This window comes from Murinocardiopsis flavida, assembly GCF_003014485.1.
GTDB lineage: Bacteria > Actinomycetota > Actinomycetes > Streptosporangiales > Streptosporangiaceae > Murinocardiopsis > Murinocardiopsis flavida.
Genome location: NZ_PYGA01000003.1, coordinates 55,097 through 110,340, shown reverse-complemented (window position 1 = coordinate 110,340; position 55,244 = coordinate 55,097). Strand labels below are relative to the sequence as shown.

At 73.0% G+C, this 55,244-nt stretch carries 54 protein-coding genes and 3 tRNA genes (2 of these 57 running past the window's edge); 27 read left to right on the top strand and 30 right to left on the bottom strand.

The window, feature by feature from the left end; all coding sequences use genetic code 11:
* Positions 1–318, top strand: partial view of a penicillin-binding protein gene (locus CLV63_RS05605; RefSeq protein WP_106581815.1) — the 3' portion only. Its footprint begins 2,067 nt before the window's first position; the window shows 318 of its 2,385 coding nt (coding positions 2,068–2,385); its start codon lies off the left edge, out of view; its stop codon occupies positions 316–318.
* A gap of 132 nt (positions 319–450) precedes the next feature.
* Here the strand turns inward: CLV63_RS05605 and CLV63_RS05600 are convergent, their stop codons facing one another.
* The gene (locus tag CLV63_RS05600) at positions 451–906 is read right to left on the bottom strand and encodes a GatB/YqeY domain-containing protein (RefSeq protein ID WP_106581814.1); all 456 of its coding nucleotides are present in this window, start codon (positions 904–906) and stop codon (positions 451–453) included.
* 324 nt (positions 907–1,230) lie between these two features.
* On the opposite strand from CLV63_RS05600, the gene CLV63_RS05595 reads away from it, so the two are divergent.
* The 3 genes from CLV63_RS05595 (at position 1,231) to CLV63_RS05585 (ending at position 3,474) form a co-directional block, all read left to right on the top strand.
* Positions 1,231–2,172 (top strand): metallophosphoesterase, encoded by a 942-nt coding sequence (locus CLV63_RS05595; protein WP_106581813.1) that lies wholly within the window; start codon positions 1,231–1,233, stop codon positions 2,170–2,172.
* A gap of 70 nt (positions 2,173–2,242) precedes the next feature.
* Positions 2,243–2,319 (top strand) — tRNA-Pro (locus CLV63_RS05590).
* 144 nt (positions 2,320–2,463) lie between these two features.
* Positions 2,464–3,474: an AraC family transcriptional regulator gene (locus tag CLV63_RS05585; RefSeq protein ID WP_106581812.1), complete on the top strand. Its 1,011-nt coding sequence runs from the start codon at positions 2,464–2,466 to the stop codon at positions 3,472–3,474.
* On the opposite strand, the gene CLV63_RS05580 is transcribed toward CLV63_RS05585, so the two are convergent.
* The 3 genes from CLV63_RS05580 to CLV63_RS05570 all read right to left on the bottom strand — a co-directional run bounded on the left by CLV63_RS05580 (position 3,429) and on the right by CLV63_RS05570 (position 7,370).
* Positions 3,429–4,316, bottom strand: a complete 888-nt coding sequence (locus CLV63_RS05580; RefSeq protein ID WP_170134157.1) for an NAD(P)H-binding protein — start codon at positions 4,314–4,316, stop codon at positions 3,429–3,431. The two genes, CLV63_RS05585 and CLV63_RS05580, sit on opposite strands and share 46 nt — an antisense overlap.
* A gap of 577 nt (positions 4,317–4,893) precedes the next feature.
* Entirely contained in the window at positions 4,894–5,949 is a 1,056-nt protein-coding gene (locus CLV63_RS05575; protein ID WP_211301174.1) for a hypothetical protein, read from the bottom strand.
* Entirely contained in the window at positions 5,946–7,370 is a 1,425-nt protein-coding gene (locus CLV63_RS05570; RefSeq protein WP_106582079.1) for a hypothetical protein, read from the bottom strand. The genes CLV63_RS05575 and CLV63_RS05570 overlap by 4 nt, the downstream gene beginning before the upstream one ends.
* A 570-nt stretch (positions 7,371–7,940) precedes the next feature.
* Here CLV63_RS05570 and CLV63_RS05565 point away from each other — a divergent pair.
* Complete coding sequence (locus CLV63_RS05565; protein WP_106581810.1) at positions 7,941–8,354, top strand: DUF3995 domain-containing protein; 414 nt, start codon at positions 7,941–7,943, stop codon at positions 8,352–8,354.
* 48 nt (positions 8,355–8,402) lie between these two features.
* On the opposite strand, the gene CLV63_RS05560 is transcribed toward CLV63_RS05565, so the two are convergent.
* A complete protein-coding gene (locus CLV63_RS05560; protein ID WP_106581809.1) occupies positions 8,403–9,353 on the bottom strand; it encodes a GlxA family transcriptional regulator in 951 nt (316 codons plus the stop codon).
* 70 nt (positions 9,354–9,423) lie between these two features.
* Here CLV63_RS05560 and CLV63_RS05555 point away from each other — a divergent pair, with 70 nt between their 5' ends.
* Together CLV63_RS05555 and CLV63_RS05545 are read left to right on the top strand one after the other, a co-directional pair.
* Positions 9,424–10,311: an alpha/beta fold hydrolase gene (locus tag CLV63_RS05555; protein ID WP_106581808.1), complete on the top strand. Its 888-nt coding sequence runs from the start codon at positions 9,424–9,426 to the stop codon at positions 10,309–10,311.
* Positions 10,312–10,471: 160 nt separating this feature from the next.
* Positions 10,472–11,311, top strand: a complete 840-nt coding sequence (locus CLV63_RS05545) for an AraC family transcriptional regulator (protein ID WP_106581807.1) — start codon at positions 10,472–10,474, stop codon at positions 11,309–11,311.
* A gap of 54 nt (positions 11,312–11,365) precedes the next feature.
* Here the strand turns inward: CLV63_RS05545 and CLV63_RS05540 are convergent, their stop codons facing one another.
* Genes CLV63_RS05540 through CLV63_RS05520 form a run of 5 tightly spaced genes read right to left on the bottom strand, consistent with a single transcriptional unit; the run spans position 11,366 to position 15,225 of the window.
* Positions 11,366–12,148: an ABC transporter permease gene (locus CLV63_RS05540; protein ID WP_106581806.1), complete on the bottom strand. Its 783-nt coding sequence runs from the start codon at positions 12,146–12,148 to the stop codon at positions 11,366–11,368.
* Entirely contained in the window at positions 12,145–13,077 is a 933-nt protein-coding gene (locus tag CLV63_RS05535) for an ABC transporter ATP-binding protein (protein ID WP_106581805.1), read from the bottom strand. Before CLV63_RS05535 ends, CLV63_RS05540 begins: the two co-directional genes overlap by 4 nt.
* Positions 13,074–13,946, bottom strand: a complete 873-nt coding sequence (locus CLV63_RS05530) for a hypothetical protein (RefSeq protein WP_106581804.1) — start codon at positions 13,944–13,946, stop codon at positions 13,074–13,076. The genes CLV63_RS05535 and CLV63_RS05530 overlap by 4 nt, the downstream gene beginning before the upstream one ends.
* A complete protein-coding gene (locus CLV63_RS05525) occupies positions 13,943–14,821 on the bottom strand; it encodes an ATP-binding cassette domain-containing protein (protein ID WP_106581803.1) in 879 nt (292 codons plus the stop codon). The genes CLV63_RS05530 and CLV63_RS05525 overlap by 4 nt, the downstream gene beginning before the upstream one ends.
* Positions 14,818–15,225: a GntR family transcriptional regulator gene (locus CLV63_RS05520; RefSeq protein ID WP_106581802.1), complete on the bottom strand. Its 408-nt coding sequence runs from the start codon at positions 15,223–15,225 to the stop codon at positions 14,818–14,820. Before CLV63_RS05520 ends, CLV63_RS05525 begins: the two co-directional genes overlap by 4 nt.
* A gap of 192 nt (positions 15,226–15,417) precedes the next feature.
* On the opposite strand from CLV63_RS05520, the gene CLV63_RS35120 reads away from it, so the two are divergent.
* From CLV63_RS35120 to CLV63_RS05505, 3 genes are all read left to right on the top strand, one after another.
* Positions 15,418–16,323: a hypothetical protein gene (locus CLV63_RS35120; RefSeq protein WP_342751358.1), complete on the top strand. Its 906-nt coding sequence runs from the start codon at positions 15,418–15,420 to the stop codon at positions 16,321–16,323.
* Between the two features lie 480 nt (positions 16,324–16,803).
* Positions 16,804–16,871: transfer RNA gene (locus CLV63_RS05510), tRNA-Ser, on the top strand.
* Between the two features lie 111 nt (positions 16,872–16,982).
* The gene (locus tag CLV63_RS05505; protein WP_106581801.1) at positions 16,983–18,551 is read left to right on the top strand and encodes a TROVE domain-containing protein; all 1,569 of its coding nucleotides are present in this window, start codon (positions 16,983–16,985) and stop codon (positions 18,549–18,551) included.
* A gap of 52 nt (positions 18,552–18,603) precedes the next feature.
* Here the strand turns inward: CLV63_RS05505 and CLV63_RS05500 are convergent, their stop codons facing one another.
* Complete coding sequence (locus CLV63_RS05500) at positions 18,604–19,092, bottom strand: MarR family winged helix-turn-helix transcriptional regulator (protein ID WP_245928594.1); 489 nt, start codon at positions 19,090–19,092, stop codon at positions 18,604–18,606.
* A gap of 145 nt (positions 19,093–19,237) precedes the next feature.
* Between CLV63_RS05500 and CLV63_RS05495 the strand changes: the two genes are divergently transcribed.
* A complete protein-coding gene (locus CLV63_RS05495) occupies positions 19,238–19,927 on the top strand; it encodes a hypothetical protein (RefSeq protein WP_106581800.1) in 690 nt (229 codons plus the stop codon).
* Positions 19,928–19,988: 61 nt separating this feature from the next.
* Here the strand turns inward: CLV63_RS05495 and CLV63_RS05490 are convergent, their stop codons facing one another.
* Both CLV63_RS05490 and CLV63_RS05485 read right to left on the bottom strand, forming a co-directional pair.
* Complete coding sequence (locus CLV63_RS05490; RefSeq protein WP_245928593.1) at positions 19,989–23,000, bottom strand: AfsR/SARP family transcriptional regulator; 3,012 nt, start codon at positions 22,998–23,000, stop codon at positions 19,989–19,991.
* 131 nt (positions 23,001–23,131) lie between these two features.
* Complete coding sequence (locus CLV63_RS05485; RefSeq protein ID WP_106581799.1) at positions 23,132–23,332, bottom strand: hypothetical protein; 201 nt, start codon at positions 23,330–23,332, stop codon at positions 23,132–23,134.
* A 330-nt stretch (positions 23,333–23,662) separates the two neighbouring features.
* On the opposite strand from CLV63_RS05485, the gene CLV63_RS05480 reads away from it, so the two are divergent.
* The 3 genes from CLV63_RS05480 to CLV63_RS05470 are packed head-to-tail and all read left to right on the top strand — an operon-like array spanning position 23,663 to position 25,663.
* A complete protein-coding gene (locus CLV63_RS05480) occupies positions 23,663–24,274 on the top strand; it encodes a hypothetical protein (RefSeq protein ID WP_106581798.1) in 612 nt (203 codons plus the stop codon).
* Positions 24,275–24,279: 5 nt separating this feature from the next.
* Entirely contained in the window at positions 24,280–24,891 is a 612-nt protein-coding gene (locus CLV63_RS05475) for a hypothetical protein (RefSeq protein ID WP_146165516.1), read from the top strand.
* Positions 24,892–24,901: 10 nt separating this feature from the next.
* Complete coding sequence (locus CLV63_RS05470; RefSeq protein WP_106581796.1) at positions 24,902–25,663, top strand: hypothetical protein; 762 nt, start codon at positions 24,902–24,904, stop codon at positions 25,661–25,663.
* 40 nt (positions 25,664–25,703) lie between these two features.
* Here CLV63_RS05470 and CLV63_RS05465 read toward each other — a convergent pair whose 3' ends face one another.
* Positions 25,704–26,981 carry a hypothetical protein gene (locus tag CLV63_RS05465; RefSeq protein WP_146165515.1) on the bottom strand — a complete coding sequence of 426 codons (1,278 nt, stop codon included), beginning with the start codon at positions 26,979–26,981 and terminating at the stop codon, positions 25,704–25,706.
* A 160-nt stretch (positions 26,982–27,141) separates the two neighbouring features.
* On the opposite strand from CLV63_RS05465, the gene CLV63_RS05460 reads away from it, so the two are divergent.
* The 3 genes from CLV63_RS05460 (at position 27,142) to CLV63_RS05450 (ending at position 29,574) form a co-directional block, all read left to right on the top strand.
* Entirely contained in the window at positions 27,142–27,969 is an 828-nt protein-coding gene (locus CLV63_RS05460; protein ID WP_106581794.1) for an NUDIX hydrolase, read from the top strand.
* Between the two features lie 262 nt (positions 27,970–28,231).
* Positions 28,232–28,669 carry a hypothetical protein gene (locus tag CLV63_RS05455; RefSeq protein WP_106581793.1) on the top strand — a complete coding sequence of 146 codons (438 nt, stop codon included), beginning with the start codon at positions 28,232–28,234 and terminating at the stop codon, positions 28,667–28,669.
* Between the two features lie 50 nt (positions 28,670–28,719).
* Entirely contained in the window at positions 28,720–29,574 is an 855-nt protein-coding gene (locus tag CLV63_RS05450; protein ID WP_106581792.1) for a DUF2786 domain-containing protein, read from the top strand.
* A 67-nt stretch (positions 29,575–29,641) separates the two neighbouring features.
* Here CLV63_RS05450 and CLV63_RS05445 read toward each other — a convergent pair whose 3' ends face one another.
* Positions 29,642–30,826: an NAD(P)-binding protein gene (locus CLV63_RS05445; RefSeq protein WP_281260693.1), complete on the bottom strand. Its 1,185-nt coding sequence runs from the start codon at positions 30,824–30,826 to the stop codon at positions 29,642–29,644.
* Positions 30,827–30,911: 85 nt separating this feature from the next.
* Entirely contained in the window at positions 30,912–31,781 is an 870-nt protein-coding gene (gene sigJ, locus CLV63_RS05440; protein WP_106581791.1) for an RNA polymerase sigma factor SigJ, read from the bottom strand.
* A gap of 344 nt (positions 31,782–32,125) precedes the next feature.
* On the opposite strand from sigJ, the gene CLV63_RS05435 reads away from it, so the two are divergent.
* The 3 genes from CLV63_RS05435 to CLV63_RS05425 all read left to right on the top strand — a co-directional run bounded on the left by CLV63_RS05435 (position 32,126) and on the right by CLV63_RS05425 (position 34,188).
* Complete coding sequence (locus CLV63_RS05435) at positions 32,126–32,689, top strand: peptidoglycan-binding domain-containing protein (RefSeq protein ID WP_170134156.1); 564 nt, start codon at positions 32,126–32,128, stop codon at positions 32,687–32,689.
* A gap of 516 nt (positions 32,690–33,205) precedes the next feature.
* Entirely contained in the window at positions 33,206–33,643 is a 438-nt protein-coding gene (locus tag CLV63_RS05430; RefSeq protein WP_106581789.1) for a VOC family protein, read from the top strand.
* 107 nt (positions 33,644–33,750) lie between these two features.
* On the top strand, positions 33,751–34,188 hold the full coding sequence (locus CLV63_RS05425) for a PPOX class F420-dependent oxidoreductase (protein WP_106581788.1): 438 nt from the start codon (positions 33,751–33,753) through the stop codon (positions 34,186–34,188).
* A gap of 10 nt (positions 34,189–34,198) precedes the next feature.
* On the opposite strand, the gene dnaN is transcribed toward CLV63_RS05425, so the two are convergent.
* Positions 34,199–35,356, bottom strand: a complete 1,158-nt coding sequence (gene dnaN / locus CLV63_RS05420) for a DNA polymerase III subunit beta (protein WP_106581787.1) — start codon at positions 35,354–35,356, stop codon at positions 34,199–34,201.
* 256 nt (positions 35,357–35,612) lie between these two features.
* Here dnaN and CLV63_RS05415 point away from each other — a divergent pair, with 256 nt between their 5' ends.
* Positions 35,613–35,996, top strand: a complete 384-nt coding sequence (locus CLV63_RS05415) for a hypothetical protein (protein WP_106581786.1) — start codon at positions 35,613–35,615, stop codon at positions 35,994–35,996.
* 39 nt (positions 35,997–36,035) lie between these two features.
* Here CLV63_RS05415 and alc read toward each other — a convergent pair whose 3' ends face one another.
* The 3 genes from alc to CLV63_RS05400 form a co-directional block, all read right to left on the bottom strand.
* Positions 36,036–37,208 carry an allantoicase gene (gene alc / locus CLV63_RS05410; protein ID WP_106581785.1) on the bottom strand — a complete coding sequence of 391 codons (1,173 nt, stop codon included), beginning with the start codon at positions 37,206–37,208 and terminating at the stop codon, positions 36,036–36,038.
* A gap of 104 nt (positions 37,209–37,312) precedes the next feature.
* The gene (locus tag CLV63_RS05405; RefSeq protein ID WP_106581784.1) at positions 37,313–38,227 is read right to left on the bottom strand and encodes a LysR family transcriptional regulator; all 915 of its coding nucleotides are present in this window, start codon (positions 38,225–38,227) and stop codon (positions 37,313–37,315) included.
* A 73-nt stretch (positions 38,228–38,300) separates the two neighbouring features.
* Complete coding sequence (locus CLV63_RS05400) at positions 38,301–39,236, bottom strand: LysR family transcriptional regulator (protein ID WP_106581783.1); 936 nt, start codon at positions 39,234–39,236, stop codon at positions 38,301–38,303.
* Positions 39,237–39,366: 130 nt separating this feature from the next.
* On the opposite strand from CLV63_RS05400, the gene CLV63_RS05395 reads away from it, so the two are divergent.
* From CLV63_RS05395 to CLV63_RS05385, 3 genes are read left to right on the top strand one after another with little or no spacing between them, the layout of a single operon-like run.
* Positions 39,367–40,701: a CitMHS family transporter gene (locus CLV63_RS05395; RefSeq protein ID WP_106581782.1), complete on the top strand. Its 1,335-nt coding sequence runs from the start codon at positions 39,367–39,369 to the stop codon at positions 40,699–40,701.
* 55 nt (positions 40,702–40,756) lie between these two features.
* Positions 40,757–42,097 carry an acyclic terpene utilization AtuA family protein gene (locus CLV63_RS05390; RefSeq protein ID WP_106581781.1) on the top strand — a complete coding sequence of 447 codons (1,341 nt, stop codon included), beginning with the start codon at positions 40,757–40,759 and terminating at the stop codon, positions 42,095–42,097.
* Positions 42,094–42,462, top strand: a complete 369-nt coding sequence (locus CLV63_RS05385; RefSeq protein WP_106581780.1) for an AtuA-related protein — start codon at positions 42,094–42,096, stop codon at positions 42,460–42,462. The genes CLV63_RS05390 and CLV63_RS05385 overlap by 4 nt, the downstream gene beginning before the upstream one ends.
* A 55-nt stretch (positions 42,463–42,517) precedes the next feature.
* On the opposite strand, the gene CLV63_RS05380 is transcribed toward CLV63_RS05385, so the two are convergent.
* Positions 42,518–42,607 (bottom strand) — tRNA-Ser (locus CLV63_RS05380).
* Positions 42,608–42,713: 106 nt separating this feature from the next.
* Positions 42,714–45,269, bottom strand: a complete 2,556-nt coding sequence (locus CLV63_RS35115) for a MinD/ParA family ATP-binding protein (RefSeq protein ID WP_342751357.1) — start codon at positions 45,267–45,269, stop codon at positions 42,714–42,716.
* A 328-nt stretch (positions 45,270–45,597) separates the two neighbouring features.
* On the opposite strand from CLV63_RS35115, the gene CLV63_RS05370 reads away from it, so the two are divergent.
* Positions 45,598–46,581: an NAD(P)H-quinone oxidoreductase gene (locus CLV63_RS05370; RefSeq protein WP_106581779.1), complete on the top strand. Its 984-nt coding sequence runs from the start codon at positions 45,598–45,600 to the stop codon at positions 46,579–46,581.
* Positions 46,582–46,649: 68 nt separating this feature from the next.
* On the top strand, positions 46,650–47,198 hold the full coding sequence (locus tag CLV63_RS05365) for a bacterial proteasome activator family protein (protein WP_106581778.1): 549 nt from the start codon (positions 46,650–46,652) through the stop codon (positions 47,196–47,198).
* A 56-nt stretch (positions 47,199–47,254) separates the two neighbouring features.
* On the opposite strand, the gene serS is transcribed toward CLV63_RS05365, so the two are convergent.
* Entirely contained in the window at positions 47,255–48,526 is a 1,272-nt protein-coding gene (serS, locus tag CLV63_RS05360) for a serine--tRNA ligase (RefSeq protein WP_106582073.1), read from the bottom strand.
* A gap of 337 nt (positions 48,527–48,863) precedes the next feature.
* On the opposite strand from serS, the gene CLV63_RS05355 reads away from it, so the two are divergent.
* A complete protein-coding gene (locus CLV63_RS05355; protein WP_106581777.1) occupies positions 48,864–49,073 on the top strand; it encodes a hypothetical protein in 210 nt (69 codons plus the stop codon).
* A 160-nt stretch (positions 49,074–49,233) separates the two neighbouring features.
* Here the strand turns inward: CLV63_RS05355 and CLV63_RS05350 are convergent, their stop codons facing one another.
* The 7 genes from CLV63_RS05350 to CLV63_RS05320 form a co-directional block, all read right to left on the bottom strand.
* On the bottom strand, positions 49,234–49,803 hold the full coding sequence (locus CLV63_RS05350) for a DUF3558 family protein (protein ID WP_170134155.1): 570 nt from the start codon (positions 49,801–49,803) through the stop codon (positions 49,234–49,236).
* A 109-nt stretch (positions 49,804–49,912) separates the two neighbouring features.
* The gene (gene pheA / locus CLV63_RS05345; RefSeq protein WP_106581775.1) at positions 49,913–50,857 is read right to left on the bottom strand and encodes a prephenate dehydratase; all 945 of its coding nucleotides are present in this window, start codon (positions 50,855–50,857) and stop codon (positions 49,913–49,915) included.
* 74 nt (positions 50,858–50,931) lie between these two features.
* A complete protein-coding gene (locus tag CLV63_RS05340) occupies positions 50,932–51,585 on the bottom strand; it encodes a DUF4446 family protein (RefSeq protein ID WP_245928592.1) in 654 nt (217 codons plus the stop codon).
* A 16-nt stretch (positions 51,586–51,601) separates the two neighbouring features.
* Positions 51,602–52,453 carry a glycosyltransferase gene (locus CLV63_RS05335; protein ID WP_106581773.1) on the bottom strand — a complete coding sequence of 284 codons (852 nt, stop codon included), beginning with the start codon at positions 52,451–52,453 and terminating at the stop codon, positions 51,602–51,604.
* On the bottom strand, positions 52,450–52,806 hold the full coding sequence (locus CLV63_RS05330) for an STAS domain-containing protein (RefSeq protein ID WP_106581772.1): 357 nt from the start codon (positions 52,804–52,806) through the stop codon (positions 52,450–52,452). The genes CLV63_RS05335 and CLV63_RS05330 overlap by 4 nt, the downstream gene beginning before the upstream one ends.
* A gap of 164 nt (positions 52,807–52,970) precedes the next feature.
* Positions 52,971–53,513, bottom strand: a complete 543-nt coding sequence (locus CLV63_RS05325; RefSeq protein WP_106581771.1) for an ATP-binding protein — start codon at positions 53,511–53,513, stop codon at positions 52,971–52,973.
* Between the two features lie 89 nt (positions 53,514–53,602).
* On the bottom strand, positions 53,603–55,244 hold the 3' portion of the coding sequence (locus CLV63_RS05320) for a PAS domain S-box protein (protein ID WP_245928591.1). It continues 233 nt past the right edge of the window; the window shows 1,642 of its 1,875 coding nt (coding positions 234–1,875); its start codon lies beyond the right edge, outside the window; it ends in the stop codon at positions 53,603–53,605.

Below are 55,244 nucleotides of genomic sequence, written 5' to 3'. Positions count from 1 at the left end.
GACCCCGCGAGCAACCCCGGCGGCGTGCCCGATGTGGTCGGCCTCTCGGAGGACTCCGCCGTCGGCCGCCTGGAGGACGCCGGGTACCGGGTGAACGTCTCCGGGCACAGCATCCGCTCCGGCGCCGAGAAGGGCAGCGTGGCGGCCGTCAACCCCGGCCCGGGCACCCAACTCCCCGAGGGCGCGGCGGTGAACGTCTTCCTCAGCAACGGCAAGGGGTCCGACGCCCCGGCGGGCCGCCCCGCAGGCGACCACTCCACCCCGGTCGACCCCCCCGCCCCGATGCCCGCCCTGCACCAACCGCGCAGAGACGACTGACGGCCGCCAGGCCCGCCTTCGGCGGGCCTGGCGTGACGCCCCGGGGCGTCACGAGACACCTCGGCGGGGCATCACAGCGGGGGGCATCGTGCGGACCGGAACAGCGGACCGGAACAACCGAGTCCCGATCGATCAGGTCGCCAACTGCCGCTTGACCTCGGCGGCCACCCTGCCGCCCTCCGCACGCCCGGCGACCCGCGGGTTGACGATCTTCATGACCGCACCCATGCCCTTGACGTCGGCCGCGCCGGACTCGTCGATCGCGGCGGCCACCAGCTCGGCGATCTCGGCGTCGGTGAGCTGCGCGGGAAGGTAGCCGGACAGGACCTCGCCCTCGGCGCGCTCCGCCGCGGCCTGCTCGGTGCGGCCGCCACCGTCGAACGCTTCGGCGGCCTCGCGGCGCTTCTTCGCCTCGCGGGTGATGACCTTGACGACCTCGTCGTCGCTCAGCTCACGCGACGCGGCCCCCGACACCTCCTCGTTGGAGACCGCGGTGAGCACCATGCGCAGGGTCCGGGTCCGCACGTCGTCGCGCGCCTTCATGGCAGCGGTCAGGTCGGACTGCAACTCGTTCTTCAACCCGGGCATGGGGCTCCTCGTCGGTGTCGTCGCGAATCGCCCCGGCCGCCACCGTGGACCGCCGGCTGCCGGGGCCAGGCATGCGATTGTCCCACCCGCCGCCGGCAGCGGCAGCGGATTTTCCCAGCGGACGGGCCGACGAGGGCGGCGGCGAGCCCACGGCGCAACAGCGAGGCCCTGAGGCGCCGGCCCAGCAGGGCAGGGCAGGGCCGAGCCGCAGCGGCTCTACGTCGGAGCCACAGAGGGCTCGGCCGCGCGCATTGGGCCATCGCTCCCGCGCACGTCTGGCACCATTGACACGCCTAACCCAGCGGTAGCAATCAGGAGGTCCCGATGTCGCCGAGCGCCGCCGCGAGGCGCGCACACCCCCTACTGCGCGCAGTAGGCCGGGCCGCCGCGGTCACCGCCGTGACCGGCGCCGCAGGCATCGGCTACGCCTCGGTGATCGAACGCAACTGGTTCCGCCTGCGGCACCACACGCTCCCGCTGCTGCCCCCGGGGAGCGCCCGGCTGCGCATCCTGCACCTCTCCGACGCCCACCTCACGCCGGGGCGGCGGATGCTGCTCGACTTCGTCCGCAGCCTCGACGCCACAAACCCCGACCTCGTCATCAACACCGGCGACTCCCTGGCGCACCCGGACGCGGTGGCGCCGTTCATCGACGCACTCGGCCCCCTGCTCGAACGGCCGGGCGGCTTCGTGTACGGCTCCAACGACATGTTCTCCCCGACGTTCAAGAACCCCGCGCGCTACCTGTGGCGGTCCAGCAAGAGCGACTACCGGCAGCGCCGCGACCCCGACCTGCCCTGGCAGGAGCTGGGCGACGCCATGTCGGCGTCCGGGTGGCTGGACCTGAACAACTTCAAGGGGCACCTCAAGACCGCTGGATCGACCGTCGCCGTCGCCGGCATCAACGACTCCCACATCGAACTCGACGACTACGACGCGGTCGCGGGGCCCGCCGACCGCGGCGCCGACCTCCGCCTCGGCGTCATGCACGCCCCTGAGCCCGCCAACCTCGACCGCTTCGCCGCCGACGGCTACCAACTGCTGCTCGCCGGGCACACCCACGGCGGACAGTTGTGCCTGCCGTTCTACGGCACCCTCGTCACCAACTGCGGCATCGACCGCCCCCGCGCCTGGGGCCTGAACCGCTACGGCCGGTCGTGGCTGCACGTCTCCGGCGGCCTCGGCACCTCGCCCTACGCCCCGGTCCGCTTCTGCTGCCGCCCCGAGGCGACCATCCTCGACCTCCACCCCGCCCCCGCCCCCTGACGGGCCCCACCCGGCCCCATAAGCGTGTGCACGCACTCCCACCGGTCCGCTAGACTGGGCGACGTTGCTTCGGGGTGTAGCGCAGCTTGGTAGCGCGCTTCGTTCGGGACGAAGAGGTCGTGGGTTCAAATCCCGCCACCCCGACCAGGCAGAGGCCCTTTCCTCCTCATCGGAGGGAAGGGTCTTCGTCGTTTTGGGAGAATTCTGGGAGATGATCTTGATCGTCTCACCTGGTCCAGGCCTGGGGGCCGCCCGTGCGTGCTCCGGGCCGGGCACGGCTAAGCTGGCCGCGTGCAGGACGTGCTGGCGGACTTGTTGGCCCAGGTGCGGGCCAGGGGTGCCGCCCTGACCCGGGACGCGTATGCGGAGCCGCGTGGGGTGCGGCAGGCCGCACCGGAGCCGCTGACCCTGATCGTGGCCGTGCGCGGTACCCACTGGATCACCGTGGACGCGCCGGACGCGGACGCCGGACCCCCGCTCGCTCTGCACCCCGGAGAGGCGGCCCTATTGCGCGGGCTCGGCCCCTACACCCGCACGCGCGCTCCCGGCGCTCCGCCCGACCTGGTCGTGCACGGACTCGATCACTACACCGACGCAGCCGGGCGGCCGGTCCCCGGGCCGGAGGTCACCGGTACGCGCACCTGCGGGCACCCGGAGCACCCGGAAACCGCCCTGGTGGTCACCGGCTCTTACTCCTGGACCGGCGATGCCGGCGAACGGCTTCTGGAAGGGCTGCCGCCCCTGACCCGAGTCGGCGCCGGGGAGCTTCCCGTTGCCCTGGTCGATCTGCTGGCCGAAGAGGTCGGGATCGATGCGCCGGGACAGGAGGCCGTCCTGGAGCGGCTGCTGGACCTGGCGCTCGTGAGGGTGCTGCGGGCCGTGTTCGGCCGCCCCGGGGCGGAGGCCCCGCGCTGGTGGGCGGCGCAGGCCGACCCGGTGGTCGGAAGGGCCCTGCGCGCCCTGCACCGGAGCCCGTCGGAGCCGTGGACGGTCTCCGGCCTGGCGGAGGCAGCGGGGGCGTCCCGGGCGACCCTGGCCCGCAGGTTCGCGGACCTGCTGGGTGAATCTCCCATGGCCTACCTGGCCGACCGGCGGATGAGTCTGGCGGCCGACCTGCTCGACGACCCGGAGGCCACCGTCGCATCGGTGGCGCGGTCGGTGGGCTACCGGGACGAGTTCGCGTTCTCGACCGCGTTCAAACGGCTCCGGGGACGCGCCCCGAGCGCGCACCGGGGACGGGCGGCGCCGGAGCGGCCTCAGCCCTCCGGCCAGGAATCGGCGCTCACCGAATCGGCCAGGTAGGCGTCGAAGCGCCGGGGGCGGCGTCCCAGGAGCCGCTCGACGTCGTCGCGGGTGTGCGCGTACTCGCCGCGCCGCTGCTGGGCGAAGAGGTCCAGCCGCCACCGGAGCCAGACCTCCTCGACCCCGGCCGCGCGGGCGCCCGCGGCCCACTCGTCGCGGGGCGCGTCCTCGTACCGGAGCTCGCGTCCGATGCGGGAGCCGATGGCGTCCAGCACCTGCTCGTAGCCAAGGGCCTCCGGGCCGTCGAGATAGTAGGTGCGCCCGGCGTGCGCCCGTACCTGGTCGGGTTCGGCGGAGGCGAGGATTTCCACTGCAACATCGGCGATGTCGCGCACGTCGATGTAGGCCACTGCTGCCCCCGGGGCGGGGCCCAGCGGTCTGCGGACGCCCCCGTCGGCGAGGAGCGTCCGCTCCATCGCGGGGAAGTTCTGGGCGAAGGCGGACGGCCGCAGGATCGTCCAGGAGAAGTCGTCCTGGTCGACGGCGCGAAGGGGCATCTCGCGGGAGAGGATCGGGACGTTTCCGAACTCGGCGCTCGCGCCGGACAGCAGGACCAATCGCCGTACTCCGGCCGCGCGGGCCCGGGCGGTGAAGTCGCCGACCAGGCCCGGGGCAAAGTCGGGGACGAGGGGGGTGACCAGGTACGCGGCGGTGGCCCCGTCCAGAACCGCGTCCCAGGTGGCGGGGTCGTCCCAGTCGAAGCGCGGATCGGTGCCCCGGGCGGCCTCACGGACCGGCACCCCGCGGGCCCGCAGGCCCTCGGCGACCAGGGCGCCGGTCTGCCCGGTCGCACCGGTCACCAGCACCAGTTCGGACGTCGTCTCTACTGAGGAATCGCTCATGTCGCCACTGTGGCCGGTCACCGCCCCGACCTGCCATGGGCGGGACGCGCACCGGCCTTTGCGGGGCTCTCGGCGCGGGAAGGGCCGCGCTCCGTCCAAGCGGTGCGGGACGAGCGCCGGGGCGAATGTCGGAACGCGGCATTCCCTTCCCCGCATGGTGCCTCCGAACCGCTGAGCGGCGAGCGCCCGCCCTCCAGTTTCATGGACCTCGCGGTGGTCGACGTCCCCGATCGCCCGCTGCTGGGGGCGCGCTGTTCCACCCACGCGCGCTGCACCTCGGAGGGGTCATCCGGGATCACGGTCGGCTCTTCTGCGAGGTGCCAGCCCTCTTCGGATGGGGACCGGCGGGTCGCGCGAGGGGCTGCGCCATACGCTCAGCGCGCGTGGGCCTACCGGGAGGAGTAGGCCTGATTGCGAGTCATCGCGGTCGGGCCCTTGGTTGTTGACCGGGGGTCCGGCACGGTCGGGGATTGTGGGGCGGAGGCGCAGCTCGGTGCGTGGCCTGGGCCTCCGCCAGGGGGAGGGCCTGATCGCCGAGGGACTGCGGGACGCGGGGGTCGCGCAGTCCCTCGGGCTGTCACATCAGGACCGAACTCGCCGGGCTTTCGCGCTGTTCGACATGCTTGGCCAGCTTGATCAGCAGCATTACCTCAGCCGCGAGGGTCAGCGCGCCGAGCAGGGCGCCGAGCACCGAACCGAGCATCATGAACGCGGTGTGCGACACGAGGATGCCGCCGATGAGCCGGATCCGGTGCTGATCGCTCCAGTTGGCGGCCGTGCGCCAGCGCAGCACCACCAGCCCGAATGGGACGGCGGTCATGGCCCCTATGACCAGCCGGAGAACCGGCGACATCATGTCGCCGAACAGCATCGTGGGCCCGAGGCCGAGCGGGAGCAGCGTCGTCAGGAACGCCATGGTCAGGTACATGGACACGAATCCGACCACCCCCGGGCGCGGCGCGCGCCGATCGGTCCGGCCGGGTTCCTCGCGGTGCGGGAGGGGGACGCCCGCCAGCGCGAGCAGGGCGAGCCCGATGATGAGCACGGTGAACACCGCCATCGCGCCCCACGGCATCTGGTATCCGGGGTCCTGGGTCGCCGACACGATGGTGCGCAGCCCGAGCACGCCCACGATCGCCAGTGCGCCGATAACGATGAACCCGCCCCGGCTCAGGTACGGCCGGTCCCGGCGATGCGGGAAGAGCAGGTCGACGAGGGCGACGGGGATCAGGACGCTGAGGACCACGTGCACCCCGATCTGGGACTCCCAGTAGCTCCAGTTCACGCCGAGGAAGCGCAGGCCCCAGTCGGCGGCACCGTACATCTGGGGGCTGGTCAGGGCCTGGAGGCCCAGCCCGTCCTCCGCGAGCTGGTAGGCGAGGCCCAGCAGGACGAGACTCGGCCAGCCGCCGCCGACCCGCACGACCGCCTCCCGGATGAGCAGGACCCCGGCCCCGTACATCACCAGCAGCAGCGGCAGGATCAGCCAGGTCGCCGGTACGGCGACCGCGGTGAAGGTCAGTTCCGCGCACGCCGTCGTCAGGAGGACGAGCGCCCACGGGGCGCTGATCCGCCGCCAGTTCCGCCGCCAGTCCCGCCACCGGTTCCGCCGCCGGTTCAGTCGTGCGGTCATCCGGCCTCGTCCCCCGTCCCGGTCCGGGCCGCGTGCGCGCGCAGCAGCTCGTCGAGCTTCGAGGTCTGTGCATCGGCCAGGTCCAGGGCCTGCTGCTCGTAGGCGGCCCGCTCCGCCGGGTCCGCCGGCATCGGCGGGGCCATGTTCGGCTGGAGCCGGGCCGTGTCCAGCCAGCGGCCGATGTCGGCGTTGCCCGCCCAGAGCGCCCCCTCCAGGTTTCCGGCGATGGCGAACCGGAGCCAGTCGGTGTCGGTGCGCGGATTCTGCGCGACCGGGCAGAGCGCGTTCTTCTCCGCGTCGTCGCCGTACGCCGCCTCCACGTGCGCGATGAGCGCGGCGCTGAACACCGGCTGGCAGACGCGCACCGACTGCGGGGTGATCAGCCCGTCCTGGAAGATCGGAACAGCGGGGCGCTGCTTGATGGCGTCGGCTGTGCAGTCCACGTGCAGCGCGCGGCGGCCGGTCGGGACGGCGCCACCGTCGAGTTCGATGTCGGTCTCGGTGATCCGCTTCACCCGGCCGAGGCGCACGACGTGCTCGATCCGGCGCAACTGTTCGAGTTCGGCCTTCGATACGGTCGCGCAGCGGAACGCCGTCGGCCGGTCGTCCGCGGAGATGCGCAGCACGATACCGGCGGCGTTGAGCCGTTCGAAGAGGTCGGGAACGGATTCGGCGCCCATGACGGCCTCATGCCGGGCCATGTGGCCGCTCACGATGTCCTCGGGCCGGCGGAGCGGCATCGGCTGCACGGTCTCCCGATCGATGAGCCACGGCGCGCGGGGCATGATCCAGGTCAGCCTCGCCGGATCGACCCCCTGCTCAAGGAGCCACAGGCAGGCGTCGATGCCGGTCTTGCCGGCGCCGACGACGACGTACCGGTCGTAGGCCGCGCGGATGGCGGGCAGGTCGTTGGGCGGCACCAGGGGGATGCCGTCGGCGACCGGGAACTCCGGCGGCCGCATGGCCGGGACGGTCACGCCCTGGTACGTGGTGTCCACGACCTTCCGGCGCACGGTCACCTCGTACTCCGCGCCGGAGGTCGTGAGGTGGAAGCGGCCTGCGCCGTCGTACTCGGCCATGGGGAAGTACGACACCCGGCCGGACGGCAGGAACGTCTGCCGCATGACCTGGTCGAAGTAGCTGAGGATCTCGCTCGCGCCGGCGAGCTCGTACAGCCCGGCGTTCCAGCCGGTCCCGTCGACCGTGTCGTTGCCGAGCGGACGCGAGTTCACGCCGTACATCGCCGAGGGCTGGTGCAGCCGCACGTACGGGTAGGCGACGGTCCAGTGCCCGCCGGGCCGGTGGTAGCGGTCCACCAGCACGACGGTCGCGTCCGATTCGGTGAGCAGCGTGTCCACGAACGCCATCGCCGTCGCGCCGGCACCGATCACGAGGTAGTCCGTGTCAATCCTTGTCACCATCGCGTGCTCCATCTCTGTTCGTCGGCCACTTCGGTGCCCACTGGTCTGTAGGGAGACAGCGGACGAAGCGCCGTCCCGGTCCGAACGCCGGGCCGCGCACCGCCGAATGCACCGCGGCCGCACCGACCACCGGGTCGACGTCGCCGAACCCGCCGGATCGGAGCCGGGCCCGACGCCACCGGCGTCCTGCTCGGCGCAGGCGGGTGTCCGTACGGTGCATCTCTCAATCGATACACCGTATATACACAGAACTCCCTGATCTACGCATCAGAAGGAGAAAGTGAACTAGGTCGGATGGAAAAGTCACCTAGTACGGTTGCACCGCGAATCGCGGTCGGGACAGAGTGATCGGCCGCCGGTCCTCCCGGCCGGCCAGGGCCGGAGAAGCGCACGCTCGTCCGTCCGCGGACGTCCGCGCTGGGCGGTGGTGCGCCGGGCGGCGGGACCGACCCACTGGGGCCGAGCGGGGGTTCTGAATCGGCCGACAGACAATGGAGATCGCCTCAACGGCCGCGGCGGTGCCGAACCGGGGCGGCAACCGGACCGACCGCCGGATCAACTGGAGGTGTGATGGCCGTCGTGGGTAGCGCGGCCGCGTTCGTCCTGCTGATGATCGGCGTGCTCCACGTGGTGTGGATGTTCTCGCCCTGGCCGTTCGCCACCCCCGCCGAGATGGCCAGGACGGTCGCCGGCGTCGAGACGGACGCGATGCCGACGCGCAAGGAGACGGGCACGGTCGCCGTCCTGATCCTGGTCGCCGCCTGCCTGGTGGGAACGCGGGCCGGGACTGCGGGAGCGGTCGACCCGTTCCGGCTCGTCTCGATCGGCACTTGGGGGGTCGCCGCAGTCCTGCTCGGGCGCGGGGCGATCGGCTTCGCGGTGTTCTCACCCCGGAAGGACGTCTTCGGCCGGATGGACCGATGGGTGTACTCACCGCTGTGTGTGGCCTTGGCAGGCGGCTGCGTCGCGGCCGCGTTCAGTTGACCTGACCTGACCTGCGCTGTGCCGTGTCCGCTGTACGCCGGTCCGCCGTCAGGGTTCGCCGAAGATCCGCCGGTAGGCGCCGGGCGTGGTGCCGAGATGGGTCTGGAAGCGGCGGCGCAGGTTGACCGCCGAGGCGAGTCCGACCCGGGTGGCGATGGCGTCGACCGGCAGGTCGGTCTGCTCCAGCAGGAGCCGTGCCGCGTCGATGCGCCGGCCGAGCAGCCACTGCCCCGGGCTGGTGCCGAGCTGTTCGGCGAACCGCCGGGCGAGGGTCCGGCTCGACAGCCCGGCGCGTTCGGCGAGGCGGTCGAGGGTCAGTCTGGTGTCGAGCCGGGCGGCGGCCCACTCCAGCAGCGGCGCCAGTGACTCGTCCGTCCCGGCCGGTGTCTGCTGTGCGGCGTACTGAAGCTGGCTGCCCTCCCGGTGCGGCGGCAGGACCATGGCGCGGGCGACCCGGGCGGCGTAGGCCGCGCCGTGATCGGAACGGACCAGGTGGAGGCAGAGGTCGATGCCCGCGCCGGTCCCGGCGCTGGTCGCAACGTCGCCGTGATCCACGAAGAGCACGTCGGCGTCGACCTGCACCGCGGGGAAGGCGGCGGCGAGTCGGGCGGTGCTGCGCCAGTGGGTGGTGGCGCGGCGGCCGTCGAGCAGCCCGGCCTGGGCGAGGACGAACGCGCCCGTGCAGATGGCGACGATCCTCGCCCCGCGCCGGTGGGCGGCCCGCAGCGCCTCGGAGACGGCCGGCGGTACCGGTGCGCCGAGCGGCTCCCAGCCGGGGACGACAACGGTGTCCGCCTCCTCGATGGCCGCCAACCCCGCGTCGACGAGCATCGGGAAGCCGGCCGTGGTCCGGAGGGGTCCGGGACGCTCGGCGCACACCCGGAACGCGTAGCGGACCGGCGCGTCGTCCGGGGCCGTGCCGAAGACCTCGGCGGCACAGGCGAGTTCGAAGGGCGACTGGGGCGGGGTGATCAGGGCCACGACCCGGTGCGGGCACATGGCCGGAATATACCCTTGGATGTCTTTTCGGACTCTCGGCCGGGAGCCCGGCCCCGGTCACAGTGGTCCCATGAGTCAAACCACAGAAGCGGGAATCGTACGGACCTCGGTCCGGGTCGACGGTGAATCGGCGAGCCACCTGACGGTGGAGCAGGACGGCCCGGCCGTACTGCTGCTGCACGGAACGTACTGGAGCCGCGTCTGGCTCCCGGTGCTGGGCCGCCTCGCCGAGGCGGGGCTGCGGCCCATCGCGGTCGACCTGCCCGGGCTGGGACGCTCGGGCGGCGAGCTCACCCCGGAGACGGCAACGGTCCCGGCCTTCGCGGACTGGGTGGAGCGGTTCGCGTCCGCGCTGGGACTCTCCGGGCCGATCGCGGTTGCAGGCCATGACATCGGCGGCGCCATCGCCCAGCATCTCCTCGTGCACGGTCGGCTGGAGGTGTCCCGGCTGGCCTTGGTCAACTCGGTCCTCTACGACTCCTGGCCGGCGCCTCATGTCGCCCGGTTCCGGGGATCGGGGACCGCCGCCGGGCCCACCGCCGACGACATCCTCCCCGCCCGCCGACTGGCGGTGACGAGGGTACTGGCCGGTGCCGCCACCGCACAGCGGATCGCGGACTACGTGGAGCCGTGGACCGATGCGCGGGTGCGCCGCTCCTGGCTGGCACTGGCGGGCGCCGCCGACAACCGCTACACCCGTGACCTCGTCCCCGCGCTGCAACGGTCCACCACGCCCAAGCTGCTGATCTGGGGCGAAGACGACCTGCACGAGAAGGTGGAGTACGCCGAGCGGTTCGCCGCCGAGATGCCGGAGACAACGCTCATACGCATCCCGGACGCGGACCACATCCCCACGGAGAACGCGCCCGGCCGGATCGCCCGTGCGCTCATCGACTTCTGCCAGCCGTGCAGGGGGACTTCCTTCGCGGCTGCCGATGCCGCGTTGCGGGGGCCGTAGCCGGCGGGGCCGACGAGGTCGAGGGCGTCGCCGTGCACCGCGCGGACCCCGGCGCGGGTCGCCTCCTCGTTGCCGGTGCCGAACAGCGCTTGGACGCCCACCCGCGGGCGTGCACGCTCGAACGCTCGGGTGCGGGTCCGGGGCCGGGCAGAATGGGGGGATGACCGGGGACTGGGCGCGCTACTGGCGGGCGGCCGATCGGCCGCTGGAAGCCATGCACGCCCACTTCGAGCGGCACGTCTACCACCGGCACAGCCACGACGCGTACTCGTTCGGAGTGACCGAGGACGGCGCGCAGACGTTCCGCTGCCGCGGCGCCGCGCACACCAGCGCGGCGGGCATGGTCATGGCGTTCAACCCGGACGACCCCCACGACGGGCGCGCGGTCGACGCGCTGGGGTTCACCTACCGGATCGTGCACATCGGGCCGGAGGTCGTCGCCGACGTGCTGGGCGACGGCGCCGCCGCAGGACTGCCGCTGTTCCCGCGCCCCGTTCTGCACTCCCGCGTCCTCGCGGGCGCGCTGCGCCGGCTCCACCGCGACCTCCTCGACAGGGCGAGCGCGCTGCGGCGCGACGAGTCGCTCGCGGACGCCGTCCTGGCGATGGGCGGGCTCGGCGCCGCCCGCCCGGTGCGCCCGCGCACCGCCCCGTCGCGCCGCGACTCGGCGCGCATCGTGGCGCGGGCCCGCGAGGTCCTGGATTCGACGCCGGAGGCGGACGCCGACCTCGGCACGCTCGCCGCTGCGGCAGGGCGCAGCCGGCACGCCGTGTACCGGGCGTTCCACCAGGTCTACGGCATCGCGCCGAGCGACTACCAGCGTGAGCGCCGGCTGCGCCGCGCGCGGCGGCTCATCGCCGAGGGCACCGCACCGGGGGACGCCGCCGCGGCGTCGGGTTTCGCCGACCAGAGCCACCTGAACCGCTGGTTCCGCCGCTACTACGGCATCACGCCCGGTGTGTACGCCCGGGGGACGTCGGACGCCGCCGGATCCCGGTAGTGGGGTCCGGTAGCAGGGTCCGGAAGCCGGACCCCGGTAGCCGGGTCCCGGCAGTCAGGACCAGCGGAACAGGCGTGCTGCTAGCGGGTAGAGGACCGCGATGTAGGCCGCCATCACGACCAGTTCCGCGGCGGGGAAACCGCCCTCGAACCAGGCGGCGTTCAGCGCCTGGCTCATCGCGCCCAAGGGGGTGAACCGCGCGATCGCGGCAACGGTGTCGGGCATCGTCGGCCCGGGTGTCCACATGCCCGCGAAGAACAGCATCGGGAAGTAGACGAGCATCCCGATGCCGTTGGCGGCGGAGGCCTTCGGGGCGAGGGCCGCGATAAGCAGTCCCACGCCCGCTGTCGCCGCCGCGCCCAGCACGAAGGCGAGGGCGGCGGCGACCGGCGCGACCGGCGCCGGTGTGCCGAAGACCAGCGCCCCTGCGGCGATCGCGAGCACGCACGCCGCCACGAGCGCGCAGAGGTTGACCAGCACCTGCGCGACGAGCACGCCCTGCGGCCGCATCGGGGTGGTGGCCATCCGCCGTAGCACGCCGAGTTCGCGTTCGGCGACGATCTGCGACGGCAGCGTACTCAGCGCGACGGTGGCCACGGCCAGGGCCAACGCGACCGGGGCGAACAGGTGGATCGCCGGCATGCCGGCCCACGGCTCGGGCAGGTCGGTGATCGGGGCGCGCATGCCGGGCAGCGCCAGGCCGATGCCGATCACGAGGAGCGGCGGGAAGGCGATCGCGAACACCACGCTGCCGGTGTCGCGCAGGAACAACCGCCCCTGGGTCGCTGTCAGCGTGCCGAAGCCGCGCAGCCGTGGGGACGCGGTCAGGGTCGTCATGCCGATACCTCCACTGGCTCGGGCGAGTGCCCGGTGACCTCGACGAACACGTCCTCAAGGCTGCGGCTCAGGGTGCGGATCCCGTCGGGGACGACGGCCGCCTCGGCGAGCGAGAGGACGACCGCGGGCAGCGCGTGCGCGCCGCCGCGGACCTCCACCTCGTCCGCCACGGTGGTGAGGGTGTCCACGTCGGCCAGGTCCTGGAGGCGGTCGCGTACCTGGTCGAACGGCACGGGCAGGCGCATCCGGAACACCCGCTCGCCCTCGGCGCCCCGGATCAGCTCCGCCGGTGCCCCTTCGGCGACGACCTTCCCCTTGTCGATGATGACGAGCCGGTCGCACAGGCGCTCGGCCTCGTCCATGAAGTGGGTGACCAGGATGATCGTCACGCCGCCGGCGCGGACGCGTTCGACCACGTCCCAGACCGCGCGGCGGGCCTGCGGGTCCAGGCCGGTGGTGAGTTCGTCGAGGATCGCCACCCGGGGGTTGCCGACCAGCGCCAATGCGATCGAGAGCCGCTGCCGGAGGCCGCCCGAGAGCTTCGCGAACCGGGTGTCGCGGTGCTCGGCGAGACCGAGCCCCGTGATCAGTTCGTCGGTGTCCGCCGGCGCCGGGTAGAAGGAGGCGTACAGCCGCAGAGCCTCGGAGACGGTGATCCTGTCGGGCAGCCGGGCCTCTTGGAGTTGGACCCCGAGCACCTCCTTGATGGCCGCGGGGTCCCGTTGCGGGTCGATGCCGAGCACCGAGACGGTGCCGCCGTCCGCGTGCCGCAGACCGGCGAGGGCCTCCACCGTCGTGGTCTTGCCGGCGCCGTTCGGGCCGAGGATCCCGAAGATCTCGCCCTGCTCGACGGTGAAGCCGACGCCGCGCACGGCGTGCCTGCTGCCGTAGGACTTCCGCAGGGCGTCGACCCGCACAACGGTGGTCATGACGTCGCCAACCCCTTCGAGACCGGGGCGCTGCGCGCCAGGAGGTGGAAGGCCGTCGCCGCGGCCGCGATGAGCGCGAGGCAGAGGGCCGCCGTCAGCGGGACGGTGGACACGGTGGCCGGGAAGGTCCAGTCGCGGCCGGCCGCGACGTCGTCGGTGAGGAGCATCACGACCACGGCCGGGGACACGGTCAGCGGCAGCGCGAGGAAGCCCCGGAGGGCGCCGCCCCGGTAGAAGGCGATCCCCACCAGCAGGCCGCTGACGCCACCCGCGGTGAACGCGAGTGCGGTGGCCGCGAACAGGGACCCGGCCCCCGCGACCAGGGACGCGCTGTGGCCGCTGGTGTAGGGCGCCCAGCCGTTCGCCGTGTACACGGCCCGTTCGACGACCATCGCCGCCGTCATCAGCACGGCATAGGCCAGGCCGATGAGCAACGTGGTGACCAGGACCGCCCGGATGTAGGACCGGCGGGTCAGGCCGTTGGCGACGTGCACAGTGAACTGGATGCCCACGCCGATGAAGGAGAGGGCGAACGGGTACCAGATGCCGCCGTACCGGGCGAACTGCACCACGGACATGTCCAGGTCGCCGAAGCGGTCGAGCAGGACGATCGCCACGGCCGCCGGGACCAGGACCCAGACCCAGAACCACAGGCTCTGGACCAGCAGGGCGCGCAGCATCACGAGGAGGACGCGGACCCATTGCGGTCGGCGCAACGGTGCGGGCCCGGTCGGTGTCGTGGCCGTTGTTCCGGTGGTCATCTGCCCCCCAGTTGTCGACGGATCGGCGTGCGCCGGGCGGCCGGGCGGCCGGCCGCCGGTGGTGGAGTGCGGTCGGCCGTTCGCGCTGCGGACGGAGCCCTTGGTCATGACGGCTCCCTGTTGGTGAGGTGGACGAACAGGTCTTGGACCGGTACCGCGTCGATCTCCAGGTCGGCCGCCCTGGCGGCGGCGAGGGCGGCCTCGTCGAGGTCGCCGTAGACGGTGACCTGCTTGGTGCGGCCCAGTTCGCGGGTGCTGAGCACGGTGAGCCCGGCCGTCGCGGTGTCCACGGCCGCCGAAGGGCCGGTCACGGCGGTGCCGCGGGACCGCAGGGTGTCGGCGTCCTCGGCGAGGAGCACCCGCCCTTCTTCGAGGATGGCCACTCCGGCGAACAACCGCTCGACCTCACTGATCAGGTGGCTGGACAGGATGATCGTCCGCGGGTGCTCGACGTAGTCGGCCAGCAGCAGGTCGTAGAACCGGTACCGCGAGGGCGCGTCCATGCCGAGGTAGACCTCGTCGAAGACGGTCAACGGCGCACGGGAGGCGAGTCCCACCACGGCCCCGAACGCCGACTGCTGCCCGCGCGAGAGCCTGTTCACCGGTTTGCGCCGGTCGAGCTCGAAGGCGTCGACGAGCTCGTCCGCGAAGTCGGCGTCCCAGGTCGGCCGGGCGTTGGCGAAGTAGCGCAGGTTCTCGGGGATCTTCGCCAGCTCCAGCACGTCCCCGCTCTCGCGGATCAGGCAGACGCCCTCCATGACGCGTTCGTTCTCGAACGGGTCCTCGCCGTCCACCAGCACCCGCCCGGCGGCCGGCCGGCGCAGCGCGGCGAACGTGGACAGCAGGGTGGTCTTGCCCGAGCCGTTGCGCCCGAGCAGCCCGTGGATCTCGCCGGCCGCGAACTCCAGGCTCACCTCGTCCACCGCGCGGGTGTCACCGAAGCGCACGCTGACGTCGCGAGCGGACACGGCGTATCCGGTCATCGTTCTCCTCCGTTGTTCGCGGCGGGCGCGCCTGCGCTCGGGGCGCCGGCCTCGGCGCCCCGGCCGATCTGGTGGACGAGTTCCGCGGCCGTGATGCCGAGGACCTCCGCCTCGCGGAGCACGGGCAGCAGCCGCTCCGCGAAGAAGGACTCCCGGCGCAGCTCGCGCAGGCGGTCTTGGGCGCCTTCGGCGACGAACATGCCTACGCCCCGCTGCTTGTAGAGCACGCCTTCGTCGACCAGTCGGGCGAACGCCTTCGCCGCGGTCGCCGGGTTGATCCGGAAGGTCGTCGCGTACTGCGTGGTGGACATCACCTGTTCTCCTTCGGCGAGCCGACCGGCGAGGACGTCCCCGCGGATCTGATCGGCGATTTGCAGATAGATCGGGTCGCGACCGTCGAACATGCCACCCTCACTCCCCAGGTTCTTTACTTAAGTAATGAACCACAGGACCGAAGAAGCGTCAACCGGCGCCGCGTCCGCGAAGCGCGGCAGGACGGCGGCGCGGCGGCGGGGCTTCGGGTGCGCACTCCGGCGGATACCGTTGTCCCCCTCCGGCCAGGCGCGCGTGGCGCGTGCCGCAGCGAGGAGGAGCGCATGGCCACCGCACCGGGCGTCCGCCCGGCCGAACTGCCCCGGCCGTTCCCCGGCGTGCTGGTCGACCACTGCACCGGAGCCGACGGGAGCCGCGTCGTCCTGGAACTGGACTTCGTGCCGCTGCCGCCCGACGCAGGGAAGGGCTTCGAGTTCGCAGCGGACGGCCTCCGGGCGGCGCCGGACGCGCTGCCGCCCGACGCCGTCCGGCGTTTCGGCGGCTACCTCGGCTTCGCGTGGGAGAGCGAACGGCGCGGCGCGGCCGACGAAGGGCGCCCGGCCTACGGTGCGCGCGCCGTACTGCGCCGGGCGCAGCGGCACGGTGCGGGCGACGCCGGTTCGGTGGACCGCGTCCTCAACGCTGCGGCCGACCTCCTCGCCGACGAGGTGTGGGACGCGCTTGCGGCGGGGCGCATGCCCCGCCCGGTCGGCCGCGGGGCACTGGAACGGCCGCCCGCGCTGCCCCGGGCCCTGCCCGGCCTCTTCGTCGACCATGTGATGCAGACGTCCTGCTCCGGCCTGTTCTCCGTGGTGTGGGCCGATGCCGAGCCGCTGCCCGTTGACGCGGCAGAGGACTTCGACTTCGTCGCCGACCTGCCCGCGACGTGCCGGCAGCCGGGGACTCCGCTGCCGCGGGAGTTCGCCGCGGCGTTCGGAGCCGGTGTCCGGGCGATGTGGGAGCGCAGGGGGCGGGGACGGCCGCCGTTCGCCGCGCGGGTGGTCATGCGCGACGCCATCTGGAGCGAGGTCGACTCCAGTGAGCACGGCTTCCACGCGGCGGGCGTGATCGTCGCCATGGAGGTGCTGCGCTGTATCGCCGACGGCAGGGAGCCGCGCCCCGTGGGCCGCAGGTCCGGCAGGCACCGCGGCGCGGCGCCGCCGATGCCGCGGAACCGGCCGCCCGCCTGACCCTCGGCCCGGCCGGGTGGCCGGGGAGGCGGCGATCCGCGCTCGGCGGCGCGGAATGCGCGGACGCGGTGCGTGCGGTGCGCGGACGCGGTGCGTGCGGTGCGCGAATGCGCCGCTGCCGGCGGGTGCACCGTCGGCGCCGCCGATAATGGCGTTCCGCCACAGGCCGCGCGGCCGCCGAAAAACCGCGGGAGTTATTCGGAATCCGGTGTTACCGTCGTTATCGTGCCTCCCGGTGCGAAGGCGCCGGATACTTCCTTTCCAGAAAACAATCCGGCGCCGGATCCGATCTCGGGAGCACCTCAATTTCATACGCACCTCCCGGTGTGCAGACGGCGGTTCCTTCCTGGTATCCCATCGGTCGCAGGTTCGAGTCCTGCCGTGCGCTGCACTGCGCGCGTAGCTCAGTCGGCAGAGCAGTGGACGAATAGTCCGCCGTCACCTTTTGATCTCGGGAGGAGCACAATCACCGGTCGTGCCCGGTGCGCAGGCCGCGGTTACTTCGACTGTTAATCGAGTGGTTGCGGGTTCGAGTCCCGTCACCCCGGCGATCGGGGTGTAGCTCAATCGGAAGAGCGCTACGTCCGCCGCCGACTCTGTTCTCGGGCACACCCGGCGAGAAAAGGGCTCCTCTCCATTCCCGGAAAGGAGCCCTTTTCATGGCCAAGTTCAACCGCAGCGGTACCCGGCCCGCCGGCAGCGGACCCGTCACCTCGGAGCAGGCCCCCTCGGGCCGCACCCACGAGGGCGCGCCGGGCTTCGTCCGCGACACCAAGTCCGAGCTCTTTCTTCTGGCGGTGACGAACATGGTCGGCGAGCAGACGTTCTACGAGGCCGCCGACGAGCGCGACCAGCGCTTCCGGGGCCTGGTGCACGCGGTCGCCGTCGACGACCCCGCGTGGCTGCACGGCATGGTCCGCTGGCTGCGCACCGGGGCGAACATGCGATCGGCCGCCATCGTGGCCGCCCTCGAGGGCGCCAAGGCCCGGCTCGACGCGGGGGCGCACGGCCACTCGCGGCAGCTCGTCGACGCCGCGATGGCGCGCGCCGACGAGCCCGGCGAGGCGCTCGCGTACTGGACGTCGCGGTACGGCCGGGCGATCCCCAAGCCCGTCAAGCGGGGTGTCGCCGACGCGGCGGCCCGCCTCTACACCGAGCGGGCGCTGCTGAAGTACGACACCGACTCCAAGGGATTCCGGTTCGGGGACGTCCTCGACCTCGTCCACCCCGCGCCGACCGCGGCGTGGCAGGGTGCGCTGTTCGCCCACGCGCTGGACCGCCGGCACGGCCGCGGCACCGGGCCCGATCCCGCTGTGCTCGGCATGCTGGCGCGCAACGCCGAGTTCGGTGCGCGCTTCGCCGCCGACCCCGCGGTCGCGCTGGACGCCGACGAGCTGGCAGGCGCGGGCCTCACCTGGGAGAACGCGCTGTCGCTCGCGGGCTCGACCGTGGACAAGGCACAGCTGTGGGAGGCGCTGATCCCGTCGATGGGCTACATGGCGCTGCTGCGCAACCTGCGCAACTTCGACCAGGCCGGGGTCTCGGACGACGCCGCCGAGCGGGTCGCGGCGACCCTCGCCGACCCCGCCCACGTGGCGAAGTCGCGCCAGCTCCCCATGCGGTTCCTGGCGGCCTACCGGGCGGCGCCGTCGCTGCGGTGGGGCCACGCGCTGGAGAAGGCGCTGAAGGCGTCGCTCGCACACGTACCCGAGCTCGCGGGCCGCACGCTGGTGCTGGTGGACCGGTCGGGGTCGATGCAGGCGTCGCTGTCGGCGCGCTCCGACCTGAACCGGGCCGACGCCGCGGCGATCTTCGGCACGGCGCTGGCGATGCGCTGTGCAGCGGCCGACCTGGTGGAGTTCGGCACCGGCAGCCGGCCGGTGGCGTTCGCGCGGGGCGACTCGCTGCTGCGCGCGATCGAGCGGTACTCCTGGATGGGCGGCACCAACACCGCTGAGGCGGTGCGCTCGCACTACCGCGGCCACGACCGGGTCGTCATCGTCACCGACGAGCAGGCGTGGGCCGGGCGGCGCGGCGCGGAGCCCACGTCGAAGGTCCCCGCCGAGGTGCCGGTCTACACCTGGAACCTCGCCGGGTACCGGCACGGGCACGGGCCGTCCGGTACGGCGAACCGCCACACGTTCGGCGGACTGTCCGACACCGCGTTCCGGATGATCCCGCTGATCGAGCGGGGCCGGAACGCCGACTGGCCGTGGGCCGACGCCTGAGCCCGGCCGCCCGCACGGACCCGCGCGGTCCGTGCGGGCGGGCGCGGCCCGCTCACAGGTCGCGCACCTCGTGCGCCCACGCGGCGAGTCCCGCCGTGAACCCGGCGCGGTCGCGCGGCGACAGGCTCTCGATCACGCGCAGCAGGGGCGCCGCCCGCGTCTCGACGAACGCCTCGACGGTGGGCCGTTTGGCGACGGAGATCGCGACCAGGGTGCGCCGCCGGTTCTCGGGGTCGGGGCGGCGCTCGATCAGTCCGCTCCGGTCGAGGTCGCCGACCAGCTCGCTGGCTGTCGGCAGCGACACGCCCATGCGCCGCGCCAGTTCGGTGACGTTCAGGGACGTGACGGCGACGAGTTGGCTGATGACCGCGCCGTGGCGCGCGGTGAGCCGGTGACCGGCGAAGATCTCGCGGAGTTCGGGGGGCATCTCGACGGGCCCCTTGCGGAAGTACGCCTCGATCAGCGGCACGTAGCCGAGCGTCTCCTTGATCAGCTCCGGGTCCGGTATTCGGCGTTGTCCAGGGGGGTTCTCGTCGGTCACGCACCCGAGTGTATATTTTCGGTTATACAAAGTGTTCGGATATTCAAATCGTCACGCGCCGCGCGGCCGCCGCGAACAGCGGAGGAGCACGCCGCCGGCCCGCCCACCGATCCCCCCTGCCTCGCTCACCCCCGAAGGAGCGGAAATGACGGCTGTGACCCCCGACCCCGCCTACCCCGTGGCCTCGTTCGAAGCCCCCGCGCCCTACGGCTACATCTACGCCGGAAAATCGGTGTCCCCGCCCTCCGGGCCGCCCCTCGTGCGCCGGAGCGCCGAACGCGACGACGTCATCGAGGAGTGGCGCGCCATCGCCCGGACGCTCGCGGCGCGCCCCGACGTCGTCAAGGCGACCGTGTACCAGGCGGTGCTGATCCCGCCGATCAAGGGGACCCCCGCCTGGGACGTGCTCCTGCTCGTCCAGACCGCCTCGCCGGAGGCGGTCCCCGACGTCCGGTCCGCGCTGCCGGCCGACGAACTCGACGCCGACTCCGTCATGGCCATGCGCAACCCGAAGCGCATCGGCGAAACGGAGCGCACCATGGCCGGGACGTTCCTGTTCAACCACTTCACCGCGCCGAGCCCCGAACGGGGACTCGCGGTGTGGGAGACCCTCACCGGCTGGTACACCGTCAAGACCGGGATCGACAACTCCACGCCGCTCCAGCCGGTCGGCGACGGCCGGTTCGCCGTGGTGAACTACGTGCGGCTGCCGTGCGGACCCGTGCGGTTCCTGCTGCTGCGCCAGCTCGCGAGGCCGAGCTTCTGGCGGTTCGTGCGGGGCCGGCTGACCTCGCACGGCATGGTGTCGTACCCCATCCTCGCGAAGGTCGTCTGACACCCGTTCGCAGCGGGGCGGCCGCCGCCGGGCCGGGCCTGCGCCGCCGGGCCGGGGCGCCTCAGGAGGAGACGGTGCGGCGGTCCAGTTCCGCGCGGGCGCGGTCGGCCTCGGGGACGCCGAGCGCTGCGAAGGTCTCGGCCGCCCGGGTGAGCAGCGCCGCGGCGTCCGCCGCACCGGTGTCGGGCAGCAGCGCCAGCCCGAACCGCGCGGCGGCCTCGGCGTAGCGCTCCCCGCGCTCGTGCGCGAGCCGCAGCGCGTGCTCGTAGGACGAGCGGGCGTCCGACACGCGCCCGGCGCGCTCGTAGGTCGCGGCGAGCGCATTGCGGATCTGAGCGTCGGCGCTGTGCTGCGCGGTCTTCTCGCCGAGTTCGAGCGCGTAGCGGTGGGCCTCGATCGCGGCGTCGAGGTCGCCGGACTCCCGCAGGGTCACGGCGATGGAGTTGCGGGTGTAGATCTCCCCGGTCTGGTTGCCGAGCCGGTCGAAGAGGACCAGTGCGTATTCCAGGTGGCGGAGCGACTCGGCGGCCTCGCCCTGCGCACCCTTGATCTCGCCGAGCGTACGAGAGGCCAGCGCCCAGTGCTCCGCGTAGCGCTCGTCTCCGCCGGTGTCCAGCACGATCTCGCAGTTGGTGACGGTCTGGGCGGTGTCGCCCTGCACCTGGAACAGCATCGCCAGGTTCGCGCGGTGCTGCGTCTCGAGGAGGCGGTCGCCCGTCGCGACGCTGTGCTCGACGACCTCGCCGAGGACGTCCAGCGCGTCGCGGAACCGCCCCTCGCGCTCGTAGACCATGCCGAGGTTGGCGAGCACCCGGATCTCACCCTCGCGGTCGCCCACTCCCACGAACACGCGGCGGGCCTCCTGGAGGTTGCGCACGGCGAGCGCGAACCGGCCGCTCAGGCAGTTGGCGATGCCGAGCCCCACCAGGGTGACCGCCCGCCCGATGTCGTTGCTCTGCGCCCTGCTGGCGGCGAGCGCCTTCTCATGGGTGGCGTACCAGAGGTCGGTCTGACCGTTGAACGCGTAGTACCGCCATAAGGAGTCGGCCATCCGCCAGGCGCGCTCGCTGTCGTCGTGCTCGGCGAAGTGGTCCACGACCGAGGCGAGGTTCTGCTGGTGGGTGTCGAACCAGGAGATCGCGCGGTCCCGATTGGGCACGGGGTCGTCGTCGTACCGGGAATCCGGTGTGCGGTCGGCGGCGTCCTCGTGCCGGCGCCAGCCGAGCCAGTCGGAGGCGCGCTGGGCGGTGGCGAGGTAGTGACCGCTGAGACGGCGCCGAGCGTCCGCAACGGTGCCGGCGGGGAGTTCGGCGAGCGCGCGCTCGCGCGCGTAGACGCCGAGGAGGTCGTGGAAGCGGTAGAGGTCGACCCCCTTCTCCTCGATGAGGCAGACGCTCACGAGTTCCTGGACGGCGTCGTCGGCGTCGTCGGGCCGCATGTCCAGGAGCGCGGCGGCGCCGTACAGGTCGATGCTGCTCCCGATCATCATCCCGAGGGTCAGGAAGACCTCGCGCTGCGGCCCGGTGAGGGTCTGGAACGACAGCTCGAAGATCGCCCGCACGCTGCGGCCGTCGGCCTCCAGCTCGCGCATGCGGAGATGCTCCTCGGAGAGCCGTCGCGCCGCGTGCGCGAAGGTCCAGCGCGGGCGGGTGGCCATGCGCCCGGCGACGATGCGCAGCGCGAGCGGCAACCCGCCGCACAGCCGTGCCACGGCCAGCGCGGCGTCCTCCTCGCCCGCGACCCGGTCGGCACCGATGACGGCGGTGAACAGTGCGACGGCGGCGGACTCGTCGAGCATGCCCAGGCTCAGGTGGCCCACCCCGTTGAGGCCGGGCAGGTCGTGCCGGGTGGTGATCAGCGTCAGCGAGCCCGGTGTCGCGGCGAGGAGCGGGTCGACCTGGTTGAAGCCGACCGCGTTGTCGAGGACGATGAGGGTGCGCCGACCGGCGAGCAGCGCACGCCACAGGGCCGCGCGCTCGTCGGTGGAGTCGGGCACGGCGTCCGGTTCGACCCCGATCGCCCGCAGCAGCCGCCCCAGCGCGGCGGCCGCGGACAGCGGCTCGCGCTCGACCGCGAAACCGTACAGGTCGATGAACAGCACACCGTCGGGGTAGCGGGCGGCGAGCCGGTGCGCGGCGTGGACTGCGAGGGTGGTCTTCCCCGCGCCGCCGGGACCGGTGACGACGCGAACCACGGCCTGGTCGGAATCGTCGGCCGCGACGTCGAGCAGCCAGGCGAGGTCGGCCTCGCGCCCGGCGAAGTCGGGGATGTCGCGGGGCAGGTCGTTGCGGACCGGCTCGCCCGTGCCGAGGGCGGCCCGGGGCCGCTGCACCGGGGGCTGCGGCGCCTCCTGCCGGTCGGGCTCGCTCAGCATCTCCTGGTAGAGGGCCACGATCTCGGGGCCGGGGTCGACGCCCAACTCGTCGGCGAGGCGCTCGCGCAGCGAGTGGTAGGCGGACATCGCAGCGGCGCGGTCGCCGTTGCGGTAGAGGGCGGCGATGAGGAGGAAGCTGAGCCGCTCGCGCAGCGGCTCCTCGTACACGGTCGACGTGAGCCGCTCCGCGATCGTGCCGTAGCGGCCGAGCTCGAACGCCGACTCGGCCCAGCTGGTGAGCGCGTTCCAGTGCTCCTCGATCAGCGGCAGGCACAGTGCGTACCAGAGCCGGTCGGAGCCGATGCCGGAGAACGGCCGCCCCTCCCAGACGGACAGCGCCTCGTCCCAGAGCGAGTAGGCCGCGGCGAGGTCGGCGCTGGCGTGCGCGGCGCCGACGAGGCGGCGGAAGCGGTGCAGGTCGACGTCGTCGGGATCGGCGACCGCGACGTAACCGCCGGCACTGGTCTGGATCAGGCTGGGGAAGGCGCGCCGCAGGTGCGAGATCTGCACGTGGATGATCGACCGTGAAGTGCGCGGGGGGTCCTCGCCCCAGAGGAGTTCGGTCAACCGCTCGGCGGTGACCTCCTTGCCGAGTTCGACGAGTAGCGTGCCGAGGACGCACTGTTGCCGGGGACCGCCGACCGGGATGCGCCCCCCACTACCCCACGCCGAGACAGGCCCCAGGACGCGAAACTTCACAAGTCGGACTATAGCAAGGCCCCTGTGACACAAAGGAAGCGTTCGGAAACACACCGCACCCGCGCTCCCCTCCCAGTAAGCGCGGGTGCGGAGTGCCCGGGGCCCGCCGAGGCGGGCCCCGCCACCGCGGTTCAGTCGTCCTTTTCGGGCTTCTCCGCGGGGGCGTCGTCGGCACCGGAGTCGCCCTCGCCGTCTTCGGCGGGAGGCTCGCTGGTGGGGCTGAGGCGCGCCGTCGCGGGCGCGACCGTGTCGAGCGCGCGAACGCTCAGTTCCTCGACCAATGCCAGGAACTCGGCGTCGATCTCATGCTTCGCGGGGGCCATCAGCCGCATCGGTCACTCCTCGATGATCGTCACAGAACACTTCAAACGAACCTATATCAGCGCAAACCGCGGCTCTCGGCGCAATCTCCGCCAGACCGGCGCCCGCGGGCCGTCCTCCCGCGGGTGCCGATCTCGCAGAGTGTCCATGACTCTAGAGACACGCGCTTTCAGCACGCTTTCAGTGGCGACCGGGCCTCTCGCACAACCGGATGCGAAGGCCGCAACGCCTGCACCGGGCCCTTCTGACGGCACCGGCACCGGGCACCGGCCGCCCTGCGTGCTGACCGCTTTCGGACGCCAAAGAACGCATTACCGCACCGTGCCCCCTAAAATCCCCCTGTGGCACACCACGCAGCAGGTCAGGAAGCGACCGCCGGGGATTTCCTCCCCCGCGGCCCGCTCGCGCGCGCACTCCTCTTCGCCGTCTTGGCGATCGTCATCGGCTCGCTGGTCCTCGCCCTGTGGGCGACCGGCGGGCTGGCGAAGGCGCCCGACGCCCCGCCGTCCGCCCCCGGCCGGCCCATCAGCAATGAGCTCTTCACGGTCACCCCGCACTCGGCCACCGTCACGATCGACAAGGACAAGGGGCCCGAGCCGGTCCTGGAGATCCGCGCCGACCTGGTGACCAAGGTCAAGGAACCGGTGGAGTTCGGCGCGCTCAACGGCATCATCGCGCCGTCGATCCAGCCGGGCAAGGCCCGCGTCAAGAGCATCGACGTCCTATTCGAGCGCAATCCGGAGGGGCTCTACACCGAACTGCAACCGCAGGTCTCGGAGAAGGTCCTGCTGACCTGGCCGCTGCCGAAGAAGGTCGCCCCCGATTCCGTCGAGTCCGTCGCTCTCACCATCTGGGACGCCCAGAAGACCGGCGGCTTCTGGGACGAGCGCGAACGGTGGGGCGCCGGCGAGGAACGCGTCGGGACCGTCGAGATCCCCGTCGAGAGAGGGTGACCCGCATGGCACGGCGCTCCTTCCTCAGTACGGCCGGGACCGTGGCCATGAGCCTGGTCCTCGTCGCGCTGCTCATCACCGCGCACTCCTACTTCATCACCCCTGAGCAGGAGACCGCGCCCATCGCCCACACCGGGGCCCGCGGCGACGTTGTCGACGCCGGACGCTTCACCATGAAGGTCGGCAAGGTCCGGCTCGCGGAATCGGTGGCCGAGGAGTCCTTCGGCGGCCCCGAACTCCAGAAGGCCAAAGGCGTGTGGGTCGTCGTGGAGGCCGCGGTCGAGCCCACCCTGTCGCCCATGCAGGCCGGCACGCCGACCCTGACCAACGGCGACGACTTCGAGTTCCTCGCGGGCACCCAGCTCACGACGACCATCGACCAGAGCTCCGTACCGTTCGAGCCGGGCATCCCCCGCCGCGGCTTCCTGGTGTTCGAGATCCCGACGAAGCGGCTCACCCCGCCGCTCACGCTGCGGATGCACATGACCGACAACGGCCTCGACGACCGGCTCGCCGCCGAGGCACAGATCGACCTGGGGCTCGACGCCGGCGACATCGAGGCGCTGCGCGCGAAGGCCGCCCCGAAGGTCACCATCTCCGAGCCCGGGTACGCGTAGGAGCGGCAGAGTGCACAACCGACCCATCCCGCCGCGGCACTTCGAACGGCCCGTCGACCAGCGGCGGCCCGCCGCCGGACGGCCGCCCGCGGACGCCGGCCGCCCGTCCTTCGCCGCGCCCCCGCCCGGGCCCCCGGCGCAGCCTCCGCCGCCGCCCGCTCCCCCCGAGCCCCCGCCGCGCCGCCGTGCGTGGTGGCTGCGCGCCGGGCTGCACTACGTCCTCGCCCTGCTCATCCTGCTGCCGGCCGCCCTCGGCGTGCCATGGTGGCTGGAGCGCAAGAATGCGATGGAGAGCGGCCAGATCCCGCCGGAACCCACCGTCGTCACGAGCGGCGAAGGCGAGATCAACGGCATCACCTGGGAGTTCCGCGGCACCCTCGTCGGGGAGACCATGGGCGACACCTTCAGCGAGCTGCCCAAGAACGGCCAGCTCGTCGACGCCCTGTTCAAGGTGACGCCGAAGGACGCCAAGGCCGCCAAGCGGCTCCAGCGCTCGTGCGACGTCCGCGCCGTCGACCCCGGCGGGCGCTCGTGGAACCGCACCTCCGAGTTCGGCAGCCGCCAGCTCCCGCCCGAGGTCGCCGAGATCAAGTTCGGCTGCACCGACACCGAGGGCGAGCCGGTGAAGCCCGGCGCCACCCAGGCCTACATCGCGACGTTCATCGTGCCGAAGGACGCGGTGAAGTCGCTGCGGATCGAGGTGTCGGCGAGCACCACCAACGACCCCAACTCGCCCCGGCCCGCCATCCTCCAGTTCCCGCCGAAGGAGTAGGGCCGCCGGAAGGGCACGGGCGGCGCCCGGCCGGGCCGGCTCAGGCGGTGCGGCGCGCCCTGCGGCCGACGCTGCGCGTGCTGACCCGGCGCAGGGTGAGTTCGAACGTCGCGGCGAGCAGGCACACCCGCAGGACCTCGTGGACGGCGTCGACCGCGAACTCGATCGGGAACAGCCACGGCCACCACCAGCCGAGGAACTCGTCGGGCCCGACGAGCACGTAGACGCCGCGTTCGAGCCAGCCGAACCCGAGGTCGAGCAGCGTGTACAGCAGGCAGAAGGTCAGCACGAACACCGGGCTGACCCGCAGGACGAACCGCAGGGCGTTGAGGAACGGCACGTACTTCTCGCGGGCGTCGCGGCCGGCGAACTGGCCGATGCCCTTGACGACCTTCGGGGTCACGCTGCTGACCCGCTGGGCGTGCTCGTCGGCGCGGCTGCCCTTGCGGAACAGCGGCTCGGACTTGTCGACCTCGGCGCCGTACACAACCGACACGATGGTCAGCCACAGCAGCGGCCCGAGCAGCGCCTCCTTGAGGTGCTCCCAGCCTTGGGCGATGAGGACGAGCGCGGCGGCATAGGTCTCGGGGAACGGCAGCGACGACAGGTTCTCCAGCCACTGCATCGAGTCGGTGATGGCCTGCTGCACCTCGAACCACACGACGCGGGTCGCGACCCAGTCCTTGGCGTTGCCGGTGACCTCGCCGACCGAGAAGACCGCGAAGAACATCCAGGTGGCCTCGAACACCGCGGTGAGGATGCCGAGCCACTTGTTGTCGGTCCGGTCGTACACGCGCTCGCAGACGGCCCGCAGGCTCCACGCCCCGAACGCGATGGCGAGCGGCCACCCGAGTTCCTCGAACATGAACTTGTCGGCGCCGGTGAGGCCCTCGGAGTTGACCACCCCGAGGCTGAACTCGCGGAACTCCTCGGCGAACAGCCCCCACGCGCTGTAGAAGATGAGGAACGGCAGGATGGCCATCGCCACGGCGTCGACCACGCGGTGCTCGCGCTCGCCCAGTGTGGTGCGGGTGGTCTTGCTCCCTGGGTTGACCAGCTCGGAGTTGAGCGCGGGCATGCCGCTGGTCATCAGGTGGAACATGACGATGGTCGTGGTGAGTGTGACGAGGACCGCAATGCTGAGGCCGACGAGACCGGCCATAACGCTGTCCTCGGCGATGATCACCAGGCCGCGGACCATCATCGCGTGCAGGAAGGTGCCGGCCGCATACACGCATAGCAGCGGCGCCCAGTAGCGCCCCACCAACCGAAGGGTGAGGACCGGGAGCATTGCGGCAGAACTCGCCATGGTGGTCATCGCGGCAGAATCCTAGCGCCGCAGGACGGTGGAGGCGACGCGCGCCTTCCCTGCTCGCAGTGGGCATCGCCCGGTCAGGGCGGGTGGGTAGGGTGCCACAGGGCACATCAGACCAGGCGGCGCGGCCCGGCCGGCGGACGCCTCGGCATGGGGAGACCGGATGATCAGGGGCGACGGCGACGGCTGGGTCGAGCTTGCCGACGGCACCCGCCGGTGGGGGCTCTTCGGCGCGGCGGGCCTGCTGCTGCACGCCGCCGACGCGGCCGGAACCGGCCACGTCCTGCTCCAACACCGCGCCTTGTGGAGCCACATGGGCGGCACGTGGGGGGTGCCCGGCGGCGCCCGCGACAGCGGAGAGTCGTCCCTCCAGGCGGCGCTGCGCGAGTTCGGCGAGGAGGTCGCCGGTCCGCTCGACGGCGCCCTGCCCAGCGCCGTCCACCGCCAGGACCACACCGTGTGGACCTACGACACCGTGTTCGCGCAACTGCCCGAACTGCGCGCGTACTCCCGCGGCAACACCGAGAGCGCCGAGATCCGCTGGGTACCGGTCGAGAAGGTCCCATCGCTGAAGCTGCTCCCCGCGTTCGCCGCGACCTGGCCGCTGCTGCTGTCGGCGCTCGACCGGCGCCTCGTCCTCGTCGTCGACGCGCGCGGCACCACCCGCGATCCCGCGCCGCTGCGCGACGCGCTCGCGGAGGCGGCGCGCACCGGCATCGAGTCCGCCCTGCTGCCGCAGGTGCCGCGCCTCATGGCCCTGCACCGGTGGTTCCCCCGGGTCCGGCTGCTGGTCCCGCGCCCGGGCCTCGCCCCGGCCCCCGGTGTCGAGGTGGCGGCGGGCGACGCCGCGCCCGGGCCGCCCGCACCGGAGGGCACGGCCGAGCTGGTCCTGACGGACGACCCCGATCTGCGCGCCGCCCACACCGAGCGGGGCGCCGTCGGCGCCCCCTTGGGACTCCTCGACACGCTCATCGGCGCCCCTCGCCCATAGCGCGGAGCCGTTCGGGGGAACGGTTCGCCGCGGTTTCGCGTTGGTCGGTGTGAGGACGGCATAAGGGCGGCCGCCGAGCACCGGTCGCCGCACTCGCCGGTTCCGGACCGAGACCTGAGGGCTAGGGGACGCCTTCTCGGGGGAGAACAGGGGTTGGGCCCTGATGTGGCGCGAGCTGCGTCCGGGCATGCTGGAGGACGTAGAGAGGCAGTCGGCGGCCCGGGCCGGGGCGGCACGGCGCACGAGTTGAGGAGCTACGGACATGACGCTGGAGCGCGGCAACGCATTCACTCCCGTCGCCTCGGCGACGATGATCTGGCCTTGGGGCACCGCCCTGGTCGCGGGCGGGGTCACCGGCGCCGCCACCTTCCTGCTGAACCTGGCGTCGTTCGACGTCAGCGGTGCCCTGACCACGGGCATCTTCTTCTTCTCGCTGGTGGGCGGCGCGGTCGCGCTGCTCGGCAGCAAGGGCGACCGGCGCGCCCGCCGGTACGCGGGGCAGTACCCGTGGCGGTTCGCCACCGCTCCGGCGCTGTTCGGGGGCGCGGGTACCGCCGCTGTGACCCTCGTCGCCGTCATGCTGGGGGGCAGCTTCCTGGCGGCCCCGTTCGCCGCGATCGGTGCGGGCATCGGCACGGCCGCCGTACTCTGGGTGATCCTGGGAATCATCGGGATGGTCGCCGGCAACAAGTCGGCCTGATCACCCGGCCCGGCCGGGAGCGGCCGGGTTCACACACCACCTAAGGCTCTATGTCGACCGAGTCCGATCCCGCGCGTAAGAAGATGATCGAGCGTGTCCGAGGGCTCCTCCGCATGGCGGAGGACCCCTCGGTCACTGATGCCGAGAGCCAGGCGTTCACCGCCAAGGCCGCCGAGCTCATGACACGCCACGCCATCGCCGAGGCCGAGGCGCGCGCCCAGCGCGGCGAGGCGGCCGAGTCGGTGACCCGCCTGGACTTCCCGGTCTCGGGTGTCGGCGGGCACGGCAAGGCGCGGGTCAAGGCGCTGGCCGCCATCGCGGCGGCGTACGGCTGCCAGTCGGCGGTGCGCGGCAACACCGCCGCGAACACCGAGCGCACCCTCATCATCGTGGGCACCGCCACCTCGCTCGACGCGCTGCGGGTGCTGCTGCCGTCCATCACCATGCAGATGGAGGCGTCCGCCCGGTTCACCGCCCGCAACCACGTCGCCGACCTGCGCGAGCTGCGCAACTACGACCGCTCGACGCTGGCGACCGAGCGGAGCCGGTTCTACCGGTCGTTCGTGCGCGCCTACGGCTACGCCGTCGCCGAGCGCATCCGCGAGTTCCGCGCGCGGCTGCGCGAGGACCCGGAGGCCCGCGGCGGCGCAGCGGGCGCCGACTCCGGCGCCGGCGCCGATCCCGCCCATGGCGCCGAGATCGTGCTGCGCGAGGACATCGACCGGGTGCGCGAGGACTTCGAGGAGCGCTTCCCCAAGCTCCGCCCCACGCGCCCCGAACGCACCCACCACAAGGCCGGCTACCGCGCGGGCTACATTCGCGGCCGGCGCGCCCAGTTGGGCATGGAGACCGCGGTGAGCCGCACCGGGGGCTCCTCCCTCCCCGAGGGCGACCAGCACCCCTGAGGTGCGCCGAGCCGCGCCGAGCAGCCGCGCGGCCCCCGCCGCACCCCCGGACCGCCGCGGCGGGCGGTCACGCCTGCGTGCGCCGTGCGGGGCGGGTGCCCCGTGCCGACCGCAGGGCGAGCCGGGCGGCGTGCAGCGCGCTGTTCATCGCGATCTCTCCGCGCATCCCCGGGGCCGCCACCATGTCGCCCGCGAGGAACACGTCGCCGCCCCTGTCGATCGCGGGCCGGTCGCGCCAGGTGTGCCCGGGCAGGTCGAGCGCTCCCGTGCGGTCCTTCGCCCGCCCCTTCCGCTGCCACGTGACCCGTTCGCGCCAGCCGGGCAGCGCGACGTCGGCCAGGCCCTCCAGGCGCAGCCGCGCCTGGGCGGTGGTCTCGCCCGCGCGGACCGGCATGTCGAGCTGGAACAGCGCTTCGCCGCGCGGCGCGATCGTGGGGTCCTGCGCCGAGTAGCACTCGTGGAACCCGCCCTCGTCCAGGTCGAAGACGATGAACGCGTCGCGGCGGTGCTCGCGCACCGCGAGGTCGAGCAGCACGCAGTCGCCGCTCTCCCAGCGCAGTGTGTCGTCGCCGAGCAGGCGCCGCGCCGACGCCAGTTCGGTCGCCACGATGGTCGGCCGCCCGCCGACCTCCGCGACCCGCGACTCCAGCTCGATGCGGACCCCGAGTTCGCGGGCGCGGGCCGCCGTCCGATCGATCACCGCCTGCCAGCCGCCGATGGGCCAGCGCACCGCGGGCACGGCCGGGGCGAAGACCCGGTGCAGCAGCTCCCACACGAACGCCGCCGACAGGCGGCCGGTGTCCGCGTCGTAGGTCACCACGCTGATGGCGTTCGCCGCCGCGCGGGTGGCCCGTTCCCCGTAGCGCTCCGCGGCCCAGCCGAGGAAGTCGCGGTCGACGGGCGCCGGCCGGTTCCGGTGCGCGACCATGCGCAGGAATCCGGCTGGGACGCCGCGCCGGAACCCGCCGTCGGAGCGGAACCCGGCCCGCAGCGCCGCGCGCGCCGGCGGCCGGCCCAAGGGACCGGCGAGGCCCCGCTCGGCCAGCCAGCGCCAGTGCGGGCCGTCGGCGTAGAAGACGTGCGAGCCGTCATGGGCGACGTGGGGCGGCGCCGTGGCCCGGCCGCGCCCGCCCAGCGCCGAGTGCGCCTCGTGCAGGGTCACCGCGGCGCCCTCCTCCGCGCACGTGATCGCCGCCATCAGGCCCGCGATCCCGCCTCCCACCACCGTGATCTCCGTGCTTGCCGCCGTCACGCCGCACCCCGCTCCCGCTGCGTCCTTCGTCCCGTGTCCTTGCTATGGGTGGACGAGGCGGCGGGCCGGGTTGTGACATCCCGGTTCAGCGGATCCGGGCCAGCTTCTCCGGGTTCAGCACGGCGTCGATGCCGGTGATGCGGCCGTCGGCGACGCTGAAGCCGGTGACGCTGGTCAGGCCGCCGTCGCTGCCGTAGGTCAGCAGCCCCGGGCGCCCGTTCACCGTCCACGGGCTCAGGCGCGCCACCACGGCGGTGTCGCCGAGCACGCCGAAGATGAAGCGGATGGTCTTGGGCGCGCCGGTGATGGGCCGCAGCGCGGCCCTGGCGCGGCCGCCGCCGTCGGTGCGCAGGACCACCTCGGGGTCGAGCAGCTCCAGCAGTGCGGCGGTGTCCCCGCTGGTGGTGGCGGCGATGAACGCCTCGACGACCCTGCGGTGCCCGGCGGTGTCCACGTCGAACCGCGGCGCACCCTCTGCCGCGTGCCTGCGGGCGCGGGCGGCGAGCTGTCGGCACGCAGCCGGTGATCGCCCGACGACCCCGGCGACCTCGGTGAACGGCATGCCGAACACGTCGTGCAGGACGAAGACCGTGCGTTCGGCGGGGCTCAGCGTCTCCAGCACGATGAGCATGGCCATGCTCATCGACTCGTCGAGTGTCACCCGCTCCGCCGGGTCGGCGCCGGCGACCACGGGTTCGGGCAGCCATGGGCCGACATAGGTCTCGCGGCGCCGGCGCGCCGAACGGAGCGTGTCGAGGGCGATCCGCGAGACCGCGACCACGAGCCAGCCGGTGACGTCCTCGATCGCCGCCCAGTCGCTGCGCTGGAGCCGCAGCCAGGCGTCCTGCACGGCGTCCTCGGACTCGTGGACGCTGCCGAGGAGCGCGTAGGCCACGCCGACCAGGCGCGGCCGGATCGCGTGGAACTCCGCTGCGAGATCGTCGTCGGTGCGCATGCCCGGAGGACGGCGCGGCGGCGGATCGTGTGACATGGGCACCCGGCCAGCATCGTCGGCGGCGCGGCGCCCCGCAAGGCCGCCGGCCGGCGCCGCCGCCCCTGCGGCTCCATGGATTCGCAGGTCGCAGCGGTGCCATCCGTCGATCCGGTGAATGGCCGCAATTCCATCGGCCATTCAGGTAAACCGATAGCAGATGCCCCGCGTCCGCGCGTATTTCGCTCTCCTGGGAGCGAGAATTCCGAAAAATCATCCGTCAAAACAGCGAACCACCCGCCATTCGCATGCATCTCTACTCATTGTCGCGCCAATACGGCGAGAACCGAGAAACAGGGAGAGTCTGCATGTTCGCGAAGAGCCGCATCGCCATCGGTACCGCTATCGCCGGAGCGGCGCTCGCCATCGGCGGGTTCGCCGCACCGGCCGCCATGGCCGACGGCCCGGACACCCCCCAGAGCGTGAAGACCGCCATCCAGGAGCAGCAGTGGCTGGAGCTCAAGGAGGGCGACCTGGGCTACCGGGTCGAGGCGGTCGGCAACTTCCTCAAGGAGGACGGCTACCTCAAGGGCGAGCCGGAGGCGGACTTCACCGAAGAGCTGACCGGCGCGGTCAACGCCTACCAGGACGACAGGGCGATCCCCAACACGGGCACGGTCAACGACGACACGTGGGACCAGCTCTCCGCCGACATCGGCCTGGTGCAGAGCGGCGACGCCCGCTCGGACGTGGTCACCGGGCTCCAGGGCTCGCTCGACGACCTCGGCCACGAGGTCTCGGTCGACGGCCAGTACGGCCCCGGCACGGTCAAGGCCATCAAGGCGTTCCAGCAGGAGAAGGGCATCGACGTCGACGGGATCGTCGGCCCGCTCACCTTCCGCGCCATGTACGCCGAAGGCGCCGAGAGCTGACGCAGGGGCACGACGGGGGCGGGCGGGGGCCGGAGGGGATTTCCGGTCCCCGCTCTCTTGTGCCGCAGCCCTCGCCGCCGCGGGCCCGCCGCACGGACGCGCCGGCACCGCGGGGCGCGGGACGGATGGGCCGCCGCGCGGGGCCGACCCGGCTATTCGATGCCCGAACGGATGCGCCGATCCGCGCCGCTTGTCTCCTTGATGCGATTGTCCGGGTGCTTGTACACAGTTCGACAGCCCTGTGGAAAAGCCTGTGGATAAACAGCGAAAACGCGGTGGATTACCTCTGTGAGCCCATAACTGCCTGTGGATAAACTGGCTTCTCTGGCCGCATCCGGCCAGCCGTCGGCGCCCTGACCTCGCCCCCTGCGCCCTCCGCCGGCCACGCTCCGGAGCGGCGGAATTCCGGTGGCGTTCGGGTCGCGTTCGTCCAAGACCCCGCCGCCGCGCCGCGCCTAGGGTTCCCCTAGTGAATCAGGACCGCGTATGCGGCCCACGGCATAAGGAGTGGCGGAAATGGCGAATGGGACGCCGTACTTGACCGCGCATGGCGCCGCCGAAGCGCTGGAGTTCTACGTCTCGGCTTTCGGTGCGGCGGAGGATTCACGCTGGACCGGAAACGACGGCCGGATCGGGCACGCGCAATTCGGCATCGGCGGTGCCGTGTTCTACATCGCCGACGAACACCCCGAGGTGGGCGTGCTCGGCCCGAAGTCCCTCGGCGGGACCCCGGTCGCGCTAATGCTGGAGTTCGACGACCCCGACGCGGTGTTCGAGCGGGCCGTCGCCGCCGGGGCGACGGTCGACCGGCCGATGGCCGACCAGCCGTTCGGCGAGCGCAACGGCTGGCTCTTCGACCCGTTCGGACACCGGTGGGGGATCAGCTCGCGGCCCGCCGAGATACCGGTGGCGGAGCTCCGCGCGAAGGTCGGCGACGCCTACGAGATCACCTGACCCGGGGCCGCCCCGCGAGATCGGGCGGCCGAAGAGCGTGACGCGGCTCACTTTTCGGGGAAGGCTGGGCCATGACCCCTCGCCGCGCACCGGGAAGGACGACGAGGATGACACCGGCCACGCTCCTGAGAGTGTTCCACCAGCACAAGACCGCCCTGCTCACGACCTACCGGTCCGATGGGACCACCGCCGTGGACACCCCGGTGAGCATCGTCCTCGACGGCGACCGGGTGGTGTTCCGCACGTGGGAGGACTCCGGAAAGGCCAAGCGGCTGCGCTGCCACCCGCTCGCCGACCTGCGTCCGTGCACGTTCCGCGGCAGCCCGCTGGGCGACCCCGTGCGCGGTGAGGTGCGGCTCCTCGAAGGCGGCGACGCCCAGCGCGCCGCCAGGATGCTCACGCGGCACCACCCGATGCTCCAGGGGTGGGCGGTGCCGCTGAGCCACCGTGTGCTGCGCTACCGGACCCTGCACTTCGAGTTGCGCCCGGTCGACACGGAGCGGCACGCCGAGCGGGTCGAGAGCGCCGAGGGCTGGCCCGACTGAGCCGGCCGGATCAGGCCACGCGCAGCGGCATGACGAGGTAGCGGAAGGCGGGGGCCGCCCCCGCCTCGCCGGGGACGTCGGTGATGACCACGGGCTTGGTGGGTTGGGTGAAGTTGAGGTAGACGGACTCGCTCTCGATGCCGCCGAGGCCGTCGAGGAAGTACTGCGGGCCGAACGCCACCCGCATGGGTTCGCCTTCGTACTTGGCGTCCATGGCCTCGAGCGCCTGGGCGTCGTCGCCGGATCCGGCTTCGAGGACGACCTCGCCCCCGGTGAAGGACAGCCGCAGCGGAGTGTTGCGGTCGGCGACCAGGGCGACGCGCTTGACCGCCTCGGCGAGTGGGGCGGTCGGGATCTCGGCGCGCGCGGTGAACTGGGTGGGGAAGCGGTGCTCGTACTTGACGAACTCGCTGTCGATGAGCCGGGTGGTCAGGCGGCGGCCGTTGTGGTCGAACCCGATCATGCCCTCGCCCTGCGAGGTGGCGACGCCGCCGTCGGAGACGACGGTCGACAGGGCGATCTCGACGTTGCCGCCGGCGGTGAAGGAGCGCGCGGCGTCGGCGAGGGTCTTGGCGGGGACGAGGGCCGAGGTGGAGAGATCGGAATGCTCGGGGCGCCACCACAGCTCGCGCACTGCCACGCGGTAGCGGTCGGTGGCGGCGAGGGTGAGGGTGTCGCCGGAGAACCCCATGTGCATGCCGGTGAGCATGGGAAGGGTGTCGTCGCGGCTGGCGGCCGGCGCGACCTGGCGGACCGCTGCGGCCAGGGTGTCGGCGGGGAGGGAACCCGTGGCCTTCGGGATGGCGGGCAGGGTGGGGTAGTCCTCCAGTGGGAGGGTGAGCAGGGTGAACCGCGCGCTGCCGCAGGTGACGACGACTCGTGAGCCCTCGGCGGCGACCTCGACGGGATGCGGGGGGAGGTTGCGCGCGATCTCGGCCAGCAGCCGCCCGGAGACGAGGACCCCTCCGTGCTCCTGGGTGTCGACGTCGACCGCCGCACGCGCCGACACCTCGTAGTCGAAGCTCGACAGCCGCACCTGGGAGGTGGCGCCCGCGGGGATGTCGAGCCGCATGCCTGCGAGCACGGGGACCGCGGGCCGCGCGGGCAGTGCCCGCGCCGTCCATGCCACGGCCTCGGCGAACGCGTCGCGATCAACTCGGAACTTCACAGCATCCCTCCAGTCTCCGCATCCGGGTGGTCCGGGCAGATGCAGTAAAGGTACCGACAGAGAGGGACATTCAGAGGGCGCGGTCCACAGCCTGTGGAGAACGGTGCGCCGGACTCCGGCGCGGGTCGGTACGTCGCCGCAGGGCGCAACTCCGCTGCCGGACGGCCCCGGGCGAAAACCATTTTGCCCACCGCGTGCGTACACCGTACTCTAGCGGCGGCGGATCACGGCGACCGAACGAGAGGCGGCGAACACCATGAGCACGGCGACCCACGAGGTACGGCGCGACTCCGACGGCGAACTCGTCGGGTACCTGCGCGACACCGACGGCACGGGGCGCATGTGGCAGCCGCTCACCGTCTTCGACTACCCCCTCGGCGGCGCGGCCGAGTACGTCGAGGCCATGACCGCGGTCGAGGACGCCGGCCTCGACTACCTGCACGGCCCCTGGTGGTTCCGCGAGGACACCGGCGGGGCGTGGTACCGGTGCGCCATCGTCGAGGCGGCCCGGAGCAGGATCAAGGTCCAGGTCACCGACCCCGACTACCCCCACGACTCGCTGTACCGCACGCTCGACGCGCCGGACCCCGCTGTGCTGCGCAAGACCCCGCCCGAGGGCGCCGGTCCCGCCACGGGATGACCCGGGCCCGGCCGCCGTTGCCGGCGGCCGGGCCCGCGCTCACGGGCGGCCGCCGTCGCCGGTGCGGTCCGCCCAGCGCCGGGCCAGGGCCCGCGTACCGGCGTCGGTGAGGGAGCCGTGGACCCGCAGCCGCGCGATCCCGCCGTCGGGGAAGACGTCGACGCGCACGTGCGTCGCCGGCCCGGTCTTGTCGAGGAGGAACCGGTGCACCGTGTCGGGGCGCATGCGGGTGCGCCCGATGAGCGCGGACCACGACTCCGGCAGCGCCGGGTCGGCGACCGTGGCGTCGCACGCGTGCACCTCGATCCACCCCGCGGAGTTCCCCTTGAGGTAGGCGGTGTCGATCTCCACCGCGCGGATCTGCCCGTGCCCCGCCAGCCGCAGGAGCACCCAGTCGTGTCCGCGGTCGCGGCGCCGCCGGTTCTCCCAGCCGTCGTCCATCTTCGCCGAGGTGCCGGGCAGGATGATGTTCTCCGGCGCCGAGTAGAAGCGGTCGGAGGCGTCCTCGACCGCCCCGCCGTTGAGCAGCGCGGCGAGGTCGAAGGTGCCCAGCGCGCCGAGCCACGCGGGCGAGGGCAGCACCTCGCCGTGGACCCGCAGCCGGGCGATCCCGCCGTCCGGGAACTGGTTGAGGCGCAGGTGGGTGAACCGCCGCTCGGCGGTGACGGCGAAGCCGTTGGCCGCGTGCCCCAGCACCGGGCTCCGCGGCACGATCTCGGTCCACTCGACTCCGGGCGCGTGCAGCTCCTCGGGCGACGGCGCGCCCTCGACGTGCGCGCCCTCGACGCTGACCTGCTGCGGGTAGTTGCCGCGGAAGTGCGCCGTGTCGACCACGATCCCCTTGACGACACCGGGGGCGCCCAGCCGGATCAGCGCCCAGTCGTGGTCGCCCGCCGCGGGGCCGGGGTCGGCGCCGCCGGAACCGCGCCGGCGGCGGGTCTCCCAGCCGTCCATGATCTTGCCCTTGTGGCCGAACGCCTCGGGGTCGAAGCGCGCGGGGCCGGGGCGCAGCAGGTTCTCGCGCTCGGCGAAGAACTCGTCGTTGGCGGCGATCACCCCGGCGCCGAGGCGGCGGTCGGCCAGGTCGGCGAGCGCGGTGAAGGGGAACGCGCCGCCCCGGTAGTCGGCATAGGGGTCGCCGCCGCCGAAGGGTGCGGCGTCGTTGGCGTGCGGGTCGGTGGCTGACGGAACAGGGGCGGGGGAAACGGTCATGGGGGGCCTTCGCAGTCGGGTATGCGGCCGGATCACCGCACATCGACCTAAACACCCCATGACCTTCCAGGTCTAGCGAGAGTTTTCGATCAGACTGTTCAGTACTACTGAACGGATGGCGATTCGGCGGCTTCGCGGCGCAGCTCCGCCAGCAGCAGCGCCAGTGGGGGACGCTCCTCCGCGCCCGCGCGGACCGCCGCGACGACGTGCCGGCGGGGGGTCTCGGCGGCGAGGACCCGCACGGCCACCGCGGGGTCGTCCCGGCGCGCGGCCAGCCTCGGCACCAGCGCGATCCCCATCCCCGCGCCGACCAGGGCCAGTATCGCCGTCCAATCGGCGGCGACATGCACGTTCTCCGGGACGAACCCCGCCGACGCGCACACGGCGAGGGTGATGTCGCGCCACGGCCCGCCCGCGCCGAAGATCCACGGCTCGGCGGCGAGGTCGGCGAGCCGCGGCGGGGGCCCCTCGGCCCACCGGTGGGCCGCCGGCAGGGCGACGTCCAGCGGATCGGCCATCAGCGGGACATGGGCGAACTTGGCGTCGCGGGCAGCGGGCACCTCGGCCGCCAGCGACAGCGCGAGATCCACCTCGCCGAGCGCCAGCAGCTCGTACACCTCGGCGGCCTCCGCCTCGCGGACCCGCAGTTCCAGGTCGGGATGCGTGTGCCGCAACCGCGCCGACAGCGGCACCACCAGGCTCGGGATGGCCGTGGCGAACGCACCGACGCGCACCCGCCCGGCGACACCGCGGACATAGCCTTCGAGCTCCGCGCCCGCCCGCTCGACCTGCGCGAAGATCAGGTCGGCGTGCCGCAGGACGGCCTCGCCCGCGCTGGTGAGCCGGACCCGGCGGCCGTGCGCCTCGAGCATCGGGGTGCCCAGCTCCCTGGACAAGGTCGCGAGCTGCTGGGACACCGCCGACGGGGTCATCCGCAGCGCTTCGGCCGCCGCCCGCACGGTGCCCCGATCGGCGAGCGTGCGCAGCACGCGCAGCCGCCCGAGGTCCCAGTTGGTCATCTGGGCAATCTAGGCGAGCCGGGGCGCGCCATCCAGCAGGCGCCCCCAGGCCCGGCGGCGGCGCGGCGCCCGCTCAGTCGGGGCCGCCGGCCCACGCGACGTCGGCCGGCAACGGGTGCCCGGTCCCGGGCAGCGACTCCAGTAGGTCGAGGAAGCGCCGCGCCGCCGGGGCCGGACCGGCCCCCGCGGGCAGCACCACCCCGATCTCGCGTGCCGCCACCGGTCCGGTCAGCGGGCGGTGCGCGATATCGGCGAAGCTCATGAGCACGCGGACCAGCGCCGGCAGCGCCGAGACCCCGAGGCCCGCCGCGACCAGGCCGCCCACCGTGGAGACGTTGCCGACCTCGATCGTCCCGGCCGCCTGCACGCCCGCGCTCGCCATCGCGCGGTCGGTGAGCTTGCGGACACTGGAGTCGGCGCCGATCGCGATGAACGGTTCGCCGCCGAGATCGCGCCAGCGCAGCGAGGTGCGCTCCGCCAGCGGGTGGCCGCGCGGCAGCGCGGCGAAGAACGCGTCGCGGACCAGCGGCCGCCGGTACAGCCCAGCGGGCAGCCGGTCGGCGAGGGTGATCGCGAAGTCGGCCGTCCCTGCCGCGACCCGGTCGAGCGCGATGTCGGACATGCTGTCGAGCACCCGGACCCTGATGTCGGGCCGCCGCGCCCGGAACCCGGAGATGACCGGCGGCAGCAGCACGGCCGCAACGGAGGGCACCGTCGCGATCGTGACCGTCCCGGTCTCCCCTTCGAGGTAGCGCCCCAACCGGCCCATCTCGGCCCGGTGCACGCCGACCACCCGCTCGGCGACGGCCAGGAGCTCGTCGCCTTCGGGTGTACGCCGGACGGTGCGCGTCGTCCGCTCGAACAGCCGCACCCGCAGCGTCCGCTCCATCTCCTGCACCGTCCGGCTCAGCGCGGACTGGGAGATCCGCAGCTCCCTGGCGGCATCGGTGAAACTGCCCGCGCGGGCGACGGCCGCGAAGACCACCAGTTGGCGCACCGAAAGATCCATGACGTATGAGCATAGATCCTTGCGAATCCGATGTTGGACGTGCAACAGCGGCCTGCTGCACGATGGCAGGCACCGTGACCCCCGCCACAGACCCCCGTAACGCAGGACTCCATCAGGGAGCACCCGACCCATGCTGACCGTGCTGGGCTTCACCGCGATCGCCGTCCTCTTGGCCCTCCTCCTGTCGAACCGCGTGACCGCCGTCGTCCCGCTGATCGGTGTCCCGCTCGCCGCGGCCGCCGTCGCCGGGTTCTCCCCCGAGGAGACCACGGAGTTCGTGACGGCCGGCCTCAACGGGGTCGCGGGGACCGCCGCGATGTTCGTCTTCGCGATCCTGTACTTCGGCGTCATGCGCGACAGCGGCCTGTTCGACCCGATTGTGCGCCGGGTCCTGCGCTTCGCCGGCCGTGATCCCGTCACCATCACCGTCGCGACGCTCGTCCTCGCCCTCCTCATGCATCTCGACGGCGCGGGGGCGACGACGTTCCTCATCACGATCCCGGCGATGATCCCGCTCTACGACGCGCTGGGGATGCGCAGGCTGGTCCTCGCCGCAGTCACCGGCCTGGGGGCCGGCGTCATGAACGTCGTCCCGTGGGGCGGGCCGACCGCGCGCGCAGCGGCCACCATCAAGGTCGACGCGAACGAGATCTGGGTGCCGCTGATCCCCGCCCAGATCACCGGGATCATCGCCTGCTTCGCGATCGCCTATTGGCTGGGCCGCCGAGAGCAGCAGCGGCTGCGCACCGGTCCGGCGGAGGACCGGGACGCCCCGGAGTCCGCCGCCGGACCGGCTCAGCACGGCACCGACGCCGGCACCGCAGCGGAGCTCGCGCGCCCACGGCTGTTCTGGTTCAACGCCGTGCTGACGCTGGCGGTGGTGGGCGTCCTCGTCTCCGGGGTGCTCCCGCCCGAACTGGTGTTCATGATCGCCCTGGTCGTCGCCCTCATCGTCAACTACCCGGGGATGCGCGCCCAGACCGAGCGCATCAACGCCCACGCCCAAGGCGCGATGCTCATGGCGAGCACACTGCTCGCCGCCGGCGTCTTCCTCGGGGTCATGGAGGAGAGCGGCATGATCGACGGGATGGCCGGCGCCCTCACCGGCTCGGTCCCCGACGCGTTGGGCCCTGTGCTCCCGTTGCTCGTCGGCGTGCTCGGCGTCCCCATGAGCCTGCTGTTCGGACCCGACGCCTACTACTTCGCCGTGCTGCCGGTCATCAACGCGCTCGGAGCCGGGTTCGGTATCGATCCCCTGGTCCTCACGCAGGCGTCGGTGGTCGGCCAGGAGACGGTCGGCTTCCCCATCAGCCCGTTGACTGGGTCGTTCTTCCTGCTCACCGGCCTTTCCGGGGTACCGATCGGCGCGCACATCCGGTTCCTGCTGCCGTGGGCGTGGCTGGTCGGCCTGGTCATGCTCGCGACAGCGGTACTGACCGGTGTCATCCCACTCTGGGCCGGGTGACAGGCGCGGCGGACCGACAGGCCCCGCGGGACGACAGCAACGGAGAGGACCACCAATGACAGCCACCCGGTTCCGCATCGGCTGCGGGGCGGGTTTCGCCGCCGACCGCGTCCAGCCGGCCGCCGACCTGGTCGAGCGCGGCGGACTGGACGCGATCGCGCTGGAATGCCTCGGCGAGCGCACCGTTGCGCTGGCGCACCTGCGCCGGCTCCGCGACCCCGGGGCCGGGTTCGACCCGATGCTCGCCAAACGCCTCACGGCCCTCGTGGGCCCCATGAGCCGTACCGGCACCCGGCTCATCACCAACGCCGGCGCGGCCGACCCGATGGCGGCCGGCCGCATGGCGGCGGACATCGCGGCGGCGGCCGGCGCCCCGATGCGGGTCGCGGTCGTGCTGGGCGACGACGTGCTGGACCGCCTGGACCCCGACGCCGCGGCGTGGGAGGACGGCCGGCCCTTGGAGGCGCACGGCGAGCTGGTGTCGGCGAACGCCTACATAGGGGTCGACGCCCTCCTGCCCGCACTCGGTACGGGCGCCCAGATGGTGGTCACCGGGCGGCTCGCCGACCCGTCCCTGTTCCTCGGGCCGATGATGCACGCCTACGACTGGGATCCGGCGGACCTGGACCTCCTCGCCCGCGGCACGGTAGTCGGCCACCTGCTGGAATGCGCCGGGCAGGTGACCGGCGGCTACTTCGCCGACCCCGGCGTCAAACCGGTGCCCGGACTCGCCGACCTGGGTTACCCCATTGCGGAGGTGGCCCCCGACGGATCGGCCGTCATCACCAAGCTGCCCGGCACCGGCGGGCTGGTCGACCGGCGCACCGTTGTGGAGCAACTCACCTACGAGGTCATCGACCCCCGCGCCTACCTCACCCCCGATGTCAGCGCGGACATGACCGCGGTGCGGATCGCTGAGCTCGGCGCCGACCGGGTCGGCGTCTCGGGCGCCAAGGGAGCGGAGCGGCCCGCCGAGCTCAAGGTCAGCGTCGGCCACCGCGCCGGGTTCCGCGGCGAGGCGGAGCTCGGCTACGCGGGCCGAGGCGCCGCGGACCGGGCCCGGCTCGCCGCGGAGATCGTCGGCGCGCGGCTGGAGGGCGTCGTGCCCCGGCTGCGCATCGACGTCATCGGGGTGGACTCCCTGCACGGCGCGACGCTGTCGGAAGGGGTCGAACCCTACGAGTGCCGCCTGCGGGTCGCCGGGACCGCGCCGGACCGCGCCGCGGCCGAAGCGGTCGCGGAGGAGGTCAGCGCCCTCTACACCGCCGGCCCAGCGGGCGGCGGTGGGTTGCGGACCTCCGTCGGCGAGGTGATCGGCGTGCTGTCGGCGGGGATCCCGCGCGAGGCCGTCGAGACGCGGGTCGAGGTCGTCGGAGCGACAGGAGGAGCGCAGTGAAGGTCCGACTCCACGATGTGGCGCACTCGCGCGCCGGCGACAAGGGCAACCTCAACACGCTGTCCCTTATCCCCTACGACCCCGACTGGTACCTGGTGCTGTGCGCCCTGGCGACCGCCGAGGCCGTGGCGGCCCACCTGGCCGACCGGGTGGTCGGGCCGGTCGTGCGGCACCGGATGGACGGCGTGCACGCCCTCATCTTCGTCTGCCCCCGCGACGCCGACGACACGGTCACGTCCTCGCTGCACCTCGACACGCACGGGAAGTCGCTGAGCTCCGCACTGCTGCAAATGGAGATCGAGGTCGGCGACGGCCCCGGACCGGGCGCGGCGGCACCCGGCGGCGCCACCGGACCGCCCGCGTGATGCGCCCCGCACATGCGCCGGGCCCCGGATGGGGATCCGGGGCCCGGCACCGAAGCGGAGGGTGTGGGATTTGAACCCACGAGACCGGGGTCACCGGCCTTGCGCTTTTCAAGAGCGCCGCACTCGGCCGCTATGCGAACCCTCCTCGCGGGGGCACGCGCGGTGCCCCGCCGCCCGATCCTAACCCACCCGGCGCGGTCGGCGCCGAGCCGCACGGCTCCGCTCCGCCCGCGCCGGGCGCGGCCCCGCGGTCACCGCGGCCAGGCGAACGCCTCGCCGACGGTCGCCGCCAACTGCAAGTAGGCGTCGCGCGTGTTGGCGTGCAGGTTCTCCAGCGTGACCTCGGCACCCTCCTCCAGGTGGGTGTCCCAGGGGATGCGGACGACGGCCCGGCAGCGGCTGGCGAAGTGCTCCTCCAGGCGGCCGAGGTCGATGCTGGACTTGCCGTCGGCACGCACCATCGACAGCACCACGACGGCGCCGCGCACCAGGTAGCCGAACTCGTGCGCCTCCAACCAGTCGAGCGTGGCCGATGCGCTGCGCGCACCGTCGACCGACGCGGTCGACACCAGCACGGTCTGGTCGGCCAACCCCAGCACGCCGCGCATCGCCGAGTGCAGCAGCCCGGTGCCGCAGTCGGTGAGGCAGATGGAGTAGTAGTGCTCCAGCAGCCGCGACACCTCGCGGTAGTCGTCCTCGCTGAACGCCTCCGACACCGCGGGGTCGCGGTCGGACGCCAGGATCTCCAGCCGGCTGATGGCCTGGGAGGTGAACCCGCGGATGTCGGCGTAGCGCCGGATGGTGTCCTTCTCGTTGAGCAGGTCGCGGATCGTGGCGGCGGTCTCCAACCGCACCTTGTCCGAGAGCGTGCCGCGGTCGGGGTTGGCGTCGACGGCCAGTACGCGGTCGCCGCGCAGGGAGGACAGGGTCGACCCCAGCGCCACCGTCGTCGTGGTCTTGCCCACGCCGCCCTTCAGCGAGAGCACCGCCACCCGGTGGTGCCCGCCCGCCACATGGGTGCGGGCCCGCGACACCAGCTCGCGGCGGCGGAGCTCGGCCTGCGACTCGCCCGGGTGCACCACGCCGAAGGTCGCGGTGTGCACGACCTTGCGCCAGCCCTTGGACGGCGCCGGCTTGCGGGTGCGGACGAGGCTCTCGGGCTTCAGGGAGTCGACGTTCTCCGGCCAGTTGGGGCGCTGGGGGTCGGCGGGGTTGAACGGCGGCTGCGGGCCGCTCTGCGCGAACCCGGGCACGAGGGACTGCGGCGCCGCCCCCTGCTGGGGGTACTGGGAGTACGGCTGCTGCGGGCCGCTGAGCGGCTGCTGCGGGTACGGCTGCCGCGCTCCGGGGGGCGGACCGTGCTGCTGGTACCCCTGCGGTGCCTGGCCCTGCTGCGGCCCTCCCTGCCATTGGCCGCCCTGCGGGCCGGACTGCCCCTGGTGGTCGGGGCCCTGCTGCCCCGGCCCGTGCTGCCCCGGGTAGGGCTGCTGCGGGGCCTGCGGGCTCGGCGGCACGGAGTACGGGCCGATCTGCCGGCCCTGGTGGGGCGGCGGCGCGTACTCGGGGGCGGGGCCGTGGTCGGCGGGACCGGCCGCGGGCGGGCTGTCGGGCACAGGGGGTGCGGCGGGGCGCTCGGGCACGACGTACTCGGGCGGCGGCACGGCGGACTGCTGCTGGTGGCGGATGTCGGGCGGGGCGTCGCCGAACGCACCGGGACCGGGGTAGGGGTCGCGGTGCGCGGCCGGAGGAGCGTCGCCGCGCCAGGGGTCGTCGACCGTGTCGAGCGGCGGCAGGGGCTCGGGCTCGGGCGGTTCGTCGCCGCGGTCGACGGCGGGCGCCGCCGGCTCGACGGCCTCGTGCCACACCGGCCGCTCCGGCGCGGCGCCGTTCACCGGCTCGCCCCCGGACCAGGCCGGGGGACCGGGTGCGGCGGGGGGAGCGTCGGGGGGCGGGTTCAGCAGCGCGGTCGGCTCGATCTCGTCCTCGCCCTGCGCGTGCCACGCGGGATGCTCCGGCTGCGCCCACGGGCCATGCCCCGTGGGCGCGGACTCGGGCACGTCGCGGACATCGGGCTGACCCCACTGCTGCGCCGCGGGGGCGCCGTAGTGCTGCTCGGCGGGGGCGTACTGCTGCTCGTACTGCTGTTCCGCGGGAGCAGGCGCGTACTGCTCGTACTGGGGCTCAGCGGGAGCGGGCCCGTACTGCTGCTCGGCGGGAGCGGGGGCGTACTGCTGCTCGGCGGGAGCGGGGGCGTACTGCTGCTCGGCGGGAGCGGGGGCGTACTGCTGCTCGTACTGCTGTTCCGCAGGAGCAGGCGCGTACTGCTCGTACTGCGGCTCCGCGGGGGCGGGCCCGTACTGCGGCTCACCCGGCCCCGGCCCGTACTGCGGCTCGGCGGGACCGGGGGCGTACTGGGGTTCCGGCTGGCCCGGCGCGTACAGGTCGCCCGGCCCGTGCTGCTCGACCGGGTCGGGGGCCTGCTCGGGGGCGAGCCCCCTGCCTTCGCGCGGCGGTTCGTCGGCAGAACCGGGGTACGGCGGGGCGGCCGGATCGGGGTAGGCCCCGTACGGGGCCGGGGGCGGGTGGCCGCCCGGAGGGCCCGGCGCCTGGGGCCCCTCGCCCATCTGGGCATAGGGCGGCGGCGGCGGAACGAACGCGAATTCGTCGCCGAACCACTGGTCGGCGGGCGATGCGGCGTAACCGGCGCCGTCCGGGTATCCGTCGGCGCCGTTCGCGGAGGCATCGCGCTCGTCGTCCGAAGGCACGGCCCCCGGGTACTCCGAGCCGTCATGGTCTCTCTGTGCCACCGCGGTACTCCTCAACGCGCTGAAAAGGGGTCGGACCTGCGTCGCAAGGTGCTAACCAGGCTAGTGGGCGACCAAGCGCGCAGGGTGGCCGCCCTAGGCCGTGCCGGATGGCCGGATCCGGCGCCGCACGGGCGTACAACGCCCGCCGCTCCCCGAATACGCCCACTGGACAGGGCCCAGGCTCGCGAGTTATCTCACCTGAGTCAACCACGGCGAAACCACCACGGGGAATACGGACATAGCACATGGTTCGGCAACGTTCGGAACAGCGCTTACCGCCTCGCCGGATGCCTGCCCTCCCGGGCCCCGGGTGAGTACGGTCGGACCCATGCACGCGATCGTGATCAAAGAGCCCGGCGGCCCCGACGTCCTGTCCTGGGACCGCGTCCCCGACCCGCGCCCCGCACCCGGCGAAGTCCGCATCGACGTCGCGGCCTCGGCCGTGAACAGGGCCGATGTCAGCCAGCGCCAGGGGAACTACCCACCGCCCAAGGGCGCCTCGGAGTATCCCGGCCTGGAGTGCGCCGGGCGCATCGCCGAATTGGGGCCGGGAACCGAGGACTCCGGGTGGTCGGTGGGCGACGAGGTCTGCGCGCTGCTCACCGGCGGCGGGTACGCCGAGCAGGTCGCGGTCCCCGTAGGGCAGCTCCTCCCCGTGCCCGACGGCATGGCCATGGCCGACGCCGCGGCGCTGCCCGAGGTCGCCTGCACCGTGTGGTCCAACGTGTTCATGACGGCCGGCCTGCGCTCCGGCGAGACCCTGCTGGTGCACGGCGGCGGCAGCGGCATCGGCACCTTCGCGATCCAGCTCGCGCACGCGAACGGCGCCCGCGTGCTCACGACCGCGGGCGGCCCGGAGAAGCTGCGGCGCTGCGCCGAGCTCGGCGCCGACGCGGGCATCGACTACCGCACCGAGGACTTCGCCGCCCGCGCGAAGGAGCTCACCGGCGGCAAGGGGGTCGACGTCGTCCTCGACATCATGGGCGGCTCCTACCTGGAGGGCAACGTCCGCTCGCTGGCGACCGGCGGCCGGCTGGTGGTGATCGGGCTCATGGGCGGGCGCTCCGCAGCACTCGACCTCGGTCGGATGCTGGTCAAACGGCTGAGTGTGCACGCGACCACCCTCCGTTCGCGCCCCGTCGAGGAGAAGGCCGCGATCGTCGCCGGGGTCCGCGAACACGTTTGGCCGCTGATCGCGCGGGGGACGGTCCGGCCTATCGTGGACCGTACGGTGCCGCTCGCCGACGCGAGCGAGGCGCATCGCGTCATGGAATCGAGCGCGCACATCGGCAAGATCGTGCTGACCCGCTGAGCGCGCTCGTACGGCGTGCCGCCGGGCCCGCCGTTCAGCACATTATGTCCGCCTAGGTGAGAGAACCCATGAGCAACGGATTCAACGAAGACGAACAGCCGCAGCTCCTCATCGTCGGGCCGGGCTCGACCGGGCAGGCAGGCCAGGACGGCGACGGCGCCGACCAGGAGCCCGACGAGCGCCCCATCACCGACATGGTCGAGCACCCGGCGAAGGTCATGCGCATCGGCAGCATGATCCGCCAGCTGCTCGAAGAGGTGAAGGCCGCCCCGCTCGACGAGGCCAGCCGCGCCCGGCTCAAGGAGATCCACTCCAGCTCGGTGAAGGAGCTGGAGGACGGGCTCGCGCCGGAGCTGATCGCCGAGCTCGAACGGCTGTCGCTGCCGTTCGCCGAGGACGCCACCCCGAGCGAGTCGGAGCTGCGCATCGCCCAGGCCCAGTTGGTGGGCTGGCTCGAAGGGCTGTTCCACGGGATCCAGACCACCCTGTTCGCGCAGCAGATGGCGGCGCGGGCGCAGCTGGAGAACATGCGCAAGGCGCTGCCGTCGGGAGTGCCCGACATGCAGGGCGGCGAGCAGCCGCAGCGGCCCCGCCCGGGGTCGGGCCCCTACCTGTAGCGGCACGCGCGGCGCCCCGGCGGCCGACCTCCGCCGCCGGGGCGCCGCGCCGCCGTTCAGCCCTTCGCGCCGACCGGCTCCAGGACCTCGCGGCCGACGAAGGGCCGCAGCGCCTCGGGGAGCACCACGGAACCGTCGGCCTGCTGGTGGTTCTCCAGGATGGCGACGATCCACCGGGTGGTGGCGAGCGTGCCGTTCAGGGTGGTGGCGAACCGCGGTTTGCCCTCGGGGTCGCGGTAGCGGATGTTCAGCCGCCGCGCCTGGAAGTCGGTGCAGTTCGAGGTGGACGTCAGCTCGCGGTAGGCGCCCTGGGTGGGCACCCACGCCTCGCAGTCGTACTTGCGGGCCGCGCTCGTGCCGAGGTCGCCCGCCGCGGTGTCGATGACGCGGTAGGGCAGCTCCAGCAGGTCGAGCATCTCCCGCTGCCAGCCGAGCAGCCGCAGGTGCTCCTCGTGGGCCCGCTCCGCCGTGGTGTAGACGAACATCTCGGCCTTGTTGAACTGGTGGACCCGGATGATGCCGCGGGTGTCCTTGCCGTAGGACCCCGCTTCGCGGCGGAAGCACGGCGACCAGCCGATGTAGCGGTGCGGGAGCGCGTCGGCGGCCAGGATCTCGTTCGCGTGGTAGCCCGCGAGGGGCACCTCGGAGGTGCCCACCAGGTACAGGTCGTCGGCCGGCAGGTGGTAGACCTCCGGGGCGTGCTCGCCGAGGAAACCGGTACCGCCCATGGTCTCGGGTTTGACCAGAACGGGCGGGATCATCGGGGTGAAGCCGTTGGCCGCGGCCCGCTGCATGGCCATGTTCAGCAGGCCCAGTTCCAGCATCGCGCCCACGCCGGTGAGGAAGTAGAAGCGGGCACCGGAGACCTTGGCGCCGCGGTCCATGTCGATGGCGCCGAGCAGTTCGCCGAGTTCGAGGTGGTCGCGCGGGGTGAATCCGAGTTCGCGCGGCGCGCCGGCCTTGTCGAGGACGGTGAAGTCGTCGACGCCCCCTGCGGGTGCGCCCTCCTCGATGATGTTGGGCACCTCGGCGAGGACGCCGGAGAGGTCGGCGGCGAGCCGGTCGGCCTCGGCCTCGGCCTCCTTGACCTGGGACGACAGGGTCTTCGCCGCGGCGAGCAGGGGCTCGCGCTCCTCGGGGGACGCCGAGGAGACGGACCTGCCGGCGCTCTTCTGCTCGGCGCGCAGCGACTCGAACCGGGTCAGCGCGGAGCGGTGCCGGGAGTCGAGGTCGAGCAGGCGGTCGGCGACGGCGTCGTCCTCGCCGCGGGCCCGCTGCGAAGCGCGGAGTCGGTCAGGGTCGTCTCGGAGAGCACGCAGGTCGATCACGTTGTGCAGGGTACCGGGGAAGCCGTGCGGCGACATCCTCTTTGCCGGTTCACCGGCCCGGCACCGCCGGGCCGGGACGGCGTCCGGCGGTGCCTCCCGGCCTGCCCGGAGCGGTCGGGCGCCCCGGGGCGCGGCCGCCGCGTAATCCGCCCGAGTTTTTCCGCCGAGACCGCGTCATGGAACGGCGCCGCGCCCGTGTCCCAGGTGAGGCGGGGCCCGAGGAGGGGGCGGGCCCCGCCCACTCCGCGAAGTCGGGAGCCCCGGACGGGTCCCGCGCGTCGGAGCAGAGTGGGGGAATCACGCCGCGCCCGGCGCGGCACGGGAGGGGAGACCGGACATGACCCAGTGGTGGAGGTCGAAGCCGCTCGGCGCACTCACGGCGTCGGAGATCGTGGCCGTCCTGGAACGGCTCGCCCAGGACGCACCCGACGACGCCGCACTGGAGATGGCGCTGCGCCGCGAACTCACGCGCGCGGCCCATGAGGAATGGATGTTCGACGACGACTCCGGCGCCGGGACCGGCGGCACGGCGTCGCTCGTCGCCTAAGCGATCAGGGAGTGAGAGGGCCGCGCTTCGAGGGGGAGCGCGGCCCTCCGCGTGTCCGGGTGCCCCCGCTCACCCGCTGCCGCGGGTCCGGGCGCGGCCGACCGCGCCCGCGGGACGATCATTGGCCGCTTGCGGCCACCGCCCCCAACCGCCCCCGCCCCTAGGCGACGGGCAGCCGGGTGAGCACGGTGTCGGCCACTGCGGCGGCGAGGTCGCACGCGTCGGACCCGGACCCGGCGCCGACCCGCGCCTCGATCCGGAACGCCTGGGTGGGCGCCACGCCGACGTAGACCTCGCAGTCGAGGAAGGAGTCGCCCGTCGCGTTGAACACGGGGTGGCCCTTGCGCCAGGTGACCTCGGATTCGTCGGCGTTGTGCTGCATCAGCAGGGTGCGGAAGGTCAGCCTGCGGTGCACGCGCAGGGCGACGCGGCCGTTGTCGGCCGCCGACGCGGACCCCCACAGGCACTCGTTGGCGACGTCGGTGTCGCCGGCCTCGCTCTCGATCGGCGTGCCCTGGTCCGACAGGCCCAGGGCGCGCGCCTGGTCGGGGGCTATGAGGTCGCAGAGGTCGATCCCCTCGATGGTGCGGGGCGCGGCGGTGAACACGACCTCGGGGATGCGCATGCTCTTGGTGGAGGCGACGTGGGTGGGCTCGGCCGGGCCCGCCGTGCACCCGGCGAGCACCATGAGCGGAACCGCGCCCAGCGCGCATGATCGCGGACGACGCATGGGCAGCACCCTCCCCCGGGGTCCACGCGCAGCGGGGTGCATTCCTGGCGGACCGTGTGGTCTCCGAGGATACGTCGCGCGGCCCCGCCGGAACCAGGCCGGAACCGGGTCAGGCCACCTGCCCCGCGCGGATGTGCGCGAGCCACTGCTCGGCCTCGTGGAAGTCGGCGTTGCTGGTACCCCGGGCGGGCATGAACGGGGTCAGTTCGGTATCGGCGTCGGCGCGCGGATAGCTGCCGAGGAAGCGGATGTCCTTGCAGATGCGGCGCAGGCCCATGAGGGCCTCGCCGACCCTCGCCTCGGCGACGTGGCCGTCGGCGTCGAGGCAGAAGCAGTACCTGCCCAGGCCGTCGCCCGTGGGCCGCGACTCCAGCCGGGTCAGGTTCACCCCGCGGACCGCGAACTGGTCGAGCAGCTCGACCAGTGCGCCGGGGTGGTCGTCGGAGAGGAACGCGACCAGCGAGGTGCGGTCGGCGCCGGTCGGCGCGGGCAGCGGCCCCGGGCGCACCAGGTGCACGAACCGGGTGGCGGCGTCGGAGCGGTCGCCGACCCCCTCGGCGACGGCGGTCAGGTGGTAGCGCTCCCCTGCGACGCGCGCGGCGATGGCGGCGTCGTAGGGCGCGCCGGGTTCGGCGACCGCGCGGGCCGCCGCGGCGGTCGACGACACCGTGAACGTCTCGGCGTCGGGAAGGTGCTCGGCGAGCCAGCCCCGGCACTGGGCCAGGGCGTGCGCGTGCGTGGCGACCCGTTTGACGTCGGCGAGCCGCACACCCTCGCGCGCGAACAGGGTGAACTCCACGGGCACCGCGACCTCGGCCGCGATGAGCAGCGGCGCGCCGTTGATGAGCTCGGCGATGGTGGCCGTGACCCCGCCCTCGACGGAGTTCTCCAGCGGGGCGACACCGCTGTCGGCCGCGCCGCTGCGCACGGCGGCGAACACCGCGTCGACACCGGAGCAGGGGATGAACTCACCGGACTCGTCGGGCCGGAGTGCCCGCAGTGCGGCTTCGGTGAACGTTCCCTCGGGCCCGAGATAGGCGTAGCGGTTCGGCATATCTCGCAGGCTATACCCGTGGCCAGCACCGATGCCGATGAACTGGTACTGGGCCCCGCGGCGGCCGGGCTCCGCTATCCCTTCGCGGCCTTGGACGACGCGCGCCGCCGGCCCGCGCCGCGCCCCGCCTCGGCCGGGGCGCCGCCGTCCGCGTCCTCGGTGTCGGCAGCGGCCGGCTCGGACGGCTCGGCCCGTTCGGCCGGTTCGCCTTGGGCGGGGACCACGGACACCTGCCGGGCGGCCTCGTCGGGCGCCTCGGCCTCGGGATCGGCGGCCCGCACGGGCGGGACGAGCGGCCCGGCGGCGGACCGGCCCGGCCCGGACACCGGGGCACCGCTGGGGCCCTGGCCGAGCCGTGCGGCGCGGATTGCGCGGTACTCCTCGGGTGACAGCACCTCGGCGGACTCGCCGCCCGCGACGGACTTGGCGTAGGTGCGGGACTCGGTGCGGCCGTTGATGGAGGTGAGCACCACGCCGTCGCCCGCGGAGCTCAGCAGCGCCATCGAGAACGAGCGCGCGCCGCTCATCTCCTCCAGCGCGTCGTAGCGCACCACGGCGACGTCGCGGACGGCGCGGACGTCGATGCCGCCGGAATCGGGGACGAGCCGCTGGACCACGGCACGGCAGTCGTCAACGGCGGAACGGGACCTCTGGAAGGCGAAGCCGCTGAGGAGGAGTCCGGCGATACCGCACAGCGCCCCTGCGACGGCCATGATGGTTAAAGTCACACGGCGAGCGTAATGGTTACCGTCCGTCCATGTGCGGATACTTTTCGCGTACGGCGTGCCGAACCCGGGCGACCCCTCGCGAAACGGACGCGGCCGCGCTTCCCGCGGCCGTGCGTGCGCCGCTACGCACCGCCGGGACGACGGTCCGCACCGCGAGCGCCCGGCCGACATCGCGCAACTGGCGGGCGCGGTGCGCCTGCGCGGCGGGGCCGGTTCCGGTCGGACGGTGCTCCAGCGGCACCTCGACCTCCAGCACCTGGTGGCCGCGGCGCAGCAGGTCGATGGTGAGCGCGACCTCCACCCCGAACCCGGCCGCGAGCGGGCGCGCCGCCTCGAACGCCGCGCGGGTCATGCACCGCTGGCCGCTCAAGGGCTGCTCGGGCTCCCAGTCGGTGGCGCGCCTGACCCCGTCGCGGGCCAGCCGCAGGATGATCCCCTGCCCCGCCATGCGGCTGCGCGACGGTGGGAGCAGCGCGACGGTGACCGCCGCGGTGCCGGCGCGGACGGGGGCTATGAGAGGGGCCGCCAACGCGGCGCTCGCCCCGAGATCGGCGTCGAGGAACAGCAGGTGGCGGGGGAGCGCTGCGGTGCCGGCCGCCGCGGTGTGGGCCTCGATGAGCTGGACGCCCTCGGCCCCGCTCTCCATGGCCGCGCCCTTGCCGCGGGTGCGGCCGTGCCGCAGCACGCGGGCGCCGGCACCCGCTGCGGCGGCGACGGTGGAATCGGTGGAGCCGTCGTCGACGACCACGATGAGGTCGACGCCCGGCAGGGTGCGGGCGGCGCGCACCGTGGCCGCGACGCGGTCGGCCTCGTTCCGCGCGGCGATGACGGCGGCGATCGCCGCCCCAGGGCCGGCGGCCGGGGTCATTCGACCGCTGAGGTCCCTGCCGGCACCGGGATGGCGTCGGTGGAATCGAGGATCGTGAACACTCCGTCGAGCCCGGTGACCTGCAAGATCTTCATCACCGCCGGACGGGGTGCCGCGAGCTCGAACTCGCCGTCGCGTTCTCTGGCGCGCTTCATGGCGGACAACAGGACGTTCATGCCTGTGGAATCGCAGAAATCCACCCGCGACAGGTCCACCACCAGGCGGCGTGCTCCGTCGTCGAGCGAGTCGACGAGTCGGCTGTGCAGTTGCGGGGCCGTGTACAGGTCGATCTCACCGCGCACGGTTACCACCGCGCAACCATCGTGAGATCGACTCGATATCTTCAGTTCCACAGACGAGACTGTAGCGCTCCGCTTCAACACTAGCCACTTCGTCAACGGTGTTTCGGGACACGAGGTGATATCCGGCGATTAGCACCCTGGCCGCCGGGGAAGGGCGGAAAACCGGCCCCCGCGGAGCGGCCCCGGAGCCCGCTGCGCCACCGGCCCGCCGCCGGTCACAGGAAGGTCGGGACGTCCATCCTGCGGTCGGTGCCGGCACCGGCCCCGCGCGCGGGGTCGTCGGCCGCCGCCGGCTCCGACGACACCGATCCGCCCAGGTCGAGGTCCTCGACGGGGAGCTCCACCACCGCCCAGACGGTCGTGGTGTCGTCGTCGACCTCGGTACCCCACTTGGCCGCCAGGCACTGCACGATCCCCAACCCACGGCCGCCGAGGGCGGAGAGCGACGGGCGGGCGATCCGCGGCAGGGTCTCGGCCCCGCCGTCGCAGACCGAGATCTCGATCCAGCCGCCGGCGTCCGTCGCGCGCGGCTCGATCACGAGCCGCCACGAGATCTGCACCGACTCGGCGGGGAAGGGCGGCGGCAGCGGCGCGGCGTGCCGCAGCGCGTTGCTCAGCAGTTCACTGACGATCAGCGCGGCGTCGTCCACCTTCGCGTCCAGCACCCCGGACGAGTGCAGGTCGGAGCTCAGGTGCTGGCGCGCTTCGGTGACACTCGACGGCGCATGTGGCAGCAGTACGGCCCTCGACACGTCCATCTCCTAACCCGGCTCCACCTGGTCCCACCAGGGCCGAAATGCCCCGTTCACGCCCGTTGGAAACCCGCGTCGGGCCGTGACATAACCCCTCATCGCGCCCCCGGCTCCGCGGCATCGCCCTCCGGGAGGCGCGGCAGGGTGAACCGCATCGCCGTCCCCTCCGGCTCCTTCGCACGCGCGGTGATATCGCCGTTCTGCGCCCGCGCGAGCCTGCGCACGATGAACAGCCCCAGCCCGAGGCCCCCGAACCGGCGCCGATCGCCGACCTCGCCCTGCACGAAGCGCTCGAAGACGCGCTCCTCCTCGCCGGGCCGGATCCCGACACCGTCGTCCTCGACCGTTACGGTCACCGTGGTCTCTCCCGTTTCGGCCCGGACCGCGATGCGCCCGCCGCCGGGCGAGTACTTGAGCGCGTTCTCCAGCAGCTGGCCCATGATGACGTCGACGCTCGGCGGGTCGCCGAGCGCGTACGGCAGCGGGTCGGGCAGGTCCAGCACCAGCTCGTGGTGGTCCGACAGCACCCCGAACGCGGTGACCGCGTCGTGCAGCCGCCGCCCGAGGTCGAACGGCACGGCGCTCAGGTCGAGGTCGTCCTCCCCCGCCCTCGACCCCACCAGCAGGCTCTCGACCAGGTGGCTGAGGCTCGTGGAGCGCTCCTCGATGATGGTGACGGCGTCGAGCCGCGCCTCCTCGCTGAGCCGGCCCCACTTCTGGGTCAGCGTGTTCGCGAAGCCCTTCACCACGGTGATGGGCGTGCGCAGCTCGTGGCTGGTCGTCGCGAGGAAGAGGTCCTTCTCCTCCTCCAGCGCCTTGGCCTGGGTGACGTCGCGGAAGTCCACCACGCTCTCGTCGGTGGCGGGGATGTCGGCCACCAGGATCTCCAGCCAGCGCCCGTTGGCGAGCCGGTGCGAAATGGGTTCGCGCGGCCCCTCGGGCAGCGGGAACGGGGGCGGCGCCCCGACGACCTCGGCGGTGTCGAGCCCGGTCAGCTCCGCGGCGGCGCGGTTCCACTTGCGGACGTTGCCCGCCCGGTCGAGGACCGCGATGCCGTCGGCGCTGGCCTCGACCACGGCGGTCTCGTGGGCGCGCTGCCGCACGATCTCCTGGTAGGCCATCGCGTTGCCCAGCGCGACGCCGGCGTGCGCCGCGAGCAGCTCCAGCAGCTCCAACTCCAGGTGCCCGACCTTGCGCTTGCTGTAGAGCGCGTACAGGGCGCCGTAGGGGCGGCCCTGCACGTTCGACACCCCCAGCGCGATGGTGTGCAGGCCGCGCAGGTCGGTCCAGATCAGGTCGTCGAGGCTCCGGGTGTCGCTGTTGGCGAGGAGGACGGTCTTGCCGCTGCGCAGCAACTCCCCGAACAGGCTCTCGTCGAGCTTGGACGAGAAGTCCAGCAGCCGCTCGGAGAGGCGGGTGATGCTGGCGAGCCGCAGCTTGTCGTCCTCGATGAGCACGAACCCGCCGGCGTCGGCGCCGGTCAGCTCGGTCAGGCTGTGGGTGATGCGGTTGAGCACGGTCGACAGGTCGAGATCGCCGTTGATGTCGGCGACCACATCGGTCAGCCGGCGGACCAGCCGCGCCCGTTCGGCGGACTGCACCTCGTCGGACTTGGAGTCGTAGCTGCGGAACGCGCACACCCAGCCGTGGACCCCGCCATCGGCGCCGGGGACGCTGCTGGCGTCGACCCGGACATCGAGGCGGCGGCCGTCGCGGTGCAGCCGCTTGGTGACGATC

Excerpts from the sequence above, each read along its gene's own strand:
- alc (WP_106581785.1), bottom strand. The coding sequence starts at position 37,208 with ATGACCGTTTCCCCCGCCCCTGTTCCGTCAGCCACCGACCCGCACGCC.
- CLV63_RS05425 (WP_106581788.1), top strand. The coding sequence starts at position 33,751 with ATGACACCGGCCACGCTCCTGAGAGTGTTCCACCAGCACAAGACCGCC.
- CLV63_RS05335 (WP_106581773.1), bottom strand. The coding sequence starts at position 52,453 with ATGACCCCGGCCGCCGGCCCTGGGGCGGCGATCGCCGCCGTCATCGCC.
- CLV63_RS05485 (WP_106581799.1), bottom strand. The coding sequence starts at position 23,332 with ATGCGGCTGATGGCCCCCGCGAAGCATGAGATCGACGCCGAGTTCCTG.
- CLV63_RS05415 (WP_106581786.1), top strand. The coding sequence starts at position 35,613 with ATGAGCACGGCGACCCACGAGGTACGGCGCGACTCCGACGGCGAACTC.
- CLV63_RS35120 (WP_342751358.1), top strand. The coding sequence starts at position 15,418 with ATGGCCACCGCACCGGGCGTCCGCCCGGCCGAACTGCCCCGGCCGTTC.
- CLV63_RS05595 (WP_106581813.1), top strand. The coding sequence starts at position 1,231 with ATGTCGCCGAGCGCCGCCGCGAGGCGCGCACACCCCCTACTGCGCGCA.
- CLV63_RS05555 (WP_106581808.1), top strand. The coding sequence starts at position 9,424 with ATGAGTCAAACCACAGAAGCGGGAATCGTACGGACCTCGGTCCGGGTC.
- CLV63_RS05495 (WP_106581800.1), top strand. The coding sequence starts at position 19,238 with ATGACGGCTGTGACCCCCGACCCCGCCTACCCCGTGGCCTCGTTCGAA.
- CLV63_RS05545 (WP_106581807.1), top strand. The coding sequence starts at position 10,472 with ATGACCGGGGACTGGGCGCGCTACTGGCGGGCGGCCGATCGGCCGCTG.
- CLV63_RS05325 (WP_106581771.1), bottom strand. The coding sequence starts at position 53,513 with ATGGACGTGTCGAGGGCCGTACTGCTGCCACATGCGCCGTCGAGTGTC.
- CLV63_RS05580 (WP_170134157.1), bottom strand. The coding sequence starts at position 4,316 with ATGAGCGATTCCTCAGTAGAGACGACGTCCGAACTGGTGCTGGTGACC.
- CLV63_RS05455 (WP_106581793.1), top strand. The coding sequence starts at position 28,232 with ATGACGCTGGAGCGCGGCAACGCATTCACTCCCGTCGCCTCGGCGACG.
- CLV63_RS05540 (WP_106581806.1), bottom strand. The coding sequence starts at position 12,148 with ATGACGACCCTGACCGCGTCCCCACGGCTGCGCGGCTTCGGCACGCTG.
- CLV63_RS05365 (WP_106581778.1), top strand. The coding sequence starts at position 46,650 with ATGAGCAACGGATTCAACGAAGACGAACAGCCGCAGCTCCTCATCGTC.
- CLV63_RS05435 (WP_170134156.1), top strand. The coding sequence starts at position 32,126 with ATGTTCGCGAAGAGCCGCATCGCCATCGGTACCGCTATCGCCGGAGCG.
- CLV63_RS05600 (WP_106581814.1), bottom strand. The coding sequence starts at position 906 with ATGCCCGGGTTGAAGAACGAGTTGCAGTCCGACCTGACCGCTGCCATG.
- CLV63_RS05350 (WP_170134155.1), bottom strand. The coding sequence starts at position 49,803 with ATGCGTCGTCCGCGATCATGCGCGCTGGGCGCGGTTCCGCTCATGGTG.
- CLV63_RS05520 (WP_106581802.1), bottom strand. The coding sequence starts at position 15,225 with ATGTTCGACGGTCGCGACCCGATCTATCTGCAAATCGCCGATCAGATC.
- CLV63_RS05390 (WP_106581781.1), top strand. The coding sequence starts at position 40,757 with ATGACAGCCACCCGGTTCCGCATCGGCTGCGGGGCGGGTTTCGCCGCC.
- CLV63_RS05565 (WP_106581810.1), top strand. The coding sequence starts at position 7,941 with ATGGCCGTCGTGGGTAGCGCGGCCGCGTTCGTCCTGCTGATGATCGGC.
- pheA (WP_106581775.1), bottom strand. The coding sequence starts at position 50,857 with ATGCCGAACCGCTACGCCTATCTCGGGCCCGAGGGAACGTTCACCGAA.
- CLV63_RS05355 (WP_106581777.1), top strand. The coding sequence starts at position 48,864 with ATGACCCAGTGGTGGAGGTCGAAGCCGCTCGGCGCACTCACGGCGTCG.
- CLV63_RS05465 (WP_146165515.1), bottom strand. The coding sequence starts at position 26,981 with ATGACCACCATGGCGAGTTCTGCCGCAATGCTCCCGGTCCTCACCCTT.
- sigJ (WP_106581791.1), bottom strand. The coding sequence starts at position 31,781 with ATGCGCACCGACGACGATCTCGCAGCGGAGTTCCACGCGATCCGGCCG.
- CLV63_RS05525 (WP_106581803.1), bottom strand. The coding sequence starts at position 14,821 with ATGACCGGATACGCCGTGTCCGCTCGCGACGTCAGCGTGCGCTTCGGT.
- CLV63_RS05475 (WP_146165516.1), top strand. The coding sequence starts at position 24,280 with ATGGCACGGCGCTCCTTCCTCAGTACGGCCGGGACCGTGGCCATGAGC.
- CLV63_RS05530 (WP_106581804.1), bottom strand. The coding sequence starts at position 13,946 with ATGACCAAGGGCTCCGTCCGCAGCGCGAACGGCCGACCGCACTCCACC.
- CLV63_RS05505 (WP_106581801.1), top strand. The coding sequence starts at position 16,983 with ATGGCCAAGTTCAACCGCAGCGGTACCCGGCCCGCCGGCAGCGGACCC.
- CLV63_RS05535 (WP_106581805.1), bottom strand. The coding sequence starts at position 13,077 with ATGACCACCGTTGTGCGGGTCGACGCCCTGCGGAAGTCCTACGGCAGC.
- CLV63_RS05430 (WP_106581789.1), top strand. The coding sequence starts at position 33,206 with ATGGCGAATGGGACGCCGTACTTGACCGCGCATGGCGCCGCCGAAGCG.
- CLV63_RS05460 (WP_106581794.1), top strand. The coding sequence starts at position 27,142 with ATGATCAGGGGCGACGGCGACGGCTGGGTCGAGCTTGCCGACGGCACC.
- CLV63_RS05575 (WP_211301174.1), bottom strand. The coding sequence starts at position 5,949 with ATGACCGCACGACTGAACCGGCGGCGGAACCGGTGGCGGGACTGGCGG.
- CLV63_RS05405 (WP_106581784.1), bottom strand. The coding sequence starts at position 38,227 with ATGACCAACTGGGACCTCGGGCGGCTGCGCGTGCTGCGCACGCTCGCC.
- CLV63_RS05400 (WP_106581783.1), bottom strand. The coding sequence starts at position 39,236 with ATGGATCTTTCGGTGCGCCAACTGGTGGTCTTCGCGGCCGTCGCCCGC.
- CLV63_RS05370 (WP_106581779.1), top strand. The coding sequence starts at position 45,598 with ATGCACGCGATCGTGATCAAAGAGCCCGGCGGCCCCGACGTCCTGTCC.
- CLV63_RS05560 (WP_106581809.1), bottom strand. The coding sequence starts at position 9,353 with ATGTGCCCGCACCGGGTCGTGGCCCTGATCACCCCGCCCCAGTCGCCC.
- CLV63_RS05450 (WP_106581792.1), top strand. The coding sequence starts at position 28,720 with ATGTCGACCGAGTCCGATCCCGCGCGTAAGAAGATGATCGAGCGTGTC.
- CLV63_RS05570 (WP_106582079.1), bottom strand. The coding sequence starts at position 7,370 with ATGGTGACAAGGATTGACACGGACTACCTCGTGATCGGTGCCGGCGCG.
- CLV63_RS05395 (WP_106581782.1), top strand. The coding sequence starts at position 39,367 with ATGCTGACCGTGCTGGGCTTCACCGCGATCGCCGTCCTCTTGGCCCTC.